Origin of the sequence: Pseudomonas sp. GLN_2 (assembly GCF_043106005.1) — a bacterium.
Lineage (GTDB): Bacteria > Pseudomonadota > Gammaproteobacteria > Pseudomonadales > Pseudomonadaceae > Aquipseudomonas > Aquipseudomonas alloputida.
Map to the genome: position 1 here is coordinate 1 of NZ_JBICMC010000004.1, position 57,402 is coordinate 57,402.

Here is a 57,402-nt window from a genome sequence, read left to right on the forward strand (position 1 = left end):
AACCGCTTTCGATCATTTGATCGCAGCCCTTTCAGCTTTTGCCTTCACTACTTAACTCATTGAATCTCAAGGAGTTTTTCGTTCCGATGTCGCTGGAAGTGGGGCGCATTATAAGGGGATTCGAAAGCCCGTCAACCTCTAATTTCAGGAAACCTTAATATTGCTGAAAACAAAGCGGGGAGGCCTACCGGCCTCCCCGCTTCTATATAGCTACACCATCCAGGCAATCACTCAGCCTTGAGGGTAACCCGGCCAAACGACTTCTTGCCCGCCTGGCACACATGGGTAGCACCAAGGACAAACATGAAGTCCTTGTCGACCACTGCACCATCAACTTTCACCGCGCCGCCATTCAGCAAGTCTCGCGCCTGTGCCGAGTTCTTGACCAGCCCAGCCCGGTTCAGCACCGCAGCAATTGGCAGGTCTTCCGCCGCAGTCACTTCGATCTCCGGCAAGTCTTCCGGCAGCTCGCCTTCCTTCATACGGTTACCGGCAGCACGGTGAGCATTGGCGGCAGCCTCCTCACCATGGAAGCGCGCCACAATTTCTTCCGCCAGCTTGATCTTGATGTCACGTGGGTTGGCGCCATTGGCAACATCGGCCCGGAACTGCTCGATTTCTTCCATCGAACGGAAGCTCAGCAGCTCGAAGTAACGCCACATCAGGGTATCCGGGATCGACACCAGCTTGCTGTACATCACCCCTGGTGCTTCCTGGATGCCGACATAGTTGCCCAGCGACTTCGACATCTTCTTCACGCCGTCGAGCCCTTCGAGCAGCGGCATGGTCACGATGTTCTGCGCTTCCTGGCCATAAGACCGCTGCAGCTCACGCCCCATCAGCAGGTTGAACTTCTGGTCGGTACCGCCCAGCTCGACGTCCGCTTTCAGCGCTACCGAGTCGTACCCCTGTACCAGCGGATAGAGGAACTCGTGAATGGCAATCGGCTGATTGGTGGTGTAACGCTTGTCGAAGTCATCACGCTCCAGCATGCGCGCGACGGTGTACTGCGAAGCCAGGCGAATGAAATCGGCAGGGGTCAGCTTGTCCATCCACGTGGAGTTGAACGCGACTTCAGTCTTGGCCGGGTCAAGAATCTTGAACACCTGCTGCTTGTACGTCTCGGCGTTCTCCAGCACCTGTTCGCGGGTCAGCGGCGGGCGCGTGGCGCTCTTGCCACTCGGGTCGCCGATCATGCCGGTGAAGTCACCGATCAGGAAGATGACCTGGTGGCCCAGATCCTGGAACTGGCGCAGCTTGTTGATCAGCACCGTGTGACCCAGGTGCAGGTCCGGAGCGGTCGGGTCGAAGCCGGCCTTGATGCGCAGAGGTTGGCCGCGCTTGAGCTTCTCCACCAGTTCCGACTCGACCAGTACTTCTTCCGCACCGCGCTTGATAAGCGCCAGCTGCTCTTCAACCGACTTCATAGACAAACCCGCAAGGCTCAGATTCAGGGGGAGCCAACCATACAAGATCGGCCGTCAAATACAAGTTTCGCAAAGGAATGTGACCCGAACACAGGCTTGCGGCGTCTACGCGCCCTTGCGTGAAAATGGATTTGGTTATATTTTATACAGTTATTTCATCTTCATCATGTCATTCATCTTTTCCATTTCACCTTTTTCAAAGTCACCTTGCCCATGACCAACGAACCGCCTAAAGCGCCCCCGCTTTATCCGAAGAGCCATCTGTTGGCCGCCAGCGGCATCGCCGCCCTGCTCAGCCTGGCTTTGCTGGTATTTCCTTCCAGCGAAGTGGAAGCCAAGAAAACTACCCTCAACCTCGAGCTCGAAAGCCCTGCCGAGCAGCTGAAAGACGAATCCCGCGCCGCGCCCCTGCTGCAAAGCGAAGGTGAGCAAGGCTCGCCTTTCGCCCAGATCGAAGAGGCTACACCCGAAACACAGAAGGCCGATCAGCAGGCCCCGGCCGCCGAACCGGTTGCCGAGGCCGCCAAGGAGCCTGGCCACCGCGAAGTCACCGTGGCCCGCGGCGATACCCTGTCCACCCTGTTCGCCAAGGTCGGCCTGCCCGCCAATGCTGTGCATGACTTGCTGGCCAGCAACAAGCAGGCCAAGCAATTCAGCCAGCTCAAGCACGGCCAGGTCTTGCAGTTCGAGCTCGACAAGGATGGCCAGCTGGCCAGTCTGCACAGCAAAGTCAGCAACCTCGAAACCATTCGCCTGACCAAAACCGCCAAGGGCTACACATTCAACCGTGAAATCAGCAAGCCGGTGATACGCACCGCCTATGCCCACGGCGTGATCAAGAGCTCGCTGTCAGCTTCCGCCCAGCGCGCCGGCCTGTCCCACAGCATGACCATGGACATGGCCCGCGTGCTGGGTTACGACATCGACTTCGCCCAGGATATTCGCCCAGGCGACGAGTTCGACGTGGTCTACGAACAGAAGGTGATGGACGGCAAGGTCGTTGGCACCGGTAACATCCTCTCTGCGCGCTTCACCAACCGCGGCAAAACCTACACTGCCGTGCGCTACACCAACAAGCAGGGCAACACTACCTACTACACCGCCGACGGCAACAGCCTGCGCAAGGCATTCATCCGTACCCCGGTGGACTTCGCCCGCATCAGCTCGCGCTTTTCCGCCGGTCGCAAGCACCCCATCCTGAACAAGATCCGCGCCCACAAAGGCGTCGACTACGCGGCCCCACGAGGTACGCCGATCAAGGCAGCCGGTGACGGTCGCATCGAACTGGCCGGGCGCCGTGGTGGCTACGGCAATACCGTGATCATTCAGCATGGCAACCGCTACAAGACGCTGTATGGCCACATGCAGGGCTTTGCCAAAGGCATCAAGACCGGCAGTACGGTCAAACAGGGCCAGATCATTGGCTACATCGGTACTACCGGCCTGTCCACCGGCCCACACCTGCACTACGAGTTCCAGGTCAACGGCGTGCACGTCGACCCGCTGAGCCAGAAGGTGCCAATGGCTGACCCGATTGCCAAGAACGAGCGTCAGCGCTTCCTGCAGCAGAGCCAGCCGCTGATTGCCCGCATGGATCAGGAAAAGGCCACCCTGCTCGCAGCGAACAAGCGCTAAGCCATGGCGCTCTACCTGGGGGTGATGTCCGGTACCAGCCTCGATGGCCTGGATATCGCCCTGATCGAACAAGGCGAGCAGCTTGAACTGCTCGCCACCCACTACCTGCCCATGCCCCCGGACCTGCGCAAGGACCTGCTGGCCCTATGCAGCAGCGGCACTGACGAGATTGCCCGTGCCGCACTGGCGGAAAACCGCTGGGCCAGCCTGGCCGGCGAAGGTATCCGCCAACTGCTGGCTCGCCAGGGACTGAAGCCCGAAGCCATTCGCGCTATTGGCAGCCACGGCCAGACCATTCGCCATGAACCGTCCCGCGGCTTTACTGTGCAGATCGGTAACCCCGCACTGCTCGCCGAGCTGACCGGCATCAGCGTGGTCGCCGACTTCCGCCGTCGCGATGTGGCTGCCGGCGGCCAGGGCGCGCCACTGGTACCGGCCTTCCACGAAACCCTGTTCAGCCAGCTTGGCCGACGCCTGGCAATCCTCAACGTAGGCGGTTTCAGCAACCTCAGCCTGATCGAGCGGGACAAGCCAGTTCATGGGTTCGATTGCGGCCCGGGGAACGTGCTGCTGGATGCCTGGATCGAGCGCGAGCACGGCCACGCCTACGATGCAGATGGCGCCTGGGCTGCCTCGGGTGTGGTTCAGCCCGGGTTGCTCAGCGCACTGATGGCTGACCCGTTCTTTGCCGGCAGTGGCCCCAAGAGTACCGGCCGCGAGGTGTTCAACCTGCCTTGGCTGGATCGCCACCTGGCCAAACTGCCGGCATACCGGGCCCAGGACGTGCAGGCGACGCTGCTGGAGCTGACCGCACGCAGCATCATCGATTCGCTTGGCAAAGCCCAGCAAGGCACCGAGGCGCTGTTGGTCTGTGGTGGGGGCGCCCGCAACGGCGCGCTGATGGCCCGTCTTGGCCAGCTGCTACCGGCGGCCCGTGTCGCAAGCACTGGCGCCTATGGCGTAGACCCGGACTGGGTCGAAGCCATGGCCTTCGCCTGGCTGGCTCACTGCTGCCTGGAGGGTATCGCCGCCAACCGCCCCAGCGTCACTGCCGCCAAGGGCCTACGCGTACTGGGCGCGATCTACCCGGCATAGCCACTACGCCAAAAAGCAAAACGCCGCGCAATTGCGCGGCGTTTTCGTATGCCCAGCCCTTAGATCGAGAACGACGATCCGCAACCGCAGGTGGTCGCGGCATTCGGGTTCTTGATCACAAAGCGCGAGCCTTCCAGGCCTTCCTGATAGTCCACCTCGGCACCCGCCAGGTACTGGAAGCTCATCGGGTCGACCACCAGGGAAACGCCCTCGCGCTCGACAATGGTGTCATCTTCGGCCACGTCTTCATCGAAGGTGAAGCCGTACTGGAAGCCCGAGCAACCGCCACCGGTAACGAACACTCGCAGCTTCAGACGCTCATTGCCTTCCTCATTGACCAGGTTCTTCACCTTCTGGGCTGCCCCGTGGGTAAATTCCAGACCGGTAGGGGTGAAGGTTTCGACGCTCATGTTGATTCTCCCGGCGCGGTAGCCGCCATAAAACTCGATGACGCGCATTATCCGCTTTCCCGAGAAAATCGGTCAAGAATTGTGCGGCTTTAGTCGCGACCTGCAAAAAGGCCCGCACGACGCGGGCCTTTTCCAATGCTGGCGGCCTTACGGCAGCAAGCCGGCATGGGACAGGCCCATGCGTTCATCCAGCCCGAACAGGATGTTGAGGTTCTGCACCGCCTGGCCGGAGGCGCCCTTGACCAGGTTGTCGATCACCGACAGCACCACCACCAGGTCACCACCCTGCGGGCGATGAACGGCAATGCGGCAGACGTTGGCACCACGCACGCTGCGGGTTTCCGGATGGCTGCCTGCTGGCATCACGTCGACGAACGGTTCATCGGCGTAGCGTTTCTCGAACAGCGCCTGCAGGTCGACCGAGGTATCGACCACGTTTGCGTACAGGGTGGCGTGGATACCACGGATCATAGGCGTCAGGTGCGGCACGAACGTCAGGCCAATATCCTTGCCTGCGGCCAGGCGCAAACCCTGGCTGATTTCTGGCAAGTGACGATGCCCCTTGACTGCATAGGCCTTCATGCTCTCGCCGGCTTCGCAGAACAGCGAACCGACCGCGGCGCCACGGCCAGCACCGCTGACACCCGACTTGCAGTCGGCGATCAGGCGCGACGCGTCGGCCAGGCCCGCTTCCAGCAGCGGCAGGAAGCCCAGCTGGGTGGCAGTCGGGTAGCAACCCGGCACAGCGATCAGGCGCGCCTGGCGGATCTTCTCGCGGTTCACTTCTGGCAGGCCGTATACCGCGTCCTTGAGCAGCTCAGGCGCGCCATGGGGCTGGCCATACCATTTGCCCCACTCGGCGGCATCCTGCAGGCGGAAGTCGGCAGACAGGTCGATCACCTTGGTGCCGGCCGCCAGCAGCTCACCGGCCAGGGCGTGGGCAACACCATGCGGGGTGGCGAAGAACACCACATCACAGGCCCCCAGAGCCTTGCTGTCCGGCACGCTGAACGCCAGCCCGTCATAGTGGCCGCGCAGGTTCGGGTACATGTCCGCCACCGCCACGCCCGCCTCGGAGCGCGAAGTAATGACCGCCACTTCGGCCTGTGGATGCTGTGCCAGCAGACGCAACAGTTCGACGCCGGTGTAACCCGTGCCGCCGACGATACCGACCTTGATCATAACGCTTGCCCCTTATCAACGAGCCGTCTGGAAAGCGCACGATAATAGGGGCGCATGGCGCCTGTAACAACTCTTCGGGTGACCCTTCGGGCGCTTGACCACTACTATCTGACGACCGTGATTATCTGAAGGAACTCCCTCCATGCTTTACCTATGGATCAAAGCGCTGCATATCGTCAGCGTGGTCTGCTGGTTCGCCGGCCTGTTCTACCTGCCCAGGCTGTTCGTCTACCACGCCCAGAGCCAGGACAGCATCAGCCAGGAACGCTTTGCGACCATGGAGCGCAAGCTGTACCGCGGCATCATGAATCCGGCGATGATCGCCACCTACGTTTTTGGCGCCTGGATGCTGTACCTCACCCCTGGCTGGCTGAGCCAGGGGTGGCTGCATGCCAAGCTCACCCTGGTGATCCTGCTGACCGGCTACCATCACGTGTGCGGTGCCCAGCGCAAACGCTTCGCCAATGGCACCAACACCCGCAGCCACGTCTACTATCGCTGGTTCAACGAAGTGCCCGTGCTGATCCTGCTGGGTATCGTCATTCTGGTGGTGGTGAAACCGTTCTGACATAGCCACCCGCTCAAGGAGCCTTGCCATGTCGCTACCTGCATCGCTCGAACAACGCCTGCGGCTGCCCGTGGTTGCCGCGCCGATGTTCCTCATCTCCAACCCCCAACTGGTGCTGGCCTGCTGCGCCAGCGGCGTGGTTGGCAGTTTCCCGGCACTGAACCAACGCGACAGCGCTGGCTTCAAGGCTTGGCTGGAAGAGATCGAGGCAGGCCTGGCTCAACTGCAGGCGCCAGCGCCCTACGCCGTCAACCTGATCGTCCACCCGACCAACCCACGCCTGCAGGCCGACTTGGCCTTGTGCGTCGCACACCGTGTACCAATCGTTATCACCAGCCTGGGGGCAGTAAAGGAAGTGGTCGATGCCGTACACGGCTACGGCGGCCTGGTGCTCCACGATGTCACCACCCGCCGGCATGCCGAAAAAGCCGCCGAAGCGGGTGTCGATGGCCTTATCGCCGTCGCCGCAGGCGCAGGCGGCCATGCCGGCACCTGGAGCCCGTTCGCCCTGGCCGCAGAAATTCGCCAGTTCTTCGACAAGACCCTGCTGCTGGCAGGTTGCATTAACCACGGCCACGAAATCCTGGCCGCACAACTGCTGGGGGCGGACTTGGCGTACATGGGCACGCGCTTCATCGCCACCACAGAAAGCCAGGCTCAGGGCGCCTACAAACAGATGCTGCTGGATGCCCATGCCGCCGACATCATCCACACACCCGTGGTGTCCGGCATCCCCGCCAGCTTCCTGCGCCAGAGCCTGGAGCAGGCCGGCTACGACATAAACACCCTCAAGGGGGGGCAGGTTCAAGGCAAGCTCAAACCGATCGATGACGAAGCCAAGGCCTGGAAGACCGTATGGTCAGCGGGCCAGGGCGTCGGAGCCATCCATGACCTGCCAAGCGCCAGCGCTTTGATCGAGCGCCTGCATGGCGAGTACCGACAAGCCCTGGAACGCTGCCAGGTTTTGCGCGCCCGCGCCTTGTAGCAAAAGGCAACACCTTGCACGGGCAAGTTGTACACTAGGCGCCCTCTTCCGCCCCCAGGAGCCTTGCATGACCCGTTACGCCATGATCACTGGTGCTTCCAGCGGCCTGGGCCTGGCCTTGGCGGAAGCGCTGGCACGGCGCGGGCGCAACCTGATCCTGGTGGCACGCCAACGAGAAACGCTGGAGCCTGTCGCCATCGAACTGACCCAGCGTTTCGGTGTCGAGGTGCTGTTCCGCGCCTGCGACCTCAGCCAGCCGTTGCGCCTTTCAGGCTTCGTGCTAGAGCTCGAAGAAGGTGAGCGGCGTATCGATTTGCTGGTCAACTGCGCGGGCTTGCGCACCTATGGGCCGTTCCTGGCCCATGAATGGGCCGACGAACAGGATCTGCTGGAAGTCAACGTGCTGGCCCTGAGCCGCCTGTGCCACGCCATCGGTAACCTGATGGCTGTGCAGGGTGGCGGGCAGATTCTCAACGTCGCCGGCCTGGCCGGGGTGGCGCCTGGCCCATGGATGGCCGCCTATGCCGCCAGCAAGGCCTATGTGCTGAGCTTTTCCCAGGCCCTGCGCGAAGAACTCAAGCGCACCGGCATCAAGGTCTCTGTACTGTGCCCTGGCCCGGTACGTTCCGCACGCCGGCGCATTGCGCGGCTCGATGGCAAGCCGCGCTGTCTCAGCCCCGAGGAAGTGGCGCTGTACACCGTGCGGGCACTGGACAAGAACCGCGCACTGATCATGCCTGGCCGGCGCAACCGCTGGCTGGCGTTTGCCCCGCGCCTGCTGCCGCGCTGGCTGGTGCGCAAGCTGGCCGGGGTCATCCACCGCCGCTATTGCCCAGTCGGCATGGAATAGCCACTGGGCGAGCGGCGCCCGGCTGAGTACACTCGGCCCGACCCTCACCATGGAGCAAGTGCTGTGGACGATTTATTCACCAGGATCATCAACCGGGAAATCCCGGCCAAGATCATCTACGAGGACGACCAGGTTCTGGCGTTCCACGATATCGCCCCTCAGGCGCCCGTGCATTTTCTGGTCATTCCGAAAAAGCACATTCGCACCCTCAACGACCTGACCGAAGCTGACAAAGGCCTGGCTGGCCACATCTTGTTCACCGCCCAGCGCCTGGCCAAGGAACTTGGCTGCGATGATGGTTTCCGCGTGGTCATGAACTGCAACGAGCAGGGCGGCCAGACCGTCTACCACATCCATATGCACGTGCTTGGCCAGCGCCAGATGAACTGGCCACCGGGCTGACCCACGGCAAGCGACCCCGCCGCTATTGCGGTAAACTGTCGGGCACATTCTTGCGGAGGTGCCCGATGGCTACCGAACGTCACTACTCGCCGCTCGACCGCTTGTTGCTGCAGGCCGATACCGCCATGCGCACCTTGCTGCCTTTCAGCGGCCAACCCGCCCGGCCATCGCCGGCCATCGTCCAGCCAGACGTTGACCTGGACGAGCAACAGGCCCGCCATATTGCCGGGCTGATGCGCATCAACCATACCGGTGAAGTCTGCGCCCAGGCGTTGTACCAAGGCCAGGCCCTGACCGCCAAGCTGCCCGAAGTGCGCAAGGCCATGGAGCATGCCGCTGAGGAAGAAATCGACCACCTGGCCTGGTGCGAGCAGCGCATTCGCCAGCTGAACAGCCACCCTAGCGTGCTCAACCCTCTGTTCTACGGCATGTCGTTCGGCATCGGCGCACTGGCCGGGCTGGTCAGCGACAAGGTCAGCCTGGGCTTCGTCGCCGCTACCGAACATCAGGTGTGCAAGCACCTCGACGAGCACCTGGAGCAGCTCCCGCACGAAGATGAAAAATCCCGGGCCATTCTCGAGCAGATGCGCATCGACGAAGAGCAGCACGCCGAGTCTGCACTGGAAGCCGGTGGTTATCGCTTCCCGGCCCCCGTCCGCTTTGGCATGAGCTTGCTGGCCAAGGTCATGACCAAGAGCACATACCGCATCTGAAGGCATCACCATGACGGATCGATTCGACGCCAAGGACCTGGCGCGCGCCGTGCAAGCAGGCATTCTCCAACCAGGCCAGGACCAAAGCCTGTTGGCATTCCTGCTCCAACAACCCGCACCACGTGGCAGCTTTCAGCTGGCCCATGTTGCCTTCTACTTTGGCGCCATGCTGATCATGGCGGCAATGGGCTGGTTGCTCACCGAGGCCTGGATGAGCCTCGGTGACGGCGCGCTGTTGATCATCGCCAGCCTCTATATCCTGCTGATCACCTTGTTCGCCCTCAATCTGCAACGCCGCGCCCAGCCCGTCGCCGCTGGCGTGCTGGCAGCAGTAGCCATCAGCATCGTGCCGCTGGCGGTATTCGCTATCGAACGCATGCTCGGCTGGTGGCCACTGGACGATGCGCAGGCTGACTACCACCAATACTACACCTACGTGCAAGGCGGCTGGCTGGCGATGGAAGCAGCCACGGTGCTTGCCGGGCTGCTAATGCTTCGGCTGATCCCCTACCCGTTCGTCGTCATGCCAATGGCCGTGGCCTTGTGGTTCATGTCGATGGACCTTAGCGAGTGGTTCTTCGGCTCACCGTTCAGTTGGGAGCAGCGTCGCCACGTATCCCTTTGGTTTGGGCTGGGCTTGCTGGTGGTTTTCCTCGTGATAGACGGCCGCACGCGTGAGGACTACGCCCGTTGGGGTTACCTCGCCGGGCTGGCAGCATTCTGGGGCGGGTTGACGCTGCTGGACAGCGGCAGTGAGTTGGGCAAGGCCATGTACTGCCTGATCAACATTGCGCTGATGGGCATGGCGGTGCTGCTGCGTCGGCCGGTGTTCATGGTGTTTGGTGCGCTGGGGGTGGCGGCTTATCTGGGATATCTGTCGTACGAGGTGTTTGCCCAGTCGTTGCTGTTCCCGGTGGTGCTAACCATGATCGGGCTGGGGGTTATCTGGCTTGGCCTGGTTTACCAAAAGCGCCGGGAACGGTTGAGCCAGGCGCTAAGAAGCAGTCTTCCGCAATGGTTGCGGATGGCCCTTCCGGCCCTGCGCGACTGAAGCTCGCCCAGGCCGCAGGTGGGAGCGGGCTCACCCGCTTCCACAAGGGCTGCAAAGCGGCCCCGGAATCTCAGCCTTAACCCAGCTCTACGATTTCATACCCATGGGTAATCTCAACCCCGGCACGCTCGAGCATGATCGAAGCCGAGCAATACTTTTCCGCCGACAGCTCCACCGCCCGCTTGACCTGCGCCTCTTTCAGCCCACGCCCCTTCACCACGAAGTTCATGTGAATCTTGGTGAACACCTTCGGGTCTTCGCTGGCGCGCTCTGCCTCCAGAAATGCCTCGCAGCTTTCCACCGCCTGGCGCGACTTCTTCAGGATGCTGACCACGTCAAAGCTGCTGCAGCCACCCAGGCCCAACAGCAGCATTTCCATCGGGCGCACACCCAGGTTGCGGCCACCGGCCTCGGGCGGGCCATCCATCACGACGACATGGCCGCTCCCCGATTCGCCGAGGAACATCGCCTCACCGGCCCACTGGATACGTGCCTTCATCTACCTGGACTCCTGATTTTCGGAAAAGGGTGTCAGCTTAGACCTTGTGCGGCTGTGGGAAAAGTACGTGACGTGTCGGTTTACTACCGAAACATACCGTAGTGTCTGATAAGCTGGCGCCAAATGACTGGCGCTTTCCGCCAGCCAGCCTCTATAAAAAGCCTATGCCTCGTATCGAACAGGATTTCGTGATGGTCGCCTCTGCCCTACCCGCCAAGATCAAGAACATCGACAAACTGCTGGTGCATTGCCAGCGCCGCCGCTACACCGCCAAAAGCAACATCATCTGCGCCGGCGACCGGGCCGAGACACTGTCGTTCATCATCAAGGGTTCGGTAACCATCATCATCGAGGACGACGACGGCCATGAAATGATCATCGCCTACCTCAACAATGGCGATTTCTTTGGCGAGTTAGGCCTGTTCGAGCCCGTTGATGGCGAGCAGCAGCGCAGTGCCTGGGTACGCGCCAAGACCGAATGCGAAGTGGCCGAAATCAGCTACGAAAAGTTTCGCGAACTGGCGCGCCAGGACCCTGAAATCCTCTACGCCCTGGGCAGTCAAATGGCCCAGCGCCTGCGCAACACTACGCGCAAGGTTGGCGATTTGGCATTTTTCGACGTGACCGGGCGAGTTGCCCGTTGCCTGCTGGAACTGTGCAAGCAGCCCGACGCCATGACCCACCCCGATGGCATGCAAATCAAGATTACCCGTCAGGAAATCGGCCGAATCGTCGGTTGCTCTCGGGAAATGGTCGGCCGCGTTCTCAAGGACCTCGAGGAACGCAGCCTGGTGCAGGTCAAGGGCAAGACCATGGTGGTATACGGTACCCGCTAGTCCTTGGGCAACTCGGCCAGCACCTTGGCGTAGGCCTGCGAAAGGCGCTCGAACCAGGGCGCTGCCGGCGCCACTTCGTGCAAGGCGATGTGCGCTTCGGCGCGACAGCGTTGCTCCAGCTCACAGCACTCGTTGAAGCGGTTGACCGCCGCCACCATCGACTCACGCTCGTTGTCCAGCAGCAGCGCACCGTGCACCAGCACCACAGGGCGCTTGCCACCCAGGCCCTGACGCCAGCGCTGGGCGGTACCCACCAGTTTGCGGCCATTGAGGTTGACGTTGTAGCGGCCATCGCAGAAGGCCCCGTCGATTTCCCCGACTGACGCTACCCCGCCCCACTCGCGCAGCACGTCGCACAGCGGCAGACACAGGCGCTCGTAGGCATTTTCGATACGGCCGTGGTCGCCTTCACTGCGCGGCGCGGCGTAGACCAGTGCAACGTTCACCGTCGAATGCGACTGAGGCACCGGCTCACCGCCAGTTTCTCGCAGCAGCACCGGCCAGCCAGCAATAGCCAATTCCGCGCAGGCGACCTCGAAGTTGCCCAGCCGACTCATGCGCCGAGGCATAACCAGCGCGTGGTCGGTGGGGCGCCAGAACAGCACACCATTCTCGCGTTCGCCGCGGCAGACGGCGGCCAGCAGTTCCTGCTCGGCGTGCAGGCCTTGTTCGACGCTCAGGGCCAGGGGTTGATCGGTCATTGATCCACCTATGATGTTGATTTCAAGGGCCTCTTCGCGGGTAAACCCGCGCCTACAACAGGGCGCGTCCCCGTGTAGGGGCGGGCTTGCCCGCGACGCGGCCATTACAGGTACAAAAAAGCCGGCAAAAACGCCGGCTTCATTTGATCAGTCCAGTTGCTGAACAGTCTTCTTCACCTGCTCGGGGAAAAACAGCCGCTGTAATTCCAGGCCAGGCTGCTCGGCGCGCATGAACGCCTCTCCCACCAGGAACGAGTAAACCTCGTTGATTGCCATCAGCTCCACATCGGCCCGGTTGAGAATACCGCTTTCGGTAATCGCCAGACGGTCACGCGGAATGCGCGGCAGCAGGTCAAGGGTGGTTTCCAGGCTGACCTCGAAGGTGTGCAGGTTGCGGTTGTTCACCCCAACCAGCGGTGTATCCAGGGTTTTAAGCGCGCGCTCCAGTTCATCGCCATCGTGCACTTCTACCAGCACGTCGAGGCCGACGTCCTTGGCGGTGGCCGCCAGTTCAGCCATCTTCACGTCATCCAGCGCCGACACGATCAGCAGTACGCAATCTGCGCCCAGGGCCCGGGCTTCGACGATCTGGTAAGGGTCGACCATGAAGTCCTTGCGGATCACCGGCAGCGAAACCGCCGCGCGGGCCTGCTGCAAGTACTCATCGGCACCCTGGAAATAATCGACATCGGTCAACACCGACAGGCAGGTGGCCCCGCCCTTCTCGTAGCTGACCGCGATTTCCGCTGGCACGAAGTGCTCGCGGATCACGCCCTTGCTTGGCGACGCTTTCTTGATTTCGGCAATCACCGCTGGCTGCTTGCGCTTGGCCTGCTCGATCAGCGCGTTGGCGAAGCCTCGCGGGGCGTCAGCGGCCTTGGCCAGGCCCTCCAGTTCGGCGAGGCTGACGCGCGCACTGCGCTCGGCCACTTCCTGAAACTTGCGGGCAATGATCCTTTCCAGCACCGTCGGCACACTCATGCTTCGTTCTCCACCTTGAATACTGCAGTAAAGGCACCCAATTCCTGCAGCTTTTCCCAGGCTAAGCCGGTGTGCAGTACATCATGGGCCAGTTCTACACCGGCTTTCAGGCTCATGGCATGGTCAGCCGCATACAGCGCCGCGCCAGCATTAAGCACGATCATCTCGGCGGCCTTCTGACCGTTCTCGGTCTTGCGCCGGCCCAGCGCATCGCGGATCAACTCCAGCGAAGCCTGAGGGCTCTCGACAGCCAGGCCATGAAGGCTCTGGCTCTTCATGCCGAGGTCTTCCGGCTCTACCCAATATTCAGTGATTTCGCCGTTTTTCAGTTCGGCAACGAAGGTGGGTGCAGCCAGGCTGAACTCGTCCAGACCATCCTTCGAGTGCACGACCAGCACATGCTTGCTCCCCAGGCGCTGCAGTACCTCAGCCAGCGGGCGGCAAAGGGTTTGCGCGAACACACCGACCACCTGGTGCTTCACTCCGGCCGGATTCGTAAGCGGGCCGAGCATATTGAACAAGGTGCGCAACCCCAGTTCTCGACGTGGGCCAGCGGCATGTTTCATGGCCGAGTGGTGACTTTGCGCGAACATGAAGCCGATGCCCAGGCTGTCGATGCAGCGTGCCACTTGAGTCGGCGTCAGGTTCAGGTAGATGCCGGCAGCTTCCAGCAGGTCGGCACTGCCGCTCTTGCCCGATACTGCGCGGTTACCATGTTTGGCCACCGGGCAACCCGCCGCCGCCAGGACGAAGGACGAAGCGGTGGACACGTTGAAGATGTTGGCGCCATCACCACCGGTCCCGACAATATCGACGACACCATCGAGGCTTTGCAGCTCGACCTTTTCGGCCAGCTCACGCATCACCGACACCGCACCGACGATTTCGTCGATGCTTTCGCTTTTCATGCGCATGCCCATCAGGAAAGCGCCTATCTGCGCCTCGCTGCACTGACCGGTCATGATCTGGCGCATGACCTCGCGCATTTCTTCGGTAGTAAGGTCCAACTGGCCGACGATACGGCTCAACGCACTCTTGATATCCATGTTCGATCCTTAACGGCGGCCGCCGGTCTGCTTGAGGAAGTTGGCGAACAGTTCGTGGCCCTGCTCGGTCAGGATCGACTCAGGGTGGAATTGCACCCCTTCGATATTCAGCGTCTTGTGGCGCAGGCCCATGATCTCATCGACCGAACCGTCGGCATGGGAGGTCCAGGCGGTCACTTCCAGGCAGTCGGGCAAGGTTTCACGCTTTACCACCAGCGAGTGGTAACGGGTCACGGTCAGCGGGTTGTTAAGGCTGGCGAACACGCCCAGGTCGCGGTGATATACCGGGCTGGTCTTCCCGTGCATGACCTGGCGTGCACGTACAACGTCACCGCCAAAGGCCTGCCCGATTGACTGGTGGCCCAGGCATACGCCGAGGATTGGCAACTTCCCGGCGAAATGCAGGATGGCCTCGATGGACACGCCCGCCTCGCTTGGGGTGCACGGGCCCGGGGATACGACGATGCGCTCAGGGTTGAGGGCCTCGATCTGGGCGATGGTCAATTCGTCATTGCGAATGACCTTGACCTCGGCACCCAGCTCGCCAAGGTACTGAACGACGTTGTAAGTGAATGAGTCGTAATTGTCGATCATCAGTAACATGGTGTTAAACCTCTTGAATCTACTGACTTCATGATTCGAACCTTCCTGCACCAGCCACAGGCGCGGCTTTGCCACAACGGGCGGTAAACGAGAAGGCAAACGGGGGCGGGCCGGGCGGGCCGGCAGGAGATAAAGTCAGGCGCGCCAACGCCAACGGGCGTGGGCCTTGATTACGCGCATCAAGAGTTTGCTGACGATCAACACAGGATAGGTCTCGCTCATACGTCCCGGCACAGTAGCCTACCGGGGCGACGGGCGCAATATGCCTGTAAACACGGGGAAACGAATGGACTTGGGAGCGAAGCACTACGATTTGCTAAGGTCGATGGGGTTGTCCTGATAAAAACAAAGAAAAGGATGTTCCCTGATGCGAAAAGCCCCGTTATTGCGCTTTACCCTCGCTTCACTGGCCTTGGCCTGTAGCCAGGCGTTGGCCGGCCCTTCGCCCTATTCAACCCTCATCGTGTTTGGCGACAGCCTCGCCGATGCAGGGCAGTTTCCCGACCTGGGCGGCGGTACCCCAGGCGCGCGCTTCACCAACCGCGATGCCGACGGCAACTTCGCCCCAGTGTCACCGATGATCCTCGGTGGCCGGCTGGGCGTCGCGCCTGGCGACCTGAACCCGTCGACATCCATAGGCATCCAGCCCGATGGTAATAACTGGGCAGTTGGCGGGTACACCACCCAACAGATCCTGGACTCGATCACGACAACGTCCGAGACCGTCATCCCGCCAGGAAACCCCAATGCCGGGTTGGTGCTGCGCGAGCGCCCCGGCTACCTGGCCAACGGCCTGCGCGCCGACCCAAATGCCTTGTATTACCTGACAGGTGGCGGTAACGACTTCCTGCAGGGCCTGGTGAATAGCCCGGCCGACGCCGTAGCCGCCGGCGCCCGCCTGGCTGCCAGTGCCCAAGCCCTTCAGCAAGGAGGCGCGCGCTACATCATGGTCTGGCTGCTACCTGACCTCGGCCAAACGCCCAATTTCAGCGGCACGCCACAGCAAAACCCACTGTCACTGCTCTCCGCTGCGTTCAACCAGTCACTGATCAGCCAGCTAGGGCAGATCGATGCCCAGATCATCCCACTGAACATCCCTGTGCTGTTGAACGAGGCGCTGTCCAGCCCCAGTCAGTTCGGCCTGGCCAGCGACCAAAACCTGGTCGGCACCTGCTACAGCGGCGATAGCTGCGTGGAAAACCCGGTGTACGGGATCAACGGCACAACGCCAGACCCGACCAAACTGCTGTTCAACGACTCGGTCCACCCGACTATCGCGGGTCAGCAGCTGATTGCCGATTACGCCTACTCGATCCTCGCAGCCCCCTGGGAACTGACCCTGCTACCGGAAATGGCCCACGCCAGCCTGCGGGCTCATCAGGATGAGTTGCGCAATCAGTGGCAGACGCCTTGGCAAGCCGTTGGCCAATGGCAAGCCTTTGTCGCCAGTGGCGCTCAGGACCTGGACTTCGACGGCCAGCGCAGCGCGGCCAGCGGTGACGGCCGCGGCTACAACCTGACCGTGGGCGGCAGCTATCGCCTGAACGACGCCTGGCGCCTGGGCATGGCCGGCGGTGCGTACCGCCAGAAGCTGGAAGCTGGCGAACAGGATTCGGACTACAAGCTGAACAGCTATATGGCCAGCGCCTTCGCCCAATACCGTCAGGACCGCTGGTGGGCCGACGCGGCGCTGACCGCCGGACACCTGGACTACAGCGACCTCAAGCGTACCTTCGCCCTGGGCGTGAATGACCGCAGTGAAAAAGGCGACACCGACGGCGAGGCCTGGGCAATGTCCGGGCGGCTGGGCTACAACCTGGCGGCCGACACCAGCAACTGGCAGTTGGCACCTTTCATCAGTGCCGACTATGCGCGGGTGAAGGTGGATGGCTACGAAGAGAAGAGCGGGCGCTCGACGGCGCTTGGCTTCGATGACCAGGAGCGCACGTCACGTCGCCTGGGCGTGGGGCTGTTGGGCAGTGTGCAGGTACAGCCAAATACCCGGCTTTTTGCCGAGGTGGCGCAGGAGCATGAGTTCGAGGACGACCAGCAGGATGTGACAATGCACCTGACCAGCTTGCCAGCGAATGATTTCACCCTGACCGGGTATACGCCGCACAGCGACCTGACCCGGGCGAGCCTGGGTGTGAGCCATGAACTGGTGGCAGGGGTGCATTTGCGCGGGAACTACAATTGGCGCAAGAGTGATGAGTTGACGCAGCAGGGCGTTAGCGTGGGGGTTAGCGTGGACTTTTGAATTGCTGGGGGCCGCTTTGCGGCCCATTCGCGGGTGAACCCGCTCCTACACAACCTTGTAGGAGCGGGTTTACCTGCGAATGGGCTGCGCAGCAGCCCCCATCAATTTATCTGGCGGAAGTCTGCTCGGCCAACGCCACCGCACGGAACATCGCCCGGCGCTTGTTGATGGTTTCTTCCCATTCCAGCGCCGGCACCGAGTCGGCAACGATGCCGCCACCGGCCTGCACATGCAGCTCGCCATCCTTGATCACCGCAGTACGAATGGCAATTGCGGTATCCATGTTACCGTTCCAGGCAAAATAGCCGACAGCTCCGCCGTAAACCCCACGCTTGACCGGTTCCAGCTCGTCGATGATCTCCATCGCGCGGATCTTGGGCGCACCCGACAAGGTGCCAGCCGGCAGAATCGCCCGCAGTGCATCCATCGCCGTCAGGCCTTCCCGCAGCTGGCCGGTAACGTTGGAAACAATGTGCATCACGTTGGAGTAACGCTCGATCACCATCTTCTCGGTCAGGCGCACACTGCCGGTCGAAGACACACGGCCGACATCGTTGCGGCCCAGATCGATCAGCATCAGGTGCTCGGCAATTTCCTTGTCGTCCGACAGCAGGTCGTCTTCCAGCGCACGATCGGCCTCTTCGGTCGCACCACGCGGGCGAGTACCGGCAATCGGGCGCACGGTGACCAGGTTGTCCTCGACACGTACCAGCACTTCGGGCGAGCTGCCGACCACATGGAAGTCACCGAAGTTGAAGAAGTACATGTACGGCGTCGGGTTGAAGCAGCGTAGCGCGCGGTACAGGTCGATAGGCGCAGCCTTGAAGTCGATCGACATGCGCTGCGACGGCACCACCTGCATACAGTCCCCGGCCAGGATGTATTCCTTGATACGACCGACGGCGTTTTCGTAATCCTCGCGGGTGTAGCTGGAGCGGAACGCCGGCTCGGCCGCCTGCGGGCCGCTCAGGTCCAGGCCGCGGCGCGGGGTGATTGGCTGGCGCAAGGTTTCCAGCAAGCCTTGCAGACGTGCCTGGCCCTGTTCGAAGGCTTGATCTTCAGCGGGGTCGACCAACACGATGGCGTGCATCTTGCCCGCCAGGTTGTCGAACACCACCACCGCGTCGGACACCATCAGCAGGATATCCGGTACGCCCAGCGGGTCCGGGTTGGGGCTGGCGCCCAGGCGCTTTTCTACATAACGCACGCAGTCGTAGCCAAAGTAGCCAACCAGGCCGCCATTGAAACGCGGCAGGCCGGGGATATCGGCAACTTTGTAGCGGTCCTTGAAGGTTTCAACGAATGCCAGCGGGTCTTCGACCTCGCAGCTTTCCACCTCGACGCCATCGTGCAGGATGCTGACATGGTAGCCATGCACACGCATCACGGTGCGCGATGGCAAGCCGATCATCGAGTAACGGCCCCACTTCTCGCCGCCCTGCACCGATTCGAGCAGGTACGAGTTGGGCTGGTCAGCCATTTTCAGGTAGATCGACAGCGGCGTGTCGAAGTCGGCCAAGGTTTCACAGGCCAAGGGAATACGGTTGTAGCCGGCAGCGGCCAGGCGCAGGAATTCTTCGCGGTTCATGAGTAGTCTCGTGGCAAGCAGCAATAGGTCAGGCAAACGGACGGGCCGGCACACGCCGGCAGGCTGAAGTCAGGCGCGCCAACGCCAACGGGCCAAGGCCTTGATGACTTTCATCCAGAATTTGCCAGTAACCGCCACGGTGGACTCTCTGTCTTGTGAGGCTTGAAGGTCCGCCAACGTTATCCCAGTGGCCGGGTCTGCGCAACCGGGCAGCAATGCGCGCAGGTCGTCGATTACCAGGCTGGGGGATTCGTCGTCGATCGGCCGGCCATGGTTATAGCCGTAGGTCAGGCCCACGCATTGCACGCCAGCCGCCTTCGCCGCCTGCACGTCACTGCGCGAATCACCGACAAACAGGGACTGCTGCGGGGTAACACCGGCCATCTGCATGACGAACAGCAACGCCGCCGGGTCGGGCTTTTTCTGCGGCAGGGTGTCGCCACCAATGATCCAGCGGAAGAAATTACCGATCTTCATCTGGTCCAGCAGCGGGCCAACAAAGCGCTCAGGCTTGTTGGTAATCAGCGCCATCTCCACGCCCTGCTTGCGCAGCCAGCGCAGGGTGTCGCGCACGCCAGGATAAACCACGGTAAGTTCATGGCTTTCGGCATAAGCGTCCATGAACAGCGCCAGCGCCTGTTCTGCCAGCGCATCGTCCACGTCGGCATGGTCGATGCCGCCCGCCAACGCGCGGCGCACCAGTACCTGGGCGCCGTTGCCAACCCATTGGCGCACTGCCTCAAGGCCAGCAGGCGGGCGCCCCAGTTCGAGCAGCATGCGGTCCACGGCGGCGGCCAGGTCAGGCACGGAATCGATCAGGGTACCGTCCAGATCGAACATTACCAGCCTTGGCAGCGTCCCCGGGAACAGCTGCTCGAAGCCACTCATGGGCGGGCCAGGGCCAGTTCGGCGCGCATCTTGGCGATCACTTCCTGGTAGTCCGGGGCGTTGAAGATCGCCGAGCCGGCCACGAAAGTGTCGGCGCCAGCGGCAGCGATCTCGCGGATGTTGTTGACGTTCACGCCACCATCGATCTCCAGACGGATATCACGGCCACTGGCGTCGATCAGCGCACGCGCTTCGCGCAGCTTGTCGAGGGTGCCGGGGATGAACTTCTGCCCGCCAAAGCCTGGGTTGACGCTCATCAGCAGCACCATGTCGATCTTGTCCATCACATACTTCAGGGCGTCCAGGCTGGTGGCCGGGTTGAACACCAGGCCGGCCTTGCAACCACCATCCTTGATCAGCTGAAGCGAACGGTCGATGTGCTGCGTGGCTTCAGGGTGGAAGGTGATGTAGGTGGCACCCGCTTCGATAAAGTCGCCAATGATGCGGTCAACCGGGCTGACCATCAGGTGCACGTCGATCGGCGCAGTAACGCCGTACTTGCGCAGAGCGGTGCAAACCATCGGACCGATGGTCAGGTTGGGGACATAGTGATTGTCCATGACATCGAAGTGGACGATGTCTGCACCCGCAGCCAATACCTTGTCGACGTCCTCACCCAGGCGGGCAAAATCGGCAGAGAGAATGGAGGGGGCAATAGCGTAGGGCTGCATGGCGCACCTGTTGGCAGAGTCACGGTGGCGCGCATTGTAACTCAGGGAAAGCGATGAAGGCTGATTGGTATCAATTGCTGTCGACCAGCGCAACTTGTGCCGGCCTCCGCGACTTTAGCCGCGAAGAGGCCGGCACAGGCAACCCATCATCAAGCCGGCTGTTGAGTCCTCAGCTTCTCACTACGCCCACGCAACCATTCCAGGGTCAGCAGCAACAACACCGAGAACGCAATCAGCAAGGTCGCCGCCGCGGCAATGGTCGGGCTCAGGTTCTCGCGAATACCACTGAACATCTGCCGCGGCAGAGTTGCCTGTTCCGGTCCGGCGAGGAACAGCGTCACCACCACCTCGTCAAACGAGGTGGCAAAGGCAAACAGGGCGCCCGAGATGACACCGGGCGCGATCAGCGGCAGGGTCACCCGGCGGAAAGCCAGCAGAGGCGAGGCTCCCAGGCTGGCCGCCGCACGCACCAGATTGTAGTTGAACCCCTGTAGCGTCGCCGACACGGTAATGATGACGAACGGCACACCCAGTACCGCATGCACCAGAATCAGCGAGGTGAAACTGTTGCCCATGCCCAGAGGGGCGAAGAACAGGTAACTGGCCACTCCGATGATCACTACCGGCACCACCATGGGCGAGATCACCAGCGCCATCACCAGCGACTTGCCGGGGAAATCGCCACGGGTCAGGCCGATGGCCGCCAACGTGCCGAACACCATGGCCAGCACCGTGGCCGCTGGGGCAACGATGATGCTGTTTTTCAACGCCCGCATCCATTCGGCCGAGCCGAAGAAGTCCTGATACCACTGCAGCGAGAAGCCCTGCAGCGGGTACACCAGGAAGCTGCCACTGTTGAACGACAGCGGCACGATCACCAGCACTGGCAAGATCAGAAACAGCAGGATCAAGCCGCAGAGAATACGCAGGCTGTAGAACCAGACCCGCTCCACGGGCGACATGTATGGGCTCAGCATGACAGGCTCCTCAGCTCAGGCGCAGACGGCTGGCGCCGACCAGCCAGCTATAGATCAGGTACAACAGCACGGTCGCCAGCAGCAACAGCCCGCCCAGTGCGGTGGCCATGCCCCAGTTGATGCTGGTGTTGGTGTAGAAGGCGACGAAGTAGCTGACCATCTGGTCGTTCGGACTACCCAGCAGCGCCGGGGTGATGTAGTAACCGATGGCAAGGATGAACACCAGCAGGCAACCGGCGCCAACACCGGCGTAAGTCTGCGGGAAGTACACCCGCCAGAAACTGGCGAACGGGTGGCAGCCCAGCGAGATCGCCGCACGCATGTAGCTCGGGGAAATACCCTTCATCACGCTGTACAGCGGCAGGATCATGAACGGCAGCAGGATGTGCACCATCGAGATGTAGACGCCTGTGCGGTTGAACACCAGCTCCAGCGGCTGGTCGATGATGCCCATGGCCATCAGCGCGCTGTTGATCAGCCCGCCCGACTGCAGCAGCACGATCCAGGCCGCCACCCGCACCAGGATCGATGTCCAGAAAGGCAACAGCACCAGAATCATCAGCAGGTTGCTCTGCCGGGTCGGCAGGTTGGCCAACAAGTAGGCCAGTGGGTAGGCCAGTACCAGGCAGATAGTGGTAATCACCACCCCCATCCACAGGGTACGGACAAAAATGTCCAGGTAAATGGCCTGGTCCGGGGTGGCCTTGGCCAGCTCACCCAGGTCATCGATGCGATGGTCCACCGAGGCCAACAGGTAGAAAGAAGTCACCGAACTGGTATTGCGGCGGATCGCCTGCCAATAAGCCGGGTCGCCCCAACGCTCGTCGACAGCCTGCAACGCATCCTTATAAGAGGCAGGCTCAGCCTTGAAGGGCAGCGCACGGGCAGTCTTGGTCAACAAGCTGCGGTAACCGGCCAGTTCCATGTTCAAGCGTTTGGAAAGGTCACCAAGTGTCTGGTTCTTGCGCGACTCGGCCAAATCCTGGCTCAGCGCCTTGTAAACGTCCTCGCCTGGCAGGCTTTTGCCATCCCACTGGCTGATGACTTCCACCGTGCGCGGCAGGCCGCCGACCACTTCAGGGTTGCCGACGCTCTTGTACAGCAGCGCCGCAATCGGCACCAGGAACACCAGCAGAAGAAACAGCGCCAGCGGCGCGATCAACGCCTGCGCCTTCCAGCGGTTGACCCGCTCGGCGTGTTTGAGGCGCTGCTTGAGACTTGAACCTGCGCCTTCGTTGAGGGGCACTGCAATGGCCATGGCGAACTCCGCAATACAGGCTGAATTGGGGGCCGCTTTGCGGCCCCACACACTGGACGTTTACTTCTTCGCCGCCCAGGCGTTGAAGCGTTGCTCCAGCTGCTCGCTGTTGTCGGCCCAGAACGCCACGTCGATCTGCACCTGGTTGGCAATGTTCTCAGGCGTGGTCGGCATGTCTTTCTTCACGTCGTCCGACAGCAGGCTCACGGCCTTGGAGTTGGCCGGGCCATAGGCGATGTTTTCGGAGTAGATCTTCTGCTGCTCGGGCTTGACGCTGTAGGCGATGAACTTCTTCGCCTCTTCGACGTTTTTGGCGCCTTTAGGAATTGCCCACGCATCGAAGTCGTAGATGCCGCCGTTCCACACCACCTTGAGGTTGCTCTCTTTCTGCACAGCGGCAATACGGCCGTTGTAGGCAGAGCTCATGACCACGTCGCCAGAGGCCAGGAACTGCGGTGGCTGTGCACCCGCTTCCCACCACTGGATGCTGGGCTTGAGTTCGTCGAGTTTCTTGAAGGCGCGGTCCTGGCCTTCCTTGGTTGCGAGCACTTTGTAGACGTCCTTGGGCGCAACGCCGTCGGCCATCAGTGCAAATTCCATTGTGTACTTGGCGCCCTTGCGCAGGCCGCGCTTGCCCGGGAACTGCTTGGTGTCCCAGAAATCGGCCCAGCTGGTGGGGGCGGTCTTGAGCTTGTCGGCGTTGTAGGCCATGACCGTGGACCAGACGAAGAAGCCCACGCCGCAAGGCTGAATGGCACCAGGCACGTAGTCGGCCTCATTGCCGAACAGGGCTGGGTCGAGCTCTTCGAACATGCCCTCGTCGCAGCCGCGCGCCAGCTCTGGCGACTCAACCTCTACCAGGTTCCACGACACACTCTTGGTGTCGACCATCGCCTTGACCTTGGCCATTTCGCCGTTGTACTCACCCGCGACAATCTTGCCATTACCCGCTTTTTCCCAGGGTTCGTAGAACGCTTTGACCTGGGCAGCCTTGTTGGCGCCCCCGAACGAGATCACGGTGAGGTCTGCGGCCATGGCCTGGCCAGCGGTGAACAGCCCCAAAGCCAGGGCGGTCAGTTTCAACTGCTTGCGCATTATTATTCTCTCCACAGTACAGGGTTGGTGAAGCAATCCATCAATGGGCTTCGGCAATCGGATCGAGCGCGCGGGCGTGCTCCACCTCCCAGCCCAGCGGTACCACATCGCCCACGGCCAACGCCGGGTCGAGCTCGGCAATAGGCTGCTTCACGAAGAAGTCGCCTTTGCCGCAAACCTCCAGACGCACCCGCACGTGGTCGCCCAGGTAAATGAATTCGGCCACCCGGCCAGAGAACCGGTTCACGCAGCTTTCACTGTGGCCGTTCAGACGCACGCGCTCCGGGCGTATCGACAGGGTCACCGGCTCGCCGGCCTGGCCGACATTCACCGCCAGCGCCTCGACCCGCTCACCGCGAGGCAACTGCACCTGGCAACGTTTGCCATCGCTGGCCAGCAGGGTGCCGCTAATGCGGTTGTTCTCGCCGATGAAGTTGGCGACGAAGGTGTTGCAGGGCTCTTCGTACAGCGTGCGCGGGTCGGCGATCTGCTGGATTTCGCCTTGGTGGAACACCGCCACGCGGTCGGACATGGTCAGCGCTTCGCCCTGGTCGTGGGTCACGTACACCACGGTCACACCCAGGCGCTGGTGAATGTGCTTGATCTCCATCTGCATGTGTTCGCGCAGCTGCTTGTCCAGCGCGCCAAGTGGCTCGTCCATCAGTACCAGTTGTGGCTCGAACACCAATGCCCGGGCCAGCGCCACACGCTGCTGCTGGCCGCCAGACAGCTGGCCGGGGTAGCGTTTGGCGAAAGCGTCGAGCTGGACCATGTTCAGCACGCGTTTGACCCGCTCGCTGATGTCGGTCTTGCTCAGGTTGCGCACGGTCAGCGGAAAGGCCAGGTTCTCAGCCACGGTCATGTGCGGAAACAGCGCGTAGTTCTGGAACACCATGCCGATATCACGCTTGTGCGGCGGCACGTTGTTGATCGAGCGGCCGCCAAGCTGGATTTCACCGGCGGTGGGGGTCTCGAAGCCCGCCAGCATCATCAGGCTGGTAGTCTTGCCCGAGCCGGACGGGCCAAGCAGGGTGAGGAACTCGCCCTTGCGGATATCCAGGTTGAGGTCTTTGACGATCAGCGACTCGCCGTCGTAGCTCTTCTGCACACCACGGAAGCTGACCAGCGTTTCGCCGGTTGCAGCGTTCGACTTCGCCTCGCTCATGCCTGCACCTTCTTGTTGGATGACTGCGTAGGCAAAAGAGTAGAAGAGACGCAAGCGCCCGAAAATCGGGGGTACTGAGAGAATGCCATCATCCGGATGGAAGATTTGTTGTAGGGATCGCCCTACAAGGATGGCGGGATTGGAATGCCCTTGCGAGCCAACCACGAAACCTGTGGGAGCGGGCATGCCCGCGAAGAGGCCGGCTCAGCCATAGAGATCAGCAGGCCAGGCCCGTTCGCGGGCATGCCCGCTCCCACAGAGGATTCGGGAAGTTTCGGGCACCCGTATGTCGCAATCAGACCAGCTTGTGCTCCATGGCGTACTTCACCAGCTCCGCCAGCGAGTTCACTTTCAACTTCTGCATCAGGCGTGCCTTGTGGGTGCTGATGGTCTTGCTCGACAGCGCCAACTGCTGGGCGATGTCGTTGACGTTGGCGCCTTGGGCCAGGCGCTCGAACACTGAAAACTCGCGCTCCGAGAGCAGTGTGTGCAACGGCCGGGATTCGGTGAGGCCTACTTCGAACACCATGCGGTCGGCCAGCGACGGGTCGATATAACGCCCGCCACCGGCCACCCGACGAATCGCTGTCAACAACAACGCCGGATCACTGTCTTTGGTGGCATAGCCCGCCGCACCGGCCTTCAGCGCCCGCGCCGCCATCTGTGCCTCATCGTGCATCGACAACATCAGGATCGCTGGAGCATCGTGCAGCGCACGGATACGCGGGATCGCCTCCAGGCCGTTCACACCCGGCATCGAGATATCCAGCAGTACCACCTCGCACGGTGTGTGGCGCAGGGTTTCGAGCAACTGCTCGCCATTACCGGCCTCCCCCGCCACTTGCATGTCCTTGGCCAGGCCAATCAACTGCTTGATGCCTTCACGGACAATGGTGTGGTCTTCGGCCACCAGTACTCGAATCACGATTGCTCTCCTACTCCAACGGAATGGCCACACTCAGGCTGGTGCCTTCGCCCGGCTCGCTTTCCAGCGCCATGCTCCCACCCAGCATCAGCACCCGCTCGCGCACACCCACCAGGCCAAACGAGGTGGGCCGGGTCTGCTCGCGGCAAAAGCCTTGGCCATCATCACTGACCGTCATGCGCAACTGTCCGCCCTCACGTACCAGCTCAATCTCTACGCTGTGCGCCTGGGCGTGACGCATCACATTGGTCAGCGCTTCCTGGAGGATACGAAACAGCCCGGTGGCCTTGGCATCACTCAATGCTGGCAGATTATCGGGTACTTGCACCAGACAGGGGATTTGCGTGCGTGCCTCGAAACGCCGCGCCTGCCATTCGATGGCCGAGGCAATGCCGGCATCGAGGATCGGCGGACGCAAGGCAGTGGCGACATCGCGCACCAACTGGAACAACTGGGCGATCAGGCGTTTCATGCTCGCCAGGCGATCATTCAGGCCAGGGTCCAGCTCAGCATAGGCCAGCTCGCACATCGACACTTCCAGCTTGAGCACGGTCAGCATCTGCCCCAGTTCATCATGCACTTCCCGGGCGATACGGGCTTTTTCCTCTTCACGCACGCTCTCCAGGTGGGCCGAGAGTTCGCGCAGCTGCTCCTGGGACTTCGCCAGCGCCAGCTCGGCCCGCTTGCCCTGTGTGATGTCCCAGACTACACCGTCCCACACCACCTGGCCGTTGCCCAGATGCCGGGCGCTGGCCTTGATATCGGCCCAGCGCTGTTCGCCCTGCCGGGTGAGGATGCGCCCTTGCCAGGACCAGTCCTGGTCGCTGGCCAGGGCCAGGTCCTGAACCCGGTGATAATCAGCACGGTCCTCGGGGTGCACCAGGTTGCGCAGGCCCATCTGCGGGTGCTGGATCTCGCTGGGTGCATAACCTACCAAAGCCTCGCTACCCTCACTGATATAGGGGAACTCCAGATCGCCCTCGGCCGGGTCACGTTCCAGGCGAAACACCAACCCTGGTACGTTGCCAGCAATGCCCTTGAGCCGCGCCTCGCTTTCGCGAAGGGCCGCCAGGGCACGGTGGCGTTCGGTGACATCGGCGAGGTAGACCACCAGATATTCGGAATCACGAAAGCGCAGAAAGCTCAGCGACAGCTCCACGGGTAGCAAGCTTTGATCAGCCCGCCGGCATTGCGTCTCAAACTGACCGACACCCCCCGCCCCTGTCCGCGCCCCCTTCCACAGCTCCAGCCAACGCTCCATGTTCAGGCTCGGCTCGAAGTCGCTCAGCGGCCGCTCCAGCAACGCCCCTTCGCTGTAGCCCAACATGCGCTCGGCGGCATGGTTGGCGTAACGCACATGGCTATCCCAGTTGACCCAGAGGATACCCACGGTGCTCTGATCGATGGCGAACTGGCTCAGGCGCAACGCCTCTTCGCGCACCTGGCGCTCAACAAGGCTTTCCCGCGCGGCCAACAGGCTGCGCTCCAGCTGGCGCTGCTGACGGCGTTGCCACACCAGCGTGGCCAAGGCACACAACAGCAACAGACCGAACAGCAAGGCCATGTTCTGCCAGAAGCCCGGCGACTCGCTCAGGCGCGGGTACTTCGGCTGCAACCAGCGCTGATGCAGTTGTTCCAGCTCCTTGGCCGGCACGGCCTGCAAGCCACGTTCAAGTATATCGGCCAGCAGCGGCCAGTCGCGCCGCGAACCGATACGCAACAGCTGCGGCAGGCCAATATCGCCGACCACCGCCAGCTCACCGAACTCGCTCTCGCGCGACAGGCGGCTGAGCTGCGCTTCATCCAGCACGGCGAAACTGGCCTGGCCGCCTACCACCAGTTGCAAGGCCTCACGATCGTCGGGCACCCCCTGCAGGTTGAGGTTGCCGTAGTTACCGCGCAGGTAATCCGCCAGCGGGCTGGGCATGCGCACCGCCACGCGTTGCTCGGCTTCAAGCTTTTCCAGCTCCACGGCCATGGCCCCGGTGCGCGGCCCCACCACCAGCTGTGGCACGCGCATGTACGGGTCGCTGAATAGCCACAGGCGCAGGCTGGCTGGCGTCTGGGTAAGGCCAGGGGCGAAGTCGATTTCGCCGCTTTGCAGGGCATGCTCCAAACTGGCCTGGTCACTGAAGTTACGCCAGGTGAGGTCCAGCCGCAGCGCCTGCGCCAGGCTGTTCACCAGCTCCACATTGGCCCCGTACAGTTGCTGCAGACGCCGGTCGAACTGGGCGTAGGGCGCCTGCAACACCAAGCCGACACGCAGGCTGCGGTGGGTGTCCAGCCACTGCTGCTGGTCAGGCTCCAGCACCACAGAGGGCAGCGCCTCGGGCTTGGCCCAGGCAATCAAGGGCAGCCACAAGCAGCCGATAACCAACAGGCGACGCACTCGCTTCATCTATACGCTCGACTTGGCAAAGACGGTCATGCAGCATGGCCGTCACGGGCAAATACTATTAGGCTGCCGGTTTCATTCTGGCCTTGGGTTGACTCATGTCCACACTTTATCGCACGACGCTGGCAATGTGCTGCCTGGCCTCGGTCCTTCCACTCGGCGCCTTGGCCGCCGATGCCGAAAAACCACCTGCAAATACCATGGCACCGGCTGCCGAGGCCCCACGCCCACCCTTGCTGGAACGCAGCCAGGAGGATGCACTGGCGCTGGAGCGGCTGCTGCCCAAGGCTGAGCAGCAGACCCTGCAGGCCGGTGCCGACAGTTTCCTGGCCCTGTGGAAGCCGGCCAACGACAACGATCCGCAAGGGGCGGTGATCATTGTCCCCGGTGCAGGCGAAACGGCCGACTGGCCAAATGCAGTCGGCCCACTGCGGCAGAAATTCCCTGATATCGGCTGGCACAGCCTGAGCATCAGCCTGCCCGACCTGCTTGCAGACAGCCCGCAAGCACGGGTCGAAGCCACACCACCGGCAGCGCCTGCGCCAGACAAAGGCGAAAGCGCACCGGTCAAGGACGTGCCGGCCGACGCCAACGCCAACGTGGCCCAAGCCACCGCGGCCGATGCCGACACAGCAGAAAGCACCGATGCCGAACAAGCCAGCGAGCAGGCCGACCCGGCAGATGCCGAACGCATCTTCGCCCGCCTGGATGCCGCCGTGGCGTTCGCCCAACAACACAATGCCCGCAGCATCGTACTGATCGGCCATGGTAGCGGTGCATATTGGGCGGCGCGCTACCTGAGCGAGAAACAGCCACCGCAGGTACAAAAACTGGTGATGGTCGCTGCACAGACCCCTGCACGGGTGGAGCAGGACCTGGAAAGCCTGGCCCCAACCTTGAAGGTACCCACGGCCGATATCTACTACGCCACCCGCAGCGCTGACCGCAACGCAGCCCAGCAACGGCTGCAGGCCAGCAAGCGGCAGAAGGATAGCCAGTACCGACAATTGTCATTGATTGCCATGCCAGCAAACAAAGCGGCGGAACAAGAGCAATTGTTCCGCCGGGTGCGGGGGTGGATGAGCCCTCAGGGCTGAGTTAGGCTTGATCCTTGTGGCGGGGCGTCAAAGGCCGCGCCGCTTGCGGATCATGGCATAGGCCTGGTGCAACTCACGGGTGCGCGCGGTCGCTTCACGCACCTGCGCCTCGCTGGCACCGGTACCTGCCAGCTTGTCCGGGTGATGCCGGCTGACAAGCCGACGATAGGCCTGCTTGACCTTATCGGTGTCGGTGTCTGCGTCCACCGCCAGCAAGCGCAACGCTGCCGCGTAGGTCATGGGCACGCTTTCTGCCCCCGCAGCCTTGCGCGGCTCGTACTCCAGCGACATGGCCTGCACCTGGCGTCGGCTCATGCCCAGCTTCTGCCCCCAGTCCAGCAGCAACTCACGCTCCTTGTTGCCCATCTTGCCGTCAGCCCAGACCATGCGCCAACAGGCCCGCAAGGTACCTTCCGCCGCGTGGGGCTGCTGACTGATGCGCCGCAGGTGCCTGCCAAGCCGGTCCTTGCCCGCCTTGCCACGGTTGAACGCATTGATGGCGCGCAGCCGGGCTGCCTCGGCCAGGTCCAGGCGCACCATCTCCTGACGCGCCTGCTGGATATGCTGCTCGGCTACCCGGCCATCGCACTTGGCCAGGCGCCCAAGCAACACGAACAACAACTCGTCGTCGCGTAATGCGGGGCGCCCACCCAGGCGTTCGCGCATGTCTTCCCAGCCTTGCAAGCGCAGCCGGCGGTCAATGGCCTGCCCAAGCAACGCACCGAGCAAGGCACCCGGTATGCTCGCAACGGCAAAGCCGGCACCCACACCTATCACCGTGCCTGGCCACCACATGTCAGGCGCGCTCGCCAATCAGAGACTCAGCCTCGGCCAGGCGTTCAAGCGTGCCAACATCCACCCAGTGCCCACGGTAGTGTTCGCCAGATACCTTGCCGGCCGCCATCGCCTGGCGCAGCAACGGTGCCAGCTTGAAGGCACTCGCCTGGCAACCTTCGAACAGCGCCGGGTGCAGCACGGAAATGCCGCTGAAGGTCAGCGTGCCGGGCGCGTCATCACCGTCAACGACCTGCTCGCCCACCAGGCGGAAGTCACCACGGCCGTGATGGCCAGGGTTGTCGACCAGTACCAGGTGAGCCAGGCCTTGCAGGGGAGCCTGCAAACGCGCGAAGTCGTAGTCGGTCCACACATCGCCATTCACCAGCAGGAACGGCGCATCACCCAACAAAGGCAGGGCCTTGAAGATGCCGCCGCCGGTTTCCAGCGGTTCACCTTCAGGTGAATAGCGAATGCTCAGGCCGAAGCGGCTACCGTCGCCCAGATGGTCTTCGATCTGCTGGCCAAGCCAGGCATGGTTGATCACCACTTCGGTCACGCCCGCTGCCGCCAGGGCGCGCAAGTGGTACTCGATCAGCGGCTGGCCGGCGACCGGGACCAACGGTTTTGGGGTGTGCAGGGTCAGCGGGCGCATGCGCTCGCCCTTCCCCGCAGCCAGGATCATGGCCTTCATGCACGCGCTCCGGCCTGCAACTCGGCAATCAGCTCACCCAGCTCCGCCAATTCGGGCCGGCGACCGATCACTTCATTTATATAGGCGAAGAAACGCGGCACGTCGCCCAGGTAACGCGGCTTGCCGTCGCGGTGGCAGATACGGGCGAAGATGCCGATCACCTTCAGGTGCCGCTGCACGCCCATCAGGTCACTGGCGCGGTGGAAGGCTTCGAACTCGGCATGCACCGGGATGCCAGCCGCCTGCGCCTGCTGCCAGTAGTCGCTCAGCCAACCTTCGACCCGCGCCTGCGGCCAGCTGACAAAGGCGTCCTTGAACAGGCAGGTAATGTCGTAGGTGACCGGGCCGTATACCGCATCCTGAAAGTCCAGCACACCAGGGTTGGGGGTGCTCTGCATCAGGTTGCGCGGCATGTAGTCACGGTGTACCAGCACCTTGGGCTGCGCCAGGGCGCTGTCGATCAGCAACTGGCTGACGCGCTGCCAGGTGGCCTTCTGTGCATCGGTGAAGGTCAGGCCCAGCTCACGCCCCACGTACCATTCGGGGAACAGTTCCACTTCACGGCGCAGCAGGGCGTCGTCGTAGCTGGGCAGCGGCGCGTCCATCGGCAAACGCTGGAACTTCAGAAGGGCATCGATGGCGTCGGCGAACAGGCCATCGGCGTTGTCGGCATTGATGATGTCAAGGTATGTCTGAGTGCCCAGATCCCCAAGCAACAAAAAGCCGCGTTCCAGGTCCTGGGCGTGGATCAGCGGCACATGGACGTCAGCGCTGGCCAGCAGGTGGTCGATGGCGACGAACGGTCGGCAGTTCTCCTGCGGGGGGGGCGCATCCATGATCACGAAACTGTGGCCAGCGCCCTGCCAGCGGAAATAGCGGCGGAAGCTGGCGTCGCTGCTGGCAGCGGTCAAGCTGCCTGCAGGCACCTCGCCCCAGGCGTTGTCACGGAAAAGATCATTGAGCTGTTCATCGAGCCAGACCGTCAGTTGTTGCAGGCGTACATCGTGTTCAGGCATTGCAAGGGTCTCCGACGGCCCTAGCCGTCAAGCGGGTCATGCTTTATTATCCAGCATCTTTTTCAGACCATCGAGAGGCGTGCGGCCCCACACGCGGGCAGATGGCACGCAGGAAGCCCGGACTAATAAGATGGCATTGAAATCCCCCGCGTTTCGTAGAAAGTTTCCGTTGCTGGTAACCGGCGGTCTGCTGGCCCTGCAACCTCTGGCCACCTCATACGTAGTGGCAGCCGAACAGTTCGACTGCCAAGTGTCCGCCGCCGGTGGTTGGGACTGCAAGCCCAAAACCCCAGTCAACAACTTGCCACCGCGCCCGGTGCACGAAGGTGCAGCCGTCAGCTCCGGTACCGAAGCGGCGGGCGAAGCCGAAACTGCGGACCGGCCCGTGCTGGTTACCGAGGCCAAGGGCCGTGGTCTGAAGTCGCGCAGCGAAGACTACAGCCACCTGGACTGGGTGCCGCGTGAAAAGCTCACCGCCGCGCAGCTGGCTGAAACCGGCCCGTACTGCGGTGGCGCGTATATCGAGCCAACCCGCCCGGGCATGGCCGACACCACGCCGAAGGACGAGTCGCCAACCTACATCAATGCCAAGGTATCCAAGTACCAGCAGGAGCAGCAGGTCGCTACCCTCGCCGGTGACGTGGTGATGCGCCAGGGCAGCATGCAGGCCGAAGCCGACGAGGCCAACCTCTACCAGGCCGAAAACCGTGGCGAGCTCAAGGGCAACGTCAAGATCCGTGACAACGGTTCGCTGGTGGTCGGTGACGAAGCCCAGATCCAGCTCGACACTGGCGAAGCCCAGGTCGACAACGCCGAATACGTGATGCACAAGTCGCACATCCGCGGCAGTGCCCTGTACGCCAAGCGTGGCGAAAACGCCATCATCCGCCTCAAAGACGGTACGTACACCACCTGCGAACCGGGCAGCAACGCCTGGCAGTTGAAGGGCAACAACATCACCCTGAACCCGGCCACCGGTTTCGGTACTGCGACCAACGTTACGCTACGGGTCAAGGATTTCCCGGTGTTCTATACACCGTACATCTACTTCCCGATTGACGACCGTCGCCAGTCCGGTTTCCTGCCGCCGTCGTTCAGCACCAGCAGCGACACCGGCTTCATGCTGGTCACGCCGTACTACTTCAACCTGGCGCCTAACTACGACGCCACGTTGTACCCGCGCTACATGGCCAAGCGCGGCCTGCTGATGGAAGGCGAGTTCCGCTACCTGACACCTTCCAGCGAAGGCCAGTTCGGCGGCGCCTACCTGAACGACAAGAACGACGACCGCAAAGATCAGACGGATTACAAAGATCAGCGCTGGATGGTCAACTGGCAGCACAAGGGTGGCCTGGACGAACGCCTGATGACCGAGGTGGACTACACCGACATCAGCGACCCGTTCTACTTCCAGGACCTGGAAACCGACCAGATTGGCGTGGAAAGCCGCGACCTGCTGAACCAGCAGGGTGCGTTGACCTACCGCGGCGACAGCTACACCGCGCGGTTGAATGTGCATGCCTACGAGATGGCGACCATCTCGCAGATCACGCCGTATGATCGCCTGCCGCAGCTGACCCTGAACGGTACGCTGCCGTTCCAGCCTGGCGGTTTGAACCTTGGGTACGAGACTGAAGCTGTTCGTTTTGATCGTGACCTGAAGGACGATTTCGTTCTGGACGAAGATGGCAATCCAGACGCCAGCGCCGGCGTACCTGGTCGTCGTCTTGACGAAAATATCTTCGGTGTAGCGCGTGCCAACGGTACCCGCCTGAACGTCGCCCCGTCCATCAGCCTGCCGATGGAGGCCAGCTACGGCTACATCACGCCGAAGCTGAAGTACATGTATACCCATTACGACCTTGACCTGGATAGCAAGGGCAAGAGCGACATTGCTGCCGCGAACGCAGACACACTGGACGTGTTCGGCGACTACAAAAGCAACCTGAACCGCGATATCCCGATTTTCAGCGTCGACAGCGGCCTGTATTTCGACCGCAACACCTCGTTGTTCGGCACCAACTACCGCCAGACCCTCGAACCGCGCATGTTCTACCTCTATGTCCCGTACAAGGACCAGATGGACATCCCGCTGTTCGACACGGGTGAAACCCTGTTCAGCTACGACTCGCTGTTCCGTGACAACCGTTTCAGTGGTACCGACCGCATCGGCGACGAGAACAAGCTGTCGCTGGGCGTGACCACCCGCTGGATCGAGGAGAACGGCTTCGAGCGCCAGAACTTCAGCATCGGCCAGGCCTACTACTTCAAGGACCGCAAGGTCCAGCTGCCAGGCATCGACTACCGCACCCGCAAGGACGCGCAGTCCGATGTATCGCCATACGCCCTGGTGTACAACTACTACTTCAACCGCGACTGGCGCTTCAATTCGGACTTCAACTGGGACCCGGACAGCCGCAGCACCCGCTCGGGCAGCGCGATGTTCCACTACCAGCCTGAAGACAACCCGAACAAGATCGTCAACCTCGGTTATCGCTACCGTAACGACACCATTGCCTACGACTCGACCACGGGTACCTGGAAAGTGGGCGGCGGTGACTATGGCACCCCGGGCGATCCGAACTACATCAAGGATTACTACAAGATCCAGCAGCACGACTTCTCGGTTATCTGGCCGATCGTGCCGCAGTGGAACGTAATCGCTCGCTGGCAGCATGACTACAACCGCAACCGTACCCTGGAAGCCATGGGTGGTTTCGAATACGACAACTGCTGCTGGAAGCTGCGCCTGATCAACCGTTACTGGATCGACTACGACGATTTCAGCCAGGCCCTTCCACAGAACGAAAAAGGCGACCACGGTGTCTTCCTTCAGATCGTCCTGAAAGGCCTCGGCGGCGTAGTTGGCAACAAGGTCGAGTCTTTCCTCGACCAAGGCATTCAAGGTTACCGTGAACGTGAAGACCAAGCTTATTGATCGTCTGCGCCCAGTGTTGCTGGGCGTCGCTTTGCTGAGTGGCGCGGTGCATGCCGCGGTGCAACCTCTTGATCGCGTGGTGGCTATCGTCGACAACGACGTGGTCATGCAAAGCCAGCTGGACCAGCGTGTCCATGAGGTCCAGCAAACCATCGCCAAGCGCGGCGGCGGCGTGCCGCCGACCAGCGCCCTGGAACAGCAGGTCCTGGAACGCCTGATCGTCGAGAACCTGCAGCTGCAGATCGGCGAGCGCTCTGGCATCCGCATCACCGACGAAGAGCTGAACCAGGCCATTGGCACCATTGCCCAGCGCAATGGCATGTCGCTGGACCAGTTCCGCGCGGCGCTGGCCCGTGACGGCCTGTCGTTCGAGGACGCTCGCGAGCAGGTCAAGCGCGAGATGATCATCAGCCGCGTGCGCCAACGTCGCGTTGCCGAACGCATTCAGGTGTCCGAGCAGGAAGTGAAGAACTTCCTGGCCTCGGACCTGGGCAAGATGCAGATGTCGGAAGAGTACCGCCTGGCCAACATCCTCATCCCGACCCCGGAAGCCGCCAACTCGGACGATATCCAGAAGGCTGCGCGCAAGGTCGGTGACGTTTACCAGCAACTGCGCCAGGGTGCTGACTTCGGCCAGATGGCGATTGCCAACTCGGCCAGCGAAAACGCCCTGGAAGGCGGCGAGATGGGCTGGCGTAAAGCCGGTCAGCTGCCACCCGACTTCGCCAAGATGCTCAGCAGCATGCCGGTGGGCGAAATTACCCAGCCTATTCGCATCCCCAACGGCTTCATCATCCTCAAGCTCGAGGAGAAGCGCGGCGGCAGCGAGAACGTTCTGCGTGACGAAGTGCATGTACGCCACATCCTGATCAAACCAAGCGAGATCCGCAGCGAGGCGGCCACCCAGCAACTGGCCGAGCGCCTGTACGATCGGATCAAGAACGGCGAAGACTTCGGCGAACTGGCCAAGAGCTTCTCGGAAGACCCGGGTTCGGCACTCAACGGCGGCGACCTCAACTGGGTCGATCCGAACAGCCTGGTACCGGAGTTCCGTGAGCAGATGGCCAATGCCCAGCAAGGCGTAGTGACCAAACCGTTCAAGACCCAGTACGGCTGGCACGTTCTGGAAGTGCTGGGCCGCCGCGCCACCGACAGCACCGAGCAGGCTCGCGAACAGCAGGCCCTGAGCGTACTGCGCAACCGCAAGTATGACGAAGAGCTGCAAACCTGGCTGCGCCAGATCCGCGACGAAGCCTACGTTGAAATCAAGCTGCCTGGCGCTGACCAGGCCGCCCAGTGAAGCCCCTGCGCTTCGCCGTCACCCCCGGCGAGCCGGCCGGCATAGGTCCCGACCTGTGCCTGCTGCTCGCCGCAGACGCCCAGCCCCACCCCCTGATCGCCATCACCAGCCGTGACCTGCTCGCCGAGCGGGCCACGCAGCTGGGGCTGGCCGTCAGCCTGCTGCCGGTAGCCCCGGGCCAATGGCCTGACCTCCCGGCACCCGCAGGTAGCCTGTACGTCTGGGATACCCCCTTGGCGGCCCCGGTGGTGCCAGGCCAGCTCGACAAGGCCAACGCAGCGTTCGTGCTGGAAACCCTGACCCGCGCCGGGCAAGGCTGCCTGGACGGGCACTTCGCCGGGATGATCACGGCCCCGGTGCACAAGGGTGTGATCAACGAAAGCGGTATCGCCTTTTCCGGGCATACCGAATTCCTTGCCGAACTGACCCGCACCGCACAAGTGGTAATGATGCTGGCCACCCGCGGCCTGCGCGTGGCCCTGGTGACCACGCACCTGCCACTGCGTGATGTTGCCGACGCTATCACTGCAGAGCGCGTTGAACGTGTAACCCGTATCCTGCATGCCGACATGCGCGACAAGTTCGGCATTGCCAACCCGCGTATCCTCGTGTGCGGCCTCAACCCGCACGCGGGCGAGGGCGGCCACCTGGGCCGCGAAGAAATCGACATCATCGAGCCGACCTTGGCCCGCCTGCGCACCGAAGGCATGGACCTGCGCGGGCCGCTGCCGGCCGATACCCTGTTTACCCCCAAATATCTGGAGCACTGCGATGCAGTGCTGGCGATGTACCACGACCAGGGCCTTCCCGTACTCAAGTACAAAGGCTTCGGCGCAGCAGTGAACGTGACCCTGGGCCTGCCAATCATCCGCACGTCGGTTGACCACGGCACCGCCCTGGACCTGGCCGGCACTGGCAAAGTCGACACCGGCAGCCTGCGCGTCGCACTGGAAACCGCCTACCAGATGGCCGAGAACCGACCATGAACGAGCAATACCAACACCGGGCGCGCAAGCGCTTCGGCCAGAACTTCCTGCACGACGCCGGTATCATCGACCGCATCCTGCGTGCCATCAACGCCAAGGCCGGCGAACACCTGCTGGAAATCGGCCCGGGCCAGGGCGCCCTGACCGAAGGCCTGCTGGGCAGTGGCGCACAGCTGGACGTGGTGGAACTGGACAAAGACCTGGTGCCGATCCTGCAGCACAAGTTCGCTGATCGCAGCAACTTCCGCCTGCACCAGGGTGACGCCCTGAAGTTCGACTTCAACCAGCTGGGCGTGCCGCCGCGCAGCCTCAAGGTGGTTGGCAACCTGCCCTACAACATCTCCACCCCGCTGATCTTCCACCTGCTCAGCCACGCCGGGCTGATCCGCGACATGCATTTCATGCTGCAAAAGGAAGTGGTCGAGCGCATGGCCGCCGGCCCTGGCGGCGGTGACTGGGGGCGCTTGTCGATCATGGTGCAGTACCACTGCCGCGTGGAGCACCTGTTCAATGTCGGCCCTGGAGCCTTCAACCCACCCCCGAAAGTGGATTCGGCAATCGTCCGCCTGGTGCCGCACGAAGTGCTGCCGTTCCCGGCCAAGGACCACCTGCTGCTGGAGCGTGTCGTTCGCGAAGCGTTCAACCAGCGCCGCAAGACCCTGCGCAACACCATGAAAGGCCTGCTGGACAGCGCCGCCATCGAGGCTGCTGGCGTTGATGGCAGCCTGCGCCCTGAACAGCTCGACCTGGCAGCCTTCGTGCGCCTGGCTGACCAACTGGCTGATCAGCAACAAGCCTGATTTAGCCCGTACCGGCCTCTTCGCGGGCCACAAGGGATCGCACAACCCTCAAATCCTGTGCGACCCCTTGTAGGAGCGGGTTTACCCGCGAAGAGGCCGGCACAGACAACACACCCCCCAAGCCCGATCACCGCTGGCCCTCCCCCCTCCCAATGGCCTAGACTGCATTATTGCGTCAGTTCGCCCAAGGCCCTTGCATGTCCGACCCCCGCTATCAAATCGACGTCAGCGTCGTGACCCGCTACCTGAAAGAACAATCCGACCCCGAAAACAGTCGCTTCGCTTTCGCCTACACCATTACCGTGCAGAACAACGGCTCGCTCAGTGCCAAGTTGCTGTCGCGCCACTGGCTGATCACCAACGGTGACGGCGAGGTTGAGGAAGTACGCGGCGCCGGCGTGGTCGGCCAGCAACCCAACATCGACCCAGGCCAGAGCCACACTTACAGCAGTGGTGCCGTCATCAGCACCCGCGTTGGCACCATGCAGGGCAGCTACCAGATGTTCGCCGAAGACGGTAAGCGCTTCGACGCCGAGATTGCCCCCTTCCGGCTGGCAGTGCCCGGAGCGCTGCACTGATGGCCACCTACGCCGTCGGTGACCTGCAGGGCTGCCTGCAGCCACTCAAATGCCTGCTCGACCGCGTCAGTTTCAACCCCGCCGTCGACCGCCTGTGGCTGGTCGGCGACCTGGTCAACCGCGGCCCCGAGTCACTGGAAACCCTGCGCTTCCTGTACTCGATCCGTCATTCACTGGTCTGCGTGCTGGGCAACCATGACCTGCACCTGCTGGCCGCCTGGCACAACGTCGAGCGCCTCAAGAAAAGCGACACACTGCGCGAGATCATCGAAGCGCCGGACGCCGACCAGCTGTTCGACTGGCTGCGCCAGCAAAAGCTGCTGCATTACGACGAGCCTCGCGGCATCGCCCTGGTTCACGCCGGCATACCGCCACAATGGACCCTTGGCAAAGCCCTGGAGCTTGCCGCCGAGGTCGAGGAAGTGCTGCGTGACGACACTCGCCTGCAGCTGTACCTCGACGGCATGTATGGCAACGAGCCGAACAAGTGGAGCAAGAACCTCGCCGGCGTCGAACGCCTGCGGGTCATCACCAACTACTTCACCCGCATGCGCTTCTGCACGGCCGATGGCAAACTCGACCTCAAGAGCAAGGAAGGCCTGGGTAGCGCGCCCAAAGGCTACAAAGCCTGGTACGCGCACAAGGACCGCCGCTCACGCCACGTGAAGATCATCTTTGGCCATTGGGCCGCTCTGCAGGGTGAGGTCACCGAGCCCGACGTCATCGCCCTGGACACTGGCTGCGTATGGGGCGGCGCCATGACCCTGTACAACGTCGACAGCGGCGAATATCACCGCTGCGACTGCGCCGACGACGGCACCCTGCGCCAGCCGGCACAACCCACTACACTCAACGATCACACCTGAAGGAAGTAGTACCCATGAGCGAATTCAAGCGCATCCCTCCTGAGCAGGCCTTGGAGCTTCGCAAGAAAGAAGGTGCGGTCGTCGTCGACATTCGCGACCCACAGGCCTTCGCCGCCGGCCACATCACCGGCGCCCGGCACCTGGATAACCACTCGGTCGCCGATTTCATCCGCAACGCCGACCTCGACGCGCCAACCCTGGTGGTCTGCTATCACGGCAATTCCAGCCAGAGTGCTGCCGCCTACCTGGTAGGCCAGGGTTTCTCCGACGTTTACAGCGTGGACGGCGGCTTCGAACTGTGGCGCGCGACCTACCCGGCCGAGACCGCCCAGGGCAACGCTGAATAATTTTTTATTTTCCCCTGCAGCCCGTGCCCCGCGCGGGCTTGCGGCTTATCTGACGAACGGTCGTTCGCAACTTCTGCCTTTCTCGCCCCTTTACCTTGCAGATAACCAACTACGCTTAAGCTCAGGCCATCCAAAAAGGGGAGAGCCGGTACACCGGCGTGCGGGTCATCGGTAGCGTTACAGGGTGTTCTGGGGGGTTTACAGCAATCGGCCAACCCGGTTGCATGCCAGCATCAGCTGACTGATCCGGCGTCGTCTCCACGTATCGAGCGAGGTGACGTCATGAGTATTTTTAGCCACTTCCAACAACGTTTCGAGTCTACGCGCCAGGAAGAACTCTCGCTGCAGGAGTACCTCGAGCTGTGTAAAGAGGATCGCAGTGCCTACGCATCGGCGGCCGAACGGCTGTTGCTGGCCATCGGTGAGCCAGAGCTGATCGACACCTCTACCAACTCCAGGCTGTCGCGCATCTTCTCCAACAAGGTTATTCGCCGCTATCCGGCCTTTGCCGACTTCCATGGCATGGAAGAGTGCATCGACCAGATCGTGTCGTACTTCCGCCACGCCGCCCAAGGCCTGGAAGAGAAGAAACAGATCCTCTATCTGCTGGGCCCGGTAGGCGGCGGCAAGTCCTCGCTGGCGGAAAAACTCAAGCAGCTGATGGAAAAGGTGCCGTTCTACGCGATCAAGGGCTCGCCGGTATTCGAGTCACCTCTGGGCTTGTTCAATGCCACCGAAGATGGGGCCATTCTCGAGGAAGAGTTCGGCATCCCACGGCGCTACCTCAATACCATCATGTCGCCTTGGGCCACCAAGCGCCTGCAGGAGTTTGGCGGGGACATCTCCAAGTTCAAGGTGGTGAAGCTGTACCCGTCGATTCTTAACCAGATCGCCATTGCCAAGACTGAACCCGGCGATGAAAACAACCAGGACATCTCGGCCCTGGTCGGCAAGGTCGATATCCGCAAACTTGAGGAATACCCACAGAACGACGCCGATGCTTATAGCTATTCGGGCGCGCTGTGCCGGGCCAACCAGGGCCTGATGGAATTCGTCGAAATGTTCAAGGCGCCCATCAAGGTCCTGCACCCCTTGCTCACCGCCACCCAGGAAGGCAACTACAACAGTACTGAAGGCCTTGGGGCAATTCCCTATACCGGGATTCTGCTGGCGCACTCCAACGAATCGGAGTGGCACACCTTCCGTAACAACAAGAACAACGAAGCATTCATCGACAGGATCTATATCGTCAAGGTGCCGTACTGCCTGCGGGTCAGCGATGAAATCAAGATCTACGACAAACTGCTGGTCAACAGCTCGCTGTCCAAGGCCCACTGTGCGCCAGATACGCTCAAGATGCTCGCTCAGTTCACGGTGCTTTCACGCCTGAAAGAGCCAGAGAACTCCAATATCTATTCCAAGATGCGCGTTTACGACGGGGAAAACCTCAAGGACACCGATCCAAAGGCCAAGTCGATCCAGGAATACCGGGACTCTGCGGGTGTCGACGAAGGCATGAACGGCCTGTCGACGCGCTTCGCCTTCAAGATTCTGTCCAAGGTGTTCAACTTCGACCCACACGAAATTGCCGCCAACCCGGTGCACCTGCTGTATGTCCTCGAACAGCAGATCGAACAGGAACAATTCCCGGCTGAAGTGCGCGAACGCTATCTGCGCTACCTGAAGGAATACCTGGCACCGCGCTACATCGAGTTTATCGGCAAGGAAATCCAGACCGCCTACCTGGAGTCCTACAGCGAATACGGCCAGAACATCTTCGACCGCTACGTGTTGTATGCAGACTTCTGGATCCAGGATCAGGAATACCGCGACCCGGAAACCGGCGAAATTCTCAACCGCATTGCGCTCAACGAGGAACTGGAAAAGATCGAGAAACCGGCTGGCATCAGCAACCCGAAAGACTTCCGCAACGAGATCGTCAACTTCGTACTGCGCGCACGCGCTAACAACAATGGCAAGAATCCAAGCTGGCTGAGTTATGAAAAGCTGCGGGTCGTGATCGAGAAGAAAATGTTCTCCAACACCGAAGACCTGCTGCCGGTCATCAGCTTCAACGCCAAGGCCAGCAAAGAGGACCAGAAGAAACACAACGACTTCGTCACCCGGATGGTGGAGCGTGGCTATACCGACAAACAGGTGCGCCTGCTGTCGGAATGGTACCTGCGGGTCAGGAAATCGCAATAAAGCGGCAAGCTACGAGCCGCAAGCTGCAAGCTGCCTGGCGTTGGCATTGCTGCCCGCGTCACAGCTTGCAGCGGCGGTGGCTGCTCTTTCTTGCAGCTTGAAGCTTGTGGCTTGCAGCTTGTGGGTTGCAGCTGCATCCAGTCACCGGAGGGACCATGAGCTACGTTATAGACCGACGCCTGAACGGCAAGAACAAGAGCACGGTCAACCGCCAGCGCTTCCTGCGGCGGTACCGCGAACACATCAAGAAGGCCGTCGAAGAGGCGGTGAGCCGCCGTTCCATCATGGATATGGAACACGGCGAGCAGATCAGTATTCCCGGGCGCGACATCGACGAACCGGTCTTGCACCATGGTCGCGGGGGCAAACAGACCATTGTGCATCCTGGCAACAAAGAGTTCACTGCCGGTGAACACATCCCACGGCCGCAAGGCGGTGGAGGCGGTGGCGGTCGCGGCAAGGCCGGCAATTCCGGCGAGGGCATGGACGAGTTCGTCTTCCAGATCACCCAGGAAGAATTTCTCGAATTCATGTTCGAAGACCTTGAGCTACCCAACCTGGTCAAACGTCACCTGACGGGCGCCGATACCTTCAAGACTGTTCGCGCCGGCATCGCCAACGAAGGCAACCCGTCACGCATCAACATCGTGCGCACCCTGCGCTCGGCCCATGCCCGGCGTATCGCCCTGACCGGCAGCAGCCGCGCCCTGCTGCGCGAAGCACAAAAGGAACTCGATCGCCTGCGGGTCGAAGAGCCAGACAATTTCACCGATATCCAGGAAGTCGAACAGGAAATCGAGCGCCTGAAGGCACGTATCAACCGCCTGCCCTTCCTCGACACCTTCGACCTCAAGTACAACCTGCTGGTCAAGCAACCCAACCCCAGCTCGAAGGCAGTGATGTTCTGCCTGATGGACGTATCCGGCTCGATGACCCAGGCCACCAAGGACATCGCAAAGCGCTTCTTCATCCTGCTGTACCTGTTCCTCAAGCGTAACTACGAGCGCATCGAAGTCGTGTTCATTCGCCACCACACCAGTGCTCGGGAAGTCGATGAAGAAGAGTTCTTCTACTCGCGGGAAACCGGCGGCACCATCGTCTCCAGTGCCCTCAAGCTGATGCAGGAGATCATGGCCGAGCGTTACCCGGCCAGCGACTGGAACATCTATGCCGCGCAGGCTTCTGATGGCGACAACTGGAACGACGACTCGCCCATCTGCCGCGACATCCTCTCCAAACAGATCATGCCGCATGTGCAGTACTACACTTACGTTGAGATCACCCCCCGTGAACACCAGGCGCTGTGGTATGAATACGAGCGTATCGGAGATGCTTTCCCCGACACGTTCGCCCAGCAGCAGTTGGTATCGGCCGGCGATATCTACCCGGTCTTCCGTGAACTCTTCCAGCGCAGGTTAGCCACATGACCGCCAGAGCACAGAGACGCCAACCCATTTCCACTGGGTCCGAGTGGACGTTCGAGCTGATCCAGACCTACGACCGGGAAATCAGCCGCCTGGCCGAGCGTTACGCCCTGGACACCTACCCCAACCAGATCGAGGTCATCACTGCCGAACAGATGATGGACGCCTACGCTTCGGTCGGCATGCCGCTGGGCTACCATCACTGGTCCTACGGCAAGCAGTTCCTCAGTACGGAAAAGTCCTACAGCCGCGGCCAGATGGGCCTGGCCTACGAGATCGTGATCAACTCCGACCCTTGTATCGCCTACCTGATGGAAGAAAACACCATGTGCATGCAGGCACTGGTGATTGCGCACGCGTGCTACGGCCATAACAGTTTTTTCAAAGGCAATTACCTGTTCCGTACCTGGACTGACGCCAGTTCGATCATCGACTATCTGGTGTTCGCCAAGCAGTACATCGCCCAGTGCGAAGAGCGCCACGGTATCGATGCTGTGGAGGACTTGATCGACTCCTGCCATGCCCTGATGAACTACGGTGTCGACCGCTACAAGCGGCCTTACCCTATTTCTGCCGAAGAAGAGCGGCGCCGGCAACAGGAGCGCGAAGAGCACCTTCAGCGTCAGATCAACGACCTTTGGCGAACAATTCCGAAAAACGCCGAAAAGGGCAACGACCGCGATGAGGGGCGCTTCCCCGCCGAACCCCAGGAAAACATCCTGTATTTCATCGAGAAGAACGCCCCGCTGCTTGAACCCTGGCAGCGTGAAGTAGTGCGCATCGTGCGCAAGATCGCCCAGTACTTCTACCCGCAGCGCCAGACCCAGGTCATGAACGAAGGTTGGGCAACCTTCTGGCACTACACCCTGATGAACGACCTGTACGACGAGGGGCTGATAACCGAAGGCTTCATGATGGAGTTCTTGCAGTCGCACACCAGCGTGGTGTTCCAGCCCGGCTTCGACAGCCCGTACTACAGCGGCATCAACCCCTATGCGCTGGGCTTTGCGATGTACACCGACATCCGCCGCATGTGCGAAAACCCCACCGAGGAAGATCGCCACTGGTTCCCCGACATTGCCGGCAGTGACTGGCTTTCTACCATCAAGTTCGCCATGAGCAGCTTCAAGGACGAGAGCTTCATCCTGCAGTACCTGTCGCCCAAGGTGATGCGCGACCTCAAGTTGTTCAGCATCCTCGATGACGACCAGCGCGACGACCTGCTGGTGCCGGCCATCCATGATGAGGCCGGCTACCGGGTGATTCGGGAGCAGCTGGCAGCGCAGTACAACCTGGGCAACCGTGAACCGAACGTACAGATCTGGAGCGTCGACCGCCGCGGAGACCGCTCGCTGACCCTGCGACACCAGCAACACAATCGCAAACCGCTGGGCGACTCGACCGACGAAGTGCTCAAGCACCTGCATCGCCTGTGGGGCTTCGATATCCACCTGGAGACCGTGCAAGGCGAGCAAGTGATGAGTACTCACCACATGCCGCCGCGCGGCGAGCATAGCGAAAGCGCCGACTACGGCCGCATGGACCTGGCTGTTATCCACCACCTCTGATGCAACCCCATGACCGCCGACGGGTTATCCTGTCGGCAGTTATGGAGAGCTGCACATGCACATCTACAAAGTTGGCGGCGCCGTGCGCGACCGCCTGCTCGGCCGCCCTGTCAGCGATATCGACTGGCTGGTGGTGGGCGCTACCGTCGAAGAAATGCTCGCCAAGGGCTACCGGCCGGTGGGTGCCGATTTCCCGGTGTTCCTGCACCCGAAAACCGGTGAGGAATACGCCCTGGCGCGCACCGAGCGCAAGAGTGGGCGAGGGTACGGCGGGTTCACTTTTCACGCCAGCCCCGACGTAACCCTGGAAGAGGACCTGATCCGTCGCGACCTCACCATCAATGCGATGGCCGAGGATGAGGCGGGCACGGTCTACGACCCCTACCAAGGCAGGAACGATCTGGATCAACGCCTGCTACGCCATGTTTCCCCGGCATTCGCCGAAGATCCTTTGCGCGTGCTGCGTGTTGCACGCTTTGCTGCCCGTTACGCACCACTGGGGTTCCGGGTTGCCGATGAAACCTTGGCGCTGATGCGCCAGATCAGTGCCTCGGGCGAACTGCAGGCACTCACTGCCGAGCGCAGCTGGAAGGAAATCGAGCGCGCGCTGATGGAAGTGCAACCGCAGGTGTTCTTCAAGGTGCTGAGCGCGTGCGGGGCCCTGCAGGAGCTGCTGCCAGAGCTCGATGACAGCTCCCGGACATTGGCGGCGCTGGAGCAGGCAGCGGTGCGCGCACAACCGCTGCACGTGCGCTGGGCCTGCCTGTTGCGGGGGTTGGCACCGACATCGATCAAAGCCGTCAACCAGCGCCTGAAGGCACCGCGTGAGTGCCAGGAACTGGCCATGCTGACAGGGGAATGCCTGGCGCAGGGCAATCAGGCGCTCGAACTGCCTGCCACGGCACTGCTGGAGCTGTTGCAGAAGTTCGATGTGTACCGACGGCCGCAGCGATTTGAGGATTTTTTGGTCGTTTGCGAGATGGCGGCGCGGGGCGATGGCGAGCAGGGTTACCCACAGGCCGATTACCTGCGAGGCGCAGCAGCGGCGGCGCGAGCGGTGGATGTGAAGCCGTTGGTGCAAGCCGGGCTGACGGGTCAGGCGCTGGGCGAAGCACTCAAAGGTGAACGGCTCAAAGCGCTCGAAGCTTACCAGCGCGGTTAGACCTGCCGGCCTCTTCGCGGGTAAACCCGCCCCTACAGGGGCACACATCGAGGGTTGGGCACAGCCCGTTGTAGGAGCGGGTTTACCCGCGAAAGGGCCAGACCTGCTGGCCAATTTCCACCCGCGGTTCACCGTCGCAGCCGCCACCGTATTCGCGGGTAAACCCGCTCCTACAGGGGGCACACATCAGAGGTTGGGCTCAGCCCGTTGTAGGAGCGGGTTTACCCGCGAAGAGGCCGATACAGGCTTAAGCGGGCGTCAACTGCAACCCGCGCCACTCAAAGGCAACCGGGGCCAGTACCTGATCGATCTGCGCTTCCTGCCACAGCTGCGCCATGCACTTGCCCACCCCCGGATGCACCAGGTCGGGTGCCAGCAACGACAGCGGCCACAGCACAAAAGCGTTCTTCAGGATCTCGGCACGGGGCAATACCAGCCCATCGAAGGTACCGTGCAAATCGTCATACATCAGCACGTCGATATCCAGCGGCAACCCTTTGCGGTCCGGAGCATAGCGGCCATTGTCGGCCTCGATGAACTTCAGCCGGCGGTCCAGCTCGATCAACGGCAGCGCGGTTTGCCCGGTCACCACGAAGTTGATGAACGGCCCGCTCTTGATGCCCACCGCCTGGCTTTCGAATGCCGGCGAACAGCGCATGTCGGTCAGGATGCCAGCCAACGCATCGAGCCCGGCGCACAAATGCGCCTCACGGTCGATATTGCTGCCCAGGCCCAGGTAAACCGTGCTCAAAGACATCCGCGCTCGATCTCCACGCCTACACCACCACGGGCCGCCGGCACCGCGCCCGGCTTGGTCAGCTTCAAGCGCACCCAAGGGATGTGGAACTCGTCCATCAGGGTGGCCACCAGGCGCTCGGCAAATGTTTCAACCAGCTCGAAACGGGCCTGTTCGGCAAACGCCTGGATGCGCGCCGACACACTGGCGTAATCCAGCGCCAGGTTCAGGTCGTCTCCGGCGGCGGCCGGGCGGTTGTCCCAGGCAAAGCTCAGGTCCAGGCGCAAGCACTGGCGAATATCCCGCTCCCAGTCATAGGCACCGATAACGGTATCGACTTCCAGGCCTTCGATGAACACTCTGTCCAAGCACTTCTCTCCACAGCACGACAAGGGCGACTGGCGCCGTTAGAATCAGGGCGTCCTCGCCCGGAATAGTTAGCATGTTTTGGTTACTGGCGTTGCTCGCCTACCTGCTCGGCTCGCTGTCCTTCGCCATTGTTCTCAGCCGCCTCTCGGGCAGCCCGGACCCGCGTTCCAGCGGCTCAGGCAATGCCGGCGCCACCAACATGCTACGCCTGGCAGGCCGTAAACTGGCGATCCTGACCCTGCTTGGCGACCTGTGCAAGGGCCTTTTGCCGGTACTGCTCGCCCGCGTTGCCGGGCTGGACCTGCACGCGCAGGCCTGGGTGGGCATATGCGCGGTGCTGGGCCACCTGTTCCCCCTGTACTTCCGTTTCAAGGGCGGCAAGGGCGTGGCGACGGCTGCCGGCATGCTCATGGGCCTGTATTTCCCGGCCGCGCTGCTGGCCATCGGCGCCTGGCTGCTGACCTTCTACCTCACGCGTACCAGCTCACTGGCCGCACTGATTGCCACGCCACTCACCTTGCCATTGCTGGCCTGGCGCGAGCCCGAGGCCCTGCTGCCGATCAGCGTACTGACTGTGATGATCGTGTGGCGCCACCGCAACAACCTGCGCGACTTGTTTGCAGGGCGCGAACGGCACTTCTGAACCTTCGACGCGCTGCCTTACAGCGGCGGCAACTGTTCCATCGGCCAGCGTGCCTGCACGCTGATCGCCAGGTCTTGCTGCTGCCCGGCCAGCAGGCGTTGGCAACCGGCGTAGGCGATCATCGCACCATTGTCGGTACAGAATTGCGGGCGCGCGTAGTACACGTTGCCCTTGATGCTACCGAGCATGTCTTCCAGGGACGCGCGCAGGGCCTTGTTGGCACTCACGCCACCCGCGATGACCAGCCGCTTGAGGCCGGTCTGCTTGAGCGCCCGCTTGCACTTGATGGTCAAAGTCTCCACCACCGCCTGCTGGAATGCCAGGGACAGGTCGCAACGGGTTTGCTCACTGTCGTCGCCAGCATTCTTGCATTGCTGCCAAGTGTTCAGGGCGAAGGTCTTGAGGCCACTGAAGCTGAATTCCAGGCCTGGCCGATCGGTCATTGGCCGCGGGAACACGAAGCGCCCAGGCACACCTTGCTCGGCCAGACGCGCGATTTCCGGACCACCCGGGTAATTGAGGCCGATCAGCTTGGCAGTCTTGTCGAACGCTTCACCGGCAGCATCGTCCAGGCTCTCGCCCAACAGTTCGTACTGACCGATGCCATCGACCCGAACCAGCTGGGTATGGCCACCGGAAACCAACAAAGCGACGAACGGAAACGCTGGCGGGTTTTCTTCCAGCATGGGCGCCAGCAGGTGACCCTCCATGTGGTGCACACCGATCGCCGGGATGTCCCAGGCAAAGGCCAGCGCCTGGGCGCAGGAAGCGCCCACGAGCAAGGCGCCGACCAGGCCGGGGCCCGCGGTGTAGGCGATGGCGTCGATTTCGGTGGCAACGCAGCCTGCCTCGTCCAGCACCTGGCGGATGAGCGGCAGCATTCGCTTGACGTGATCACGCGAGGCAAGCTCGGGCACCACGCCGCCGAAGACGCGGTGCAGGTCGATCTGGCTGAACAGTGCGTCGGCCAACAAACCGCGTTCACTGTCGTATAATGCGACGCCGGTTTCGTCGCAGGATGTTTCCAATCCCAGTACTAGCATGGGCTCGTCCCTTGTGGGGGCTGAATTCGAAGCCGCGCATGATAGTCCCCGTGTCGGGTGCCGACCAGCGGTTTTCGATCAGAGGCTTTGCATTCCGGCTTGCTAAGGGTTAACATCCGCAACCCTTGAAAACCGACGTTCTCCAGCACACCTTTGTTTTGCCAGGAGCACGTCTACCCCGGTAATGAATTAAGGTAGCCCTGGATGCCAGCCGTCAAAGTTAAAGAGAACGAACCCTTCGACGTAGCTCTGCGTCGTTTCAAGCGCTCCTGCGAAAAAGCCGGTGTACTGGCTGAAGTTCGTAGCCGCGAGTTTTACGAGAAGCCGACCGCAGAGCGTAAGCGCAAAGCAGCTGCTGCTGTTAAGCGTCACGCCAAGAAAGTTCAGCGCGAACAGCGCCGCGCCGTTCGTCTGTACTAATACAGACGTTCAACGCAAAGCTTCTGCCCTGCCCGGCTAACCCCCGGGCGATGGCAGTGGTCGTTTCAAACTTGAGCAGCTAGCTCAAGGCCCTGCACAAGCTTCATGCGAACTGCATCATGGGCAACCTGCCTGAAACGTCAGAGCTGGTCCTCCTTGCTGTATGACCAGACGTGCACGTCCGACTGACGAGCCCTTAGGGGCTGGCGACGAGCACACATTCCCTCGCACTTCCCCAAGCAGCACTCGCCCCCTTCGGCGCGTGAGCGATTAGACTTGCCAGTTGCCAGATAACGAGACTGCCATGGCCGGGCTGATTCCCCAAAGCTTCATTGACGACCTGATCAACCGCCTCGACATCGTCGACGTGGTGAGTTCGCGCGTCCAGCTGAAAAAAACCGGCAAGAACTACTCGGCCTGCTGCCCGTTCCACAAAGAAAAAACCCCGTCCTTCACGGTCAGCCCCGACAAGCAGTTCTACTACTGCTTCGGCTGTGGCGCCGGTGGCAACGCCTTGGGCTTTGTCATGGACCACGACAACCTGGACTTCCCCCAGGCCGTCGAGGAACTGGCACGCGCCGCTGGCATGGAAGTCCCCCGCGAGCAAGGCCGCCGTGACCAGAAGCCGCGTCAGCCCACTGACTCGCCACTGTACCCGCTACTGGACGCCGCCTCGGAGTTTTACCGCCAGGCCCTGCGCAGCCACCCGTCACGCAAGGCTGCGGTGGACTACCTCAAGGGCCGCGGCCTGTCCGGGGAAATTGCCCGCGACTTCGGTCTGGGCTTTGCCCCGCCCGGCTGGGACAACCTGCTCAAGCACCTGGGTGCCGACACCCTGCAGCAGAAGGTGATGATCGATGCCGGCCTGCTGATCGAGAACGCCGAGAGCGGCAAGCGCTACGACCGCTTCCGCGACCGGGTGATGTTCCCGATACGTGACAGCCGCGGGCGCATCATCGCCTTCGGTGGCCGGGTGCTCGGCGACGACAAGCCCAAGTACCTGAACTCCCCGGAAACCCCGGTGTTCCACAAGGGACAGGAGCTGTACGGGCTGTACGAGGCGCGCAAGCACAACCGCAACCTCGACGAGATCATCGTCGTCGAGGGCTACATGGACGTCATTGCCCTGGCCCAGCAAGGCCTGCGCAATGCCGTGGCCACCCTTGGCACCGCCACCAGCGAAGAGCACCTCAAGCGCCTGTTCCGCGTGGTGCCCAGCGTGCTGTTCTGTTTTGACGGCGACCAGGCTGGGCGCAAGGCGGCCTGGCGCGCACTGGAATCGACATTGTCGAACCTGCAGGACGGCCGTCGCGCGCGCTTCCTGTTCCTGCCCGAAGGCGAAGACCCCGACAGCCTGGTGCGTGCCGAAGGTACCGACGCCTTCATGGCCCGTATCAACCAGCACGCCCAACCGCTGGCCGACTACTTCTTCGAGCAACTTGGCGTCGAAGCCGACCCGCGCTCACTGGAAGGCAAGGCGCATATGGCGACCTTGGCCGCACCGTTGATCGAAAAGATCCCCGGCGCCAACCTGCGTCAGCTGATGCGCAACCGCCTGAAGGAAATCACCGGCCTCGACCCGCAGCAGGTCGAGCATCTGGCGCAACAAGCGCCGGCGACCAGCAGCATGCCGGACTACGACCCTGGCTACGACTACGACGCCATGGCCAGCTACACCCCCGACTACGGCGACATGCCGCAGCACGACTATGCCCCCGTTCATCAGGAGCAGGCATGGAAACCCAACAAGGGTGGTAGCAAGAAACCGTGGAGTGACAAACCCTGGGACAAGAACCGCAAGGGCGGCAAGCCCTGGCAGCAACGCGACGAAGCACCTCCCCGCGTGCCAGCACCGGTCGAGCCGCCCACCCTGGCCGCGCTGCGCACCCTGCTGCACCACCCACCGCTGGCAGGCAAGGTGGAAGATGCCAGCCACTTCGCCGACGAAGAACACCTGTACAGCCAGCTGCTGGTGGCGTTGATCGAAGCCGCGCAGAAAAATCCTGGGCTAAGCTCAATGCAGTTGATCGCACGTTGGCATGGCACCGAACAGGGCCGCCTGCTGCGAGCCCTGGCGGAAAAGGAATGGCTTATCGTGGCCGACAACCTTGAACAACAGTTTTTCGACACTATAACTAGCTTGTCCGCCCGCCAACGCGAGCGCAGCCTGGAACAACTGCTCAGGAAATCACGTCAAAGCGAATTGACCAGCGAGGAAAAAACCCAGCTCCTCGCCCTGCTGAGCCGAAATGTTCCCGCACAAACGCCGACCTCATCTGGCGCGTGAGGCCCATGCTCGGGTATAATCCTCGGCTTGTTTTTTGCCCGCCAAGACCTTCAGTGGATAGGGTGTTATGTCCGGAAAAGCGCAACAGCAGTCTCGTATCAAAGAGTTGATCACCCGCGGTCGTGAGCAGGGCTACCTGACTTACGCGGAGGTCAACGACCACCTGCCTGAGGATATTTCAGATCCGGAACAGGTGGAAGACATCATCCGCATGATCAACGACATGGGGATCAACGTATTCGAGAGTGCTCCGGATGCGGATGCCCTTCTGTTGGCGGAAGCCGACACCGATGAAGCCGCGGCCGAAGAAGCCGCTGCTGCATTGGCGGCAGTTGAAACCGATATCGGCCGCACGACCGACCCGGTGCGCATGTACATGCGCGAAATGGGTACTGTCGAGCTGCTGACCCGCGAAGGCGAGATCGAAATCGCCAAGCGTATCGAGGAAGGCATTCGTGAAGTCATGGGCGCTATCGCCCACTTCCCGGGCACTGTCGACTACATTCTCGGCGAATATGATCGCGTCACCACCGAGGGTGGCCGCCTGTCGGACGTTCTCAGCGGTTACATCGACCCTGACGACAACATTGCCGCGCCAACCGAAGAAGTGCCGATCCCAGGCGCCAAGGCTGCAGCGGCGAAGGAAGAGTCCGACGACGACGAAGAAGAATCCGAAAGCGGTGACGACGAGGAAGAGGCCGAGAGCGGCCCGGACCCGGTAGTCGCAGCCCAACGCTTCGGTGCGGTATCCGATCAGCTTCAGGCGACCTCCAAGGTCCTGAAGAAAAATGGTCGTAACCACAAGGAAAGCATCGAGGCCCTGCAGGCCCTGGCTGACCTGTTCATGCCGATCAAGCTGGTACCGAAGCAGTTCGAGGTACTGGTCGAGCGTGTACGTGATGCCCTGAACCGTCTGCGGCAGCAAGAACGCGCCATCATGCAGCTCTGCGTACGTGACGCCCGCATGCCGCGAGCCGACTTCCTGCGCATGTTCCCAAGCAACGAAACCGACCAGACCTGGAGCGGTGACCTGGCCAAGCGCAACACCAAGTGGGCTGCCGCCCTGGGTGAAAAGAACGCTGCCATCGTCGCTTGCCAACAGAAGCTGATCGACCTTGAGACCGAAACCGGCCTGACCGTTGCCGAGATCAAGGAAATCAACCGTCGCATGTCGATCGGTGAAGCCAAGGCCCGCCGCGCCAAGAAAGAAATGGTCGAGGCGAACCTGCGTCTGGTGATTTCCATCGCCAAGAAGTACACCAACCGTGGCCTGCAGTTCCTCGACCTGATCCAGGAAGGCAACATCGGTCTGATGAAAGCGGTGGACAAGTTCGAATACCGTCGCGGCTACAAGTTCTCGACCTATGCCACCTGGTGGATCCGTCAGGCGATCACCCGTTCGATCGCCGACCAGGCACGCACCATCCGGATTCCGGTGCACATGATCGAGACGATCAACAAGCTCAACCGTATTTCCCGCCAGATGCTGCAGGAAATGGGTCGCGAACCGACTCCGGAAGAGCTGGGCGAGCGCATGGAAATGCCTGAGGACAAAATCCGCAAGGTACTGAAGATCGCCAAAGAGCCGATCTCCATGGAAACCCCGATCGGTGACGACGAAGATTCGCACCTGGGCGACTTCATCGAGGACTCGACCATGCAGTCCCCGATCGACGTAGCCACGGTCGAAAGCCTCAAGGAAGCTACCCGTGACGTGCTCTCGGGCCTGACCGCACGTGAAGCCAAGGTGCTGCGCATGCGTTTCGGTATCGACATGAACACCGACCACACCCTCGAAGAGGTGGGCAAGCAGTTTGACGTAACGCGTGAGCGGATCCGTCAGATCGAAGCGAAGGCGTTGCGCAAGCTGCGCCACCCGACTCGCAGCGAGCACCTGCGCTCCTTCCTCGACGAGTGATGACAAAACCCCGGCCCAGGCCGGGGTTTTTCTTTAGTGGCCCGAGACATAAAGCCCGCCTTCCGTTGCACACCTGCAGCAATGCCCGTCTACACTCGACTGCAGACCACCTGAGTGCGAGGCTGCCATGTCCTTGAAGCCGGCCATTCTGTTGCTGATCCTGATTTTATGGAACACAACGGCCGGCGCCCTGACCCTGACAGATGAGGAGAACGCCTGGCTGGCTGCCCACCCGCAGCTGAAACTGGGTGTAGACGCCTCTTGGCCACCGTTCGAGTTTCGCGACCAGGAGGGCCGGTACCAGGGATTGGCCGCCGACTACATCGCCATGATCCAGCAGCGCCTGGGCGTGACGTTCAAACCGGTCGAACCCAGCAGCTGGACCGAGGTGCTGGCGCAAGCGCGGGAAAGCCGTATCGACCTGCTGCCCGGCATCATGTCCACCCCCGAACGCCAAGGCTTCCTGGCTTTCACTCGCCCGTACCTCGACTTCCCCATTGTCATCCTCGCGCACAAAGGCGGCGAGCAACCGCGCAAGCTGGCTGACCTGTACGGCCTGAAAGTTGCCGTGGTCGAGAACTACGCGCCGCACGAGTTGCTGCGTACCCACCACCCGGACCTCAACCTGGTTGCCCTGCCAAACGTCAGCTCCACGCTGCAAGCCCTGGCTACCGACCAAGTGGATGCCGTGGTCGGCGACCTCGCTTCCAGTATCTGGAGCCTGCGCCAACTCAAGCTCGACGGCCTCTACGTCAGCGGCGAAACGCCCTACCGCTACCAGCTGGCGATGGCCGTTCCCCGCGACAAGAGCGTGCTGGTCGGCATCCTCGACAAAGTGATGGCCGACATGAGCAGCAGCGAAATCAGCCAGATCCAGCAGCACTGGGTGGGCAATGTGGTCGACCAGCGGATGTTCTGGTCCGACCTGCTGGTGTATGGCCTGCCAACGGTGCTGTTGCTGATGGCTGTGCTGGCAGTGGTCATTCGCATCAACCGCCGGCTCAGCTCGGAAATTTCCCGACGCATCGCCCTTGAGCAAGAACTGCGCAGCAGCGAGTACCACTACCGCGGCCTGGTCGAGAGCCTGTCAGCCATCGCCTGGGAAGCCGATGCCAACGACTTCACCTACAGCTACGTTTCACCCCATGCCGAAGACCTGCTTGGCTACCCATTGAGTGACTGGCTCAGGCCCGGTTTCTGGCGCAGCATCCTACACCCGGAGGACGCGCTCTGGGCCCAGGCCTACTGCGACAGCGAGACCGCAGCGGGGCGCGACCACAGCCTGGACTACCGGGTGATCCGGGCTGACGGTCAGCCCCTCTGGGTACGCAACATCGTCAGCATGATCGAGCACGGCCACCAGCCAGTGATGCGCGGGCTGATGATCGACATCAGCGAAACCAAGCGCACGGAGGACGCCCTGCGCCTGTCCGAACAGAAGTTCGCCTCGGTATTCCAGCAGTGCCCCGATATCTTGCTGATCGCTCGCCACAGCGATGGCTGCCTGCTGGAGGTGAACGAGGCTTTCGAAGAGCAGATCGGCCTGCCCTCAGACCAGGTCATTGGCCGCACTGCCACCGACCTTGACCTGTGGGGCGTAGAGGGCAGTGGCCCGCTCCTGCTTGAAAGGTTGCACCAAGGGGGTATCCGTAACCTGGAAATGAGCTTCCGCCGCAGCAACGGCCAACTGTTCACCGGCCTGACTTCGGCTGAAACCTTCGAACTGGACGGCACACCCGCGCTGGTAGTGGCGGTACGCGACATCAGCCAGCTCAAGGAGACCCAGCAGCAGCTGCAAACTTCTGAAGAAAAGTTCGCAAAGGCCTTCCACGCTTCGCCCGACGGCCTGCTGCTGTCGCGCCAGAGCGACGGTTTGCTGCTGGAGGTGAACGAAGGCTTCTGCCGCCTCACCGGCTACGACCTCAACCCAACCATCGACCAGACCTCGCTGGACCTGGGTATCTGGGTCGACCTCAACGAGCGCAAACGCCTGGTCGACCAGTTAAACCGCGACGGCTTCGTGCGCGACTTCACCTGCCATATCCGCCGCAGCGACGGGCAAATCCGACTGTGCGAGCTGTCCGCCCGGCCCCTGCCGATTACCGGCGTTGACTGCATGCTGACCATCGCCCGCGACATCACCGAGCGTCACCTGATGCAAGAAAAACTGCAGCTGGCCGCCACGGTGTTCGAGAACACTGCCGAAGGGGTGCTGATTACCGACATTGACCAACGCATCAGTGCCGTCAACCGTGCCTTCAGCGAAATCACCGGCTACAGCGAGATCGAGGCCCTCGGCCAGACCCCGCGCCTGCTCGCCTCTGGCCAGCACGACAGCGCTTTCTACCTGGCCATGTGGCACCAGCTTACCGCCGAGGGCCACTGGCAGGGCGAAATCTACAACAAGCGCAAGAACGGCGAACTTTACCCAAGCTGGCTGACCATCAGCGCCGTGCGCAACAGCGACCGCGAGATCACCCACTTCGTGGCGGTTTTTGCAGACATCTCCAGCATCAAGCACGCCCAGGCCAAACTCGACTATCAGGCCCACCACGACCCGCTGACCGGCCTGCCCAATCGCACCTTGTTCGAAAACCGGCTGCAGGGCGTACTCACCTGCGCGCAGGTGTCCAACCGCCAGGGCGCAGTGCTGTTCCTGGACCTCGACCGCTTCAAGCACATCAACGACAGCCTTGGCCACCCGGTCGGCGACCTGCTGCTCAAGGGCATCGCCCAGCGCCTGAAAGAGCAGGTACGCGACGTTGACACCGTAGCCCGCCTGGGTGGCGACGAATTCATCATTCTGCTGCCCGGCTTGCACAAGCCCAGTGACGCCAGCACTATCGCCAACAAACTACTGGCCTGCTTCAACGCACCGTTCCAGGCCGGCGAGCATGAGTTTTTCACCAGCGCCAGCATCGGCATCAGCCTCTACCCACAGGATGGCACCGACGTCTCCACACTGATCCGCAACGCCGACGCCGCCATGTACCGCTCCAAGGCCAAAGGCCGTAACCGCGTCGAAGCCTACACCCGCGACCTCACCGCCCAGGCCAGCGAGCGCATCGCCCTGGAGCATGAGCTGCGCCGGGCCGTCGAACGCAACGAAATGAGCCTGTGCTTCCAGCCCAAGCTCAGCTTGAAGACCCAGAGCCTGGTGGGTGCCGAAGCGCTGATCCGCTGGAGCCACCCGACCTTTGGTGAGGTACCGCCGGAACACTTCATCCACCTGGCGGAAGAGAACGGCACCATCCTGCAGCTCGGCGACTGGGTACTGGAGCAAGCCTGCCGGCAGATGCAGGCCTGGAAGCAGCACTACGAACCCTTCGGCCCGCTGTCGATCAACCTTGCCGGCGCCCAGCTGCGCCACCCACACCTGGCACGACGCATCGAACAACTGCTCAAGCACTACCAGCTGAGGGCCGGTGACCTGCAGCTGGAAATCACCGAGAACTTCATCATGAGCCAGGCAGAGGAGGCCTTGGCCGTGCTGTACCAACTGAAAAAACTGGGTGTACAGCTAGCCATCGACGACTTTGGCACCGGCTATTCCTCGCTGAGCTACCTGAAGCGCCTGCCGCTGGACATCCTCAAGATCGACAAGTCGTTCATCCGCGGCCTACCCGACGATCCACACGACGCCGCCATTGCCCGGGCGATCATTGCCCTGGGCCGCAGCATGCAGTTGACCATCATTGCCGAAGGCGTGGAGAACCAGGCCCAGCAACGTTTTCTGGCGGCCGAGGGCTGCGAGCAGATCCAGGGCTACATCGTCAGCCTCCCGCTACCGCCAGAGGAATTTGCGGCCGCGTTTCTTCGCATAGCACTATCGGATCTTTCAGATGGCACAGGTGCGAAACCCTCGTTATAATCCGCCCACTTACTGAGGGCCTATAGCTCAGTCGGTTAGAGCAGAGGACTCATAATCCTTTGGTCCACGGTTCGAGTCCGTGTGGGCCCACCAGCTTACAAGCCGCGCACTGCGCGGCTTTTTCATGCCCGCAAGAAATAAATGGTCAGGGGCGCGT

50 protein-coding genes, 1 tRNA gene and 1 pseudogene (1 of these 52 only partly in view) are annotated in these 57,402 nt (G+C 61.8%); 29 read left to right on the forward strand and 23 right to left on the reverse strand.

Annotated elements, in window-relative coordinates; genetic code table 11:
* Window positions 1–227 precede the first annotated feature (227 nt).
* Window positions 228–1,427, reverse strand: a complete 1,200-nt coding sequence (gene tyrS / locus ACF8Q6_RS00745) for a tyrosine--tRNA ligase (protein WP_392490779.1) — start codon at window positions 1,425–1,427, stop codon at window positions 228–230.
* A gap of 213 nt (window positions 1,428–1,640) precedes the next feature.
* Here tyrS and ACF8Q6_RS00750 point away from each other — a divergent pair, with 213 nt between their 5' ends.
* Together ACF8Q6_RS00750 and ACF8Q6_RS00755 are read left to right on the forward strand one after the other, a co-directional pair.
* Window positions 1,641–3,062: a peptidoglycan DD-metalloendopeptidase family protein gene (locus ACF8Q6_RS00750; RefSeq protein ID WP_392490780.1), complete on the forward strand. Its 1,422-nt coding sequence runs from the start codon at window positions 1,641–1,643 to the stop codon at window positions 3,060–3,062.
* Window positions 3,063–3,065: 3 nt separating this feature from the next.
* On the forward strand, window positions 3,066–4,157 hold the full coding sequence (locus ACF8Q6_RS00755) for an anhydro-N-acetylmuramic acid kinase (protein WP_392490781.1): 1,092 nt from the start codon (window positions 3,066–3,068) through the stop codon (window positions 4,155–4,157).
* A gap of 59 nt (window positions 4,158–4,216) precedes the next feature.
* Here the strand turns inward: ACF8Q6_RS00755 and erpA are convergent, their stop codons facing one another.
* Complete coding sequence (erpA, locus tag ACF8Q6_RS00760) at window positions 4,217–4,567, reverse strand: iron-sulfur cluster insertion protein ErpA (protein WP_003255511.1); 351 nt, start codon at window positions 4,565–4,567, stop codon at window positions 4,217–4,219.
* Window positions 4,568–4,714: 147 nt separating this feature from the next.
* Window positions 4,715–5,749 carry an N-acetyl-gamma-glutamyl-phosphate reductase gene (argC, locus tag ACF8Q6_RS00765; protein ID WP_003255512.1) on the reverse strand — a complete coding sequence of 345 codons (1,035 nt, stop codon included), beginning with the start codon at window positions 5,747–5,749 and terminating at the stop codon, window positions 4,715–4,717.
* Window positions 5,750–5,891: 142 nt separating this feature from the next.
* Here argC and hemJ point away from each other — a divergent pair, with 142 nt between their 5' ends.
* The 6 genes from hemJ to ACF8Q6_RS00795 all read left to right on the forward strand — a co-directional run bounded on the left by hemJ (window position 5,892) and on the right by ACF8Q6_RS00795 (window position 10,318).
* Complete coding sequence (gene hemJ / locus ACF8Q6_RS00770) at window positions 5,892–6,317, forward strand: protoporphyrinogen oxidase HemJ (protein WP_003255513.1); 426 nt, start codon at window positions 5,892–5,894, stop codon at window positions 6,315–6,317.
* Window positions 6,318–6,345: 28 nt separating this feature from the next.
* Window positions 6,346–7,302, forward strand: a complete 957-nt coding sequence (locus ACF8Q6_RS00775) for an NAD(P)H-dependent flavin oxidoreductase (RefSeq protein ID WP_392490782.1) — start codon at window positions 6,346–6,348, stop codon at window positions 7,300–7,302.
* A 67-nt stretch (window positions 7,303–7,369) separates the two neighbouring features.
* Window positions 7,370–8,152, forward strand: coding sequence for an SDR family NAD(P)-dependent oxidoreductase (locus ACF8Q6_RS00780; protein ID WP_392490783.1), 783 nt, complete (start codon window positions 7,370–7,372; stop codon window positions 8,150–8,152).
* 63 nt (window positions 8,153–8,215) lie between these two features.
* Window positions 8,216–8,554: a histidine triad nucleotide-binding protein gene (locus ACF8Q6_RS00785; protein ID WP_019750290.1), complete on the forward strand. Its 339-nt coding sequence runs from the start codon at window positions 8,216–8,218 to the stop codon at window positions 8,552–8,554.
* Window positions 8,555–8,619: 65 nt separating this feature from the next.
* Window positions 8,620–9,267 (forward strand): 2-polyprenyl-3-methyl-6-methoxy-1,4-benzoquinone monooxygenase, encoded by a 648-nt coding sequence (gene coq7 / locus ACF8Q6_RS00790; protein WP_003255520.1) that lies wholly within the window; start codon window positions 8,620–8,622, stop codon window positions 9,265–9,267.
* Between the two features lie 10 nt (window positions 9,268–9,277).
* Entirely contained in the window at window positions 9,278–10,318 is a 1,041-nt protein-coding gene (locus ACF8Q6_RS00795; RefSeq protein ID WP_392490784.1) for a DUF2157 domain-containing protein, read from the forward strand.
* Window positions 10,319–10,394: 76 nt separating this feature from the next.
* On the opposite strand, the gene ACF8Q6_RS00800 is transcribed toward ACF8Q6_RS00795, so the two are convergent.
* Entirely contained in the window at window positions 10,395–10,817 is a 423-nt protein-coding gene (locus ACF8Q6_RS00800; protein WP_004376171.1) for an OsmC family protein, read from the reverse strand.
* 191 nt (window positions 10,818–11,008) lie between these two features.
* Between ACF8Q6_RS00800 and crp the strand changes: the two genes are divergently transcribed.
* Window positions 11,009–11,653 (forward strand): cAMP-activated global transcriptional regulator CRP, encoded by a 645-nt coding sequence (gene crp / locus ACF8Q6_RS00805; protein WP_180688944.1) that lies wholly within the window; start codon window positions 11,009–11,011, stop codon window positions 11,651–11,653.
* Here the strand turns inward: crp and ACF8Q6_RS00810 are convergent.
* From ACF8Q6_RS00810 to ACF8Q6_RS00825, 4 genes are all read right to left on the reverse strand, one after another.
* Entirely contained in the window at window positions 11,650–12,354 is a 705-nt protein-coding gene (locus tag ACF8Q6_RS00810) for a lipoate--protein ligase family protein (protein WP_088513514.1), read from the reverse strand. The two genes, crp and ACF8Q6_RS00810, sit on opposite strands and share 4 nt — an antisense overlap.
* 147 nt (window positions 12,355–12,501) lie before the next feature.
* Entirely contained in the window at window positions 12,502–13,335 is an 834-nt protein-coding gene (gene trpC, locus ACF8Q6_RS00815) for an indole-3-glycerol phosphate synthase TrpC (protein ID WP_003255528.1), read from the reverse strand.
* Entirely contained in the window at window positions 13,332–14,381 is a 1,050-nt protein-coding gene (trpD, locus tag ACF8Q6_RS00820; protein WP_014589458.1) for an anthranilate phosphoribosyltransferase, read from the reverse strand. The genes trpC and trpD overlap by 4 nt, the downstream gene beginning before the upstream one ends.
* Window positions 14,382–14,390: 9 nt before the next feature.
* Window positions 14,391–14,984: an aminodeoxychorismate/anthranilate synthase component II gene (locus ACF8Q6_RS00825; RefSeq protein WP_004574924.1), complete on the reverse strand. Its 594-nt coding sequence runs from the start codon at window positions 14,982–14,984 to the stop codon at window positions 14,391–14,393.
* 367 nt (window positions 14,985–15,351) lie between these two features.
* Here ACF8Q6_RS00825 and estP point away from each other — a divergent pair, with 367 nt between their 5' ends.
* Window positions 15,352–17,241, forward strand: coding sequence for an esterase EstP (gene estP / locus ACF8Q6_RS00830; protein WP_392490785.1), 1,890 nt, complete (start codon window positions 15,352–15,354; stop codon window positions 17,239–17,241).
* Between the two features lie 106 nt (window positions 17,242–17,347).
* On the opposite strand, the gene trpE is transcribed toward estP, so the two are convergent.
* The 9 genes from trpE to ACF8Q6_RS00875 form a co-directional block, all read right to left on the reverse strand.
* Window positions 17,348–18,829, reverse strand: a complete 1,482-nt coding sequence (gene trpE, locus ACF8Q6_RS00835) for an anthranilate synthase component I (protein ID WP_392490786.1) — start codon at window positions 18,827–18,829, stop codon at window positions 17,348–17,350.
* 69 nt (window positions 18,830–18,898) lie between these two features.
* The gene (locus ACF8Q6_RS00840; RefSeq protein ID WP_004576196.1) at window positions 18,899–19,717 is read right to left on the reverse strand and encodes a phosphoglycolate phosphatase; all 819 of its coding nucleotides are present in this window, start codon (window positions 19,715–19,717) and stop codon (window positions 18,899–18,901) included.
* Window positions 19,714–20,388 (reverse strand): ribulose-phosphate 3-epimerase, encoded by a 675-nt coding sequence (gene rpe / locus ACF8Q6_RS00845; protein ID WP_003255539.1) that lies wholly within the window; start codon window positions 20,386–20,388, stop codon window positions 19,714–19,716. The genes ACF8Q6_RS00840 and rpe overlap by 4 nt, the downstream gene beginning before the upstream one ends.
* Window positions 20,389–20,537: 149 nt before the next feature.
* Window positions 20,538–21,365 carry an ABC transporter permease gene (locus ACF8Q6_RS00850; RefSeq protein ID WP_003255542.1) on the reverse strand — a complete coding sequence of 276 codons (828 nt, stop codon included), beginning with the start codon at window positions 21,363–21,365 and terminating at the stop codon, window positions 20,538–20,540.
* A gap of 10 nt (window positions 21,366–21,375) precedes the next feature.
* Window positions 21,376–22,623 carry an ABC transporter permease gene (locus tag ACF8Q6_RS00855; protein ID WP_011953311.1) on the reverse strand — a complete coding sequence of 416 codons (1,248 nt, stop codon included), beginning with the start codon at window positions 22,621–22,623 and terminating at the stop codon, window positions 21,376–21,378.
* Between the two features lie 60 nt (window positions 22,624–22,683).
* The gene (locus tag ACF8Q6_RS00860) at window positions 22,684–23,718 is read right to left on the reverse strand and encodes an ABC transporter substrate-binding protein (protein WP_004576195.1); all 1,035 of its coding nucleotides are present in this window, start codon (window positions 23,716–23,718) and stop codon (window positions 22,684–22,686) included.
* A gap of 40 nt (window positions 23,719–23,758) precedes the next feature.
* A complete protein-coding gene (locus tag ACF8Q6_RS00865) occupies window positions 23,759–24,883 on the reverse strand; it encodes an ABC transporter ATP-binding protein (RefSeq protein ID WP_003255547.1) in 1,125 nt (374 codons plus the stop codon).
* Window positions 24,884–25,178: 295 nt separating this feature from the next.
* On the reverse strand, window positions 25,179–25,811 hold the full coding sequence (locus tag ACF8Q6_RS00870) for a response regulator transcription factor (protein ID WP_173401663.1): 633 nt from the start codon (window positions 25,809–25,811) through the stop codon (window positions 25,179–25,181).
* 7 nt (window positions 25,812–25,818) lie between these two features.
* A complete protein-coding gene (locus ACF8Q6_RS00875; protein WP_392490126.1) occupies window positions 25,819–28,206 on the reverse strand; it encodes a PAS domain S-box protein in 2,388 nt (795 codons plus the stop codon).
* 95 nt (window positions 28,207–28,301) lie between these two features.
* On the opposite strand from ACF8Q6_RS00875, the gene ACF8Q6_RS00880 reads away from it, so the two are divergent.
* A complete protein-coding gene (locus ACF8Q6_RS00880) occupies window positions 28,302–29,300 on the forward strand; it encodes an alpha/beta hydrolase family protein (RefSeq protein WP_392490127.1) in 999 nt (332 codons plus the stop codon).
* Window positions 29,301–29,327: 27 nt separating this feature from the next.
* Here ACF8Q6_RS00880 and ACF8Q6_RS00885 read toward each other — a convergent pair whose 3' ends face one another.
* From ACF8Q6_RS00885 to ACF8Q6_RS00895, 3 genes are read right to left on the reverse strand one after another with little or no spacing between them, the layout of a single operon-like run.
* Entirely contained in the window at window positions 29,328–30,095 is a 768-nt protein-coding gene (locus tag ACF8Q6_RS00885) for a TerB family tellurite resistance protein (protein ID WP_392490128.1), read from the reverse strand.
* Between the two features lies 1 nt (window position 30,096).
* Window positions 30,097–30,768, reverse strand: a complete 672-nt coding sequence (murU, locus tag ACF8Q6_RS00890) for an N-acetylmuramate alpha-1-phosphate uridylyltransferase MurU (protein WP_392490129.1) — start codon at window positions 30,766–30,768, stop codon at window positions 30,097–30,099.
* On the reverse strand, window positions 30,765–31,784 hold the full coding sequence (locus ACF8Q6_RS00895; RefSeq protein WP_014755129.1) for an aminoglycoside phosphotransferase family protein: 1,020 nt from the start codon (window positions 31,782–31,784) through the stop codon (window positions 30,765–30,767). Before ACF8Q6_RS00895 ends, murU begins: the two co-directional genes overlap by 4 nt.
* Window positions 31,785–31,914: 130 nt before the next feature.
* Here ACF8Q6_RS00895 and ACF8Q6_RS00900 point away from each other — a divergent pair, with 130 nt between their 5' ends.
* The 11 genes from ACF8Q6_RS00900 to ACF8Q6_RS00950 all read left to right on the forward strand — a co-directional run bounded on the left by ACF8Q6_RS00900 (window position 31,915) and on the right by ACF8Q6_RS00950 (window position 45,958).
* Window positions 31,915–34,722 carry an LPS-assembly protein LptD gene (locus ACF8Q6_RS00900; RefSeq protein ID WP_121782780.1) on the forward strand — a complete coding sequence of 936 codons (2,808 nt, stop codon included), beginning with the start codon at window positions 31,915–31,917 and terminating at the stop codon, window positions 34,720–34,722.
* Entirely contained in the window at window positions 34,703–36,022 is a 1,320-nt protein-coding gene (gene surA, locus ACF8Q6_RS00905; protein WP_392491390.1) for a peptidylprolyl isomerase SurA, read from the forward strand. The genes ACF8Q6_RS00900 and surA overlap by 20 nt, the downstream gene beginning before the upstream one ends.
* Window positions 36,019–37,008: a 4-hydroxythreonine-4-phosphate dehydrogenase PdxA gene (gene pdxA, locus ACF8Q6_RS00910; protein ID WP_003255557.1), complete on the forward strand. Its 990-nt coding sequence runs from the start codon at window positions 36,019–36,021 to the stop codon at window positions 37,006–37,008. The genes surA and pdxA overlap by 4 nt, the downstream gene beginning before the upstream one ends.
* Complete coding sequence (gene rsmA, locus ACF8Q6_RS00915; RefSeq protein ID WP_003255558.1) at window positions 37,005–37,808, forward strand: 16S rRNA (adenine(1518)-N(6)/adenine(1519)-N(6))-dimethyltransferase RsmA; 804 nt, start codon at window positions 37,005–37,007, stop codon at window positions 37,806–37,808. Before pdxA ends, rsmA begins: the two co-directional genes overlap by 4 nt.
* A gap of 197 nt (window positions 37,809–38,005) precedes the next feature.
* The gene (gene apaG / locus ACF8Q6_RS00920; protein ID WP_003255559.1) at window positions 38,006–38,386 is read left to right on the forward strand and encodes a Co2+/Mg2+ efflux protein ApaG; all 381 of its coding nucleotides are present in this window, start codon (window positions 38,006–38,008) and stop codon (window positions 38,384–38,386) included.
* Window positions 38,386–39,252 (forward strand): symmetrical bis(5'-nucleosyl)-tetraphosphatase, encoded by an 867-nt coding sequence (locus tag ACF8Q6_RS00925; protein ID WP_004576191.1) that lies wholly within the window; start codon window positions 38,386–38,388, stop codon window positions 39,250–39,252. The genes apaG and ACF8Q6_RS00925 overlap by 1 nt, the downstream gene beginning before the upstream one ends.
* Before the next feature lie 14 nt (window positions 39,253–39,266).
* The gene (gene glpE / locus ACF8Q6_RS00930; protein ID WP_010951742.1) at window positions 39,267–39,599 is read left to right on the forward strand and encodes a thiosulfate sulfurtransferase GlpE; all 333 of its coding nucleotides are present in this window, start codon (window positions 39,267–39,269) and stop codon (window positions 39,597–39,599) included.
* A 282-nt stretch (window positions 39,600–39,881) separates the two neighbouring features.
* Complete coding sequence (locus tag ACF8Q6_RS00935; RefSeq protein ID WP_003255563.1) at window positions 39,882–41,804, forward strand: PrkA family serine protein kinase; 1,923 nt, start codon at window positions 39,882–39,884, stop codon at window positions 41,802–41,804.
* Window positions 41,805–41,959: 155 nt separating this feature from the next.
* Window positions 41,960–43,231 (forward strand): YeaH/YhbH family protein, encoded by a 1,272-nt coding sequence (locus tag ACF8Q6_RS00940; protein WP_003255564.1) that lies wholly within the window; start codon window positions 41,960–41,962, stop codon window positions 43,229–43,231.
* The gene (locus ACF8Q6_RS00945; RefSeq protein ID WP_003255566.1) at window positions 43,228–44,796 is read left to right on the forward strand and encodes a SpoVR family protein; all 1,569 of its coding nucleotides are present in this window, start codon (window positions 43,228–43,230) and stop codon (window positions 44,794–44,796) included. The genes ACF8Q6_RS00940 and ACF8Q6_RS00945 overlap by 4 nt, the downstream gene beginning before the upstream one ends.
* A 55-nt stretch (window positions 44,797–44,851) precedes the next feature.
* Complete coding sequence (locus tag ACF8Q6_RS00950; protein ID WP_392491196.1) at window positions 44,852–45,958, forward strand: multifunctional CCA addition/repair protein; 1,107 nt, start codon at window positions 44,852–44,854, stop codon at window positions 45,956–45,958.
* A 247-nt stretch (window positions 45,959–46,205) separates the two neighbouring features.
* Here the strand turns inward: ACF8Q6_RS00950 and folK are convergent, their stop codons facing one another.
* Both folK and folB read right to left on the reverse strand, forming a co-directional pair.
* Window positions 46,206–46,715 carry a 2-amino-4-hydroxy-6-hydroxymethyldihydropteridine diphosphokinase gene (folK, locus tag ACF8Q6_RS00955; protein ID WP_010951738.1) on the reverse strand — a complete coding sequence of 170 codons (510 nt, stop codon included), beginning with the start codon at window positions 46,713–46,715 and terminating at the stop codon, window positions 46,206–46,208.
* Window positions 46,706–47,062 carry a dihydroneopterin aldolase gene (gene folB / locus ACF8Q6_RS00960; protein ID WP_004576188.1) on the reverse strand — a complete coding sequence of 119 codons (357 nt, stop codon included), beginning with the start codon at window positions 47,060–47,062 and terminating at the stop codon, window positions 46,706–46,708. Before folB ends, folK begins: the two co-directional genes overlap by 10 nt.
* Before the next feature lie 74 nt (window positions 47,063–47,136).
* Between folB and plsY the strand changes: the two genes are divergently transcribed.
* Window positions 47,137–47,706 (forward strand): glycerol-3-phosphate 1-O-acyltransferase PlsY, encoded by a 570-nt coding sequence (gene plsY, locus ACF8Q6_RS00965; protein WP_004576187.1) that lies wholly within the window; start codon window positions 47,137–47,139, stop codon window positions 47,704–47,706.
* A gap of 17 nt (window positions 47,707–47,723) precedes the next feature.
* Here plsY and tsaD read toward each other — a convergent pair whose 3' ends face one another.
* Window positions 47,724–48,749, reverse strand: a complete 1,026-nt coding sequence (tsaD, locus tag ACF8Q6_RS00970; protein ID WP_003255574.1) for a tRNA (adenosine(37)-N6)-threonylcarbamoyltransferase complex transferase subunit TsaD — start codon at window positions 48,747–48,749, stop codon at window positions 47,724–47,726.
* A 204-nt stretch (window positions 48,750–48,953) separates the two neighbouring features.
* On the opposite strand from tsaD, the gene rpsU reads away from it, so the two are divergent.
* From rpsU to ACF8Q6_RS01000, 6 genes and pseudogenes are all read left to right on the forward strand, one after another.
* Window positions 48,954–49,169, forward strand: coding sequence for a 30S ribosomal protein S21 (rpsU, locus tag ACF8Q6_RS00975; RefSeq protein WP_003255575.1), 216 nt, complete (start codon window positions 48,954–48,956; stop codon window positions 49,167–49,169).
* A 304-nt stretch (window positions 49,170–49,473) separates the two neighbouring features.
* Entirely contained in the window at window positions 49,474–51,456 is a 1,983-nt protein-coding gene (dnaG, locus tag ACF8Q6_RS00980) for a DNA primase (RefSeq protein WP_392493097.1), read from the forward strand.
* A gap of 67 nt (window positions 51,457–51,523) precedes the next feature.
* Window positions 51,524–53,374, forward strand: coding sequence for an RNA polymerase sigma factor RpoD (gene rpoD, locus ACF8Q6_RS00985; RefSeq protein WP_003255578.1), 1,851 nt, complete (start codon window positions 51,524–51,526; stop codon window positions 53,372–53,374).
* A 127-nt stretch (window positions 53,375–53,501) separates the two neighbouring features.
* On the forward strand, window positions 53,502–57,245 hold the full coding sequence (locus ACF8Q6_RS00990; RefSeq protein ID WP_392492264.1) for an EAL domain-containing protein: 3,744 nt from the start codon (window positions 53,502–53,504) through the stop codon (window positions 57,243–57,245).
* Between the two features lie 16 nt (window positions 57,246–57,261).
* Window positions 57,262–57,338, forward strand: a tRNA-Ile gene (locus ACF8Q6_RS00995).
* A 48-nt stretch (window positions 57,339–57,386) separates the two neighbouring features.
* Window positions 57,387–57,402: pseudogene (locus ACF8Q6_RS01000) on the forward strand (site-specific integrase) (its annotated part continues 104 nt past the right edge of the window); the annotation flags it as partial.

Bases quoted from the DNA above. Each gene is read 5' to 3' on its own strand.
- tyrS (WP_392490779.1), bottom strand. From the start codon at position 1,427: ATGAAGTCGGTTGAAGAGCAGCTGGCGCTTATCAAGCGCGGTGCGGAA.
- ACF8Q6_RS00750 (WP_392490780.1), top strand. From the start codon at position 1,641: ATGACCAACGAACCGCCTAAAGCGCCCCCGCTTTATCCGAAGAGCCAT.
- ACF8Q6_RS00755 (WP_392490781.1), top strand. From the start codon at position 3,066: ATGGCGCTCTACCTGGGGGTGATGTCCGGTACCAGCCTCGATGGCCTG.
- erpA (WP_003255511.1), bottom strand. From the start codon at position 4,567: ATGAGCGTCGAAACCTTCACCCCTACCGGTCTGGAATTTACCCACGGG.
- argC (WP_003255512.1), bottom strand. From the start codon at position 5,749: ATGATCAAGGTCGGTATCGTCGGCGGCACGGGTTACACCGGCGTCGAA.
- hemJ (WP_003255513.1), top strand. From the start codon at position 5,892: ATGCTTTACCTATGGATCAAAGCGCTGCATATCGTCAGCGTGGTCTGC.
- ACF8Q6_RS00775 (WP_392490782.1), top strand. From the start codon at position 6,346: ATGTCGCTACCTGCATCGCTCGAACAACGCCTGCGGCTGCCCGTGGTT.
- ACF8Q6_RS00780 (WP_392490783.1), top strand. From the start codon at position 7,370: ATGACCCGTTACGCCATGATCACTGGTGCTTCCAGCGGCCTGGGCCTG.
- coq7 (WP_003255520.1), top strand. From the start codon at position 8,620: ATGGCTACCGAACGTCACTACTCGCCGCTCGACCGCTTGTTGCTGCAG.
- ACF8Q6_RS00795 (WP_392490784.1), top strand. From the start codon at position 9,278: ATGACGGATCGATTCGACGCCAAGGACCTGGCGCGCGCCGTGCAAGCA.
- ACF8Q6_RS00800 (WP_004376171.1), bottom strand. From the start codon at position 10,817: ATGAAGGCACGTATCCAGTGGGCCGGTGAGGCGATGTTCCTCGGCGAA.
- crp (WP_180688944.1), top strand. From the start codon at position 11,009: ATGGTCGCCTCTGCCCTACCCGCCAAGATCAAGAACATCGACAAACTG.
- ACF8Q6_RS00810 (WP_088513514.1), bottom strand. From the start codon at position 12,354: ATGACCGATCAACCCCTGGCCCTGAGCGTCGAACAAGGCCTGCACGCC.
- trpC (WP_003255528.1), bottom strand. From the start codon at position 13,335: ATGAGTGTGCCGACGGTGCTGGAAAGGATCATTGCCCGCAAGTTTCAG.
- trpD (WP_014589458.1), bottom strand. From the start codon at position 14,381: ATGGATATCAAGAGTGCGTTGAGCCGTATCGTCGGCCAGTTGGACCTT.
- ACF8Q6_RS00825 (WP_004574924.1), bottom strand. From the start codon at position 14,984: ATGTTACTGATGATCGACAATTACGACTCATTCACTTACAACGTCGTT.
- estP (WP_392490785.1), top strand. From the start codon at position 15,352: ATGCGAAAAGCCCCGTTATTGCGCTTTACCCTCGCTTCACTGGCCTTG.
- trpE (WP_392490786.1), bottom strand. From the start codon at position 18,829: ATGAACCGCGAAGAATTCCTGCGCCTGGCCGCTGCCGGCTACAACCGT.
- ACF8Q6_RS00840 (WP_004576196.1), bottom strand. From the start codon at position 19,717: ATGAGTGGCTTCGAGCAGCTGTTCCCGGGGACGCTGCCAAGGCTGGTA.
- rpe (WP_003255539.1), bottom strand. From the start codon at position 20,388: ATGCAGCCCTACGCTATTGCCCCCTCCATTCTCTCTGCCGATTTTGCC.
- ACF8Q6_RS00850 (WP_003255542.1), bottom strand. From the start codon at position 21,365: ATGCTGAGCCCATACATGTCGCCCGTGGAGCGGGTCTGGTTCTACAGC.
- ACF8Q6_RS00855 (WP_011953311.1), bottom strand. From the start codon at position 22,623: ATGGCCATTGCAGTGCCCCTCAACGAAGGCGCAGGTTCAAGTCTCAAG.
- ACF8Q6_RS00860 (WP_004576195.1), bottom strand. From the start codon at position 23,718: ATGCGCAAGCAGTTGAAACTGACCGCCCTGGCTTTGGGGCTGTTCACC.
- ACF8Q6_RS00865 (WP_003255547.1), bottom strand. From the start codon at position 24,883: ATGAGCGAGGCGAAGTCGAACGCTGCAACCGGCGAAACGCTGGTCAGC.
- ACF8Q6_RS00875 (WP_392490126.1), bottom strand. From the start codon at position 28,206: ATGAAGCGAGTGCGTCGCCTGTTGGTTATCGGCTGCTTGTGGCTGCCC.
- ACF8Q6_RS00880 (WP_392490127.1), top strand. From the start codon at position 28,302: ATGTCCACACTTTATCGCACGACGCTGGCAATGTGCTGCCTGGCCTCG.
- ACF8Q6_RS00885 (WP_392490128.1), bottom strand. From the start codon at position 30,095: ATGTGGTGGCCAGGCACGGTGATAGGTGTGGGTGCCGGCTTTGCCGTT.
- murU (WP_392490129.1), bottom strand. From the start codon at position 30,768: ATGAAGGCCATGATCCTGGCTGCGGGGAAGGGCGAGCGCATGCGCCCG.
- ACF8Q6_RS00895 (WP_014755129.1), bottom strand. From the start codon at position 31,784: ATGCCTGAACACGATGTACGCCTGCAACAACTGACGGTCTGGCTCGAT.
- ACF8Q6_RS00900 (WP_121782780.1), top strand. From the start codon at position 31,915: ATGGCATTGAAATCCCCCGCGTTTCGTAGAAAGTTTCCGTTGCTGGTA.
- rsmA (WP_003255558.1), top strand. From the start codon at position 37,005: ATGAACGAGCAATACCAACACCGGGCGCGCAAGCGCTTCGGCCAGAAC.
- apaG (WP_003255559.1), top strand. From the start codon at position 38,006: ATGTCCGACCCCCGCTATCAAATCGACGTCAGCGTCGTGACCCGCTAC.
- ACF8Q6_RS00925 (WP_004576191.1), top strand. From the start codon at position 38,386: ATGGCCACCTACGCCGTCGGTGACCTGCAGGGCTGCCTGCAGCCACTC.
- glpE (WP_010951742.1), top strand. From the start codon at position 39,267: ATGAGCGAATTCAAGCGCATCCCTCCTGAGCAGGCCTTGGAGCTTCGC.
- ACF8Q6_RS00935 (WP_003255563.1), top strand. From the start codon at position 39,882: ATGAGTATTTTTAGCCACTTCCAACAACGTTTCGAGTCTACGCGCCAG.
- ACF8Q6_RS00940 (WP_003255564.1), top strand. From the start codon at position 41,960: ATGAGCTACGTTATAGACCGACGCCTGAACGGCAAGAACAAGAGCACG.
- ACF8Q6_RS00945 (WP_003255566.1), top strand. From the start codon at position 43,228: ATGACCGCCAGAGCACAGAGACGCCAACCCATTTCCACTGGGTCCGAG.
- ACF8Q6_RS00950 (WP_392491196.1), top strand. From the start codon at position 44,852: ATGCACATCTACAAAGTTGGCGGCGCCGTGCGCGACCGCCTGCTCGGC.
- folK (WP_010951738.1), bottom strand. From the start codon at position 46,715: ATGTCTTTGAGCACGGTTTACCTGGGCCTGGGCAGCAATATCGACCGT.
- plsY (WP_004576187.1), top strand. From the start codon at position 47,137: ATGTTTTGGTTACTGGCGTTGCTCGCCTACCTGCTCGGCTCGCTGTCC.
- tsaD (WP_003255574.1), bottom strand. From the start codon at position 48,749: ATGCTAGTACTGGGATTGGAAACATCCTGCGACGAAACCGGCGTCGCA.
- rpsU (WP_003255575.1), top strand. From the start codon at position 48,954: ATGCCAGCCGTCAAAGTTAAAGAGAACGAACCCTTCGACGTAGCTCTG.
- dnaG (WP_392493097.1), top strand. From the start codon at position 49,474: ATGGCCGGGCTGATTCCCCAAAGCTTCATTGACGACCTGATCAACCGC.
- rpoD (WP_003255578.1), top strand. From the start codon at position 51,524: ATGTCCGGAAAAGCGCAACAGCAGTCTCGTATCAAAGAGTTGATCACC.
- ACF8Q6_RS00990 (WP_392492264.1), top strand. From the start codon at position 53,502: ATGTCCTTGAAGCCGGCCATTCTGTTGCTGATCCTGATTTTATGGAAC.